The following is a 57,671-nucleotide window of genomic DNA, read 5'->3' on the forward strand; positions in this document are numbered from 1 at the left end:
CACGGATGTCTCCGGTGTCTACACGGCAGACCCGCGGGTTGTTCCGGCTGCGAGCAAGCTGGACAGCATTTCGTACGACGAGATGCTCGAGCTGGCGAATCTCGGAGCGGGAGTCTTGCATCCGCGTTCGGTAGAGGCCGCAAAAAAATACAAGGTACGGCTGGTGGTCCGCTCCAGCTTTACCGCCGAAGAGGGTACGTACGTAGAGGAGGTTGCCAATATGGAAACAGGAAGAGTGGTAAGTGGCGTCGCACATGACGAGGACGTCGCAAAAATTACAGTGGTCGGGATGCCAGCAAAGGTAGGTACGCTCTCCCGCCTGTTCAATACGCTGGCGGATCATCAGGTGAATGTGGACATCATCATTCAGAGCTCGTACGACGCAGCGGTGACGAACATTTCCTTCACGGTAGACGCTGACGATCTGAAGAAGGCGCTGGACACCCTGCAGCAGCATCAGGCAGCCCTCGGCTTCGAGAAAGTAGACTACGAGCAAGGCTTGACGAAAGTATCCATCGTCGGCTCCGGCATGGTGAACAACCCGGGGGTAGCGGCAGAGATGTTCCGCGTGCTCGCTGAACAAGAAATTTCTATTAAAATGGTGTCCACATCGGATATCAAGGTTTCCTGCGTCATTCCGGCCGAACTGACCGAGCTCGCTGTCCGCAGCCTGCATACCGCCTACGGGCTGGATGTTGCCGAGACAGCTGTAGTCCACGGCTTGTAAGGGCAAGGAGAATACGAGGACCACTACTCCCCTCTTCCCCACCGAGGAAGAGGGGTTTTCCATGCGTACGCTCCCGGTCAATGGGTGGCGATGATGCGGATATCGCTTTTTTTCTCCAGCATCAGCTCGGCAGTGGTTTCTCTCTCCCGCCACACCTCGATGGCGCCGGCTACAATCCCGCATTCCAGCGAGAGGGTGCGGCTCAGCCTCTCTTCCGGCATGTAATGGAACATGGCATGGGAGAGCTTGTAGTGGACGCGCTGCTCGCTATCCTCCACCAGGTCCAGCTGGCCAAGCCCGAGGCGCATGAACGGCAGGACGATTCCGGCAGCCGAACGGATCGGAATCTTGCGTCCGATGTCTTTCCCGAGCCAGTAAAGAATGGCGCTCTCGCTATCTCCAAGCAGGCTGCTTGTGAGCGTCTCTCGAAATAGATGATAGCCGAGGTAAGGCATATTCATTCTCTCTGCATAGGCGATGGACTCTTGCGGCAGAAGCGCTGCTAGTTGGTCAGTCTCCTTCATCGTGCTCCCTCCTGTCTGTACTAGATTATGAGGAAGCGATGTTTTTATGACAGAATAGTAGAAAAATATCGCCTTTAGGAAAGTTTGATCTATCAATGGATTTAGTCTATTCACTGTCTTGACGCTCTTTGAGTACAGGAGTACAATTGTTTTGGTCAAAGTTTTGCCCAACTTTTTTCCGTGTTCTGACACATTTCGACACACATAGACGTTGCAGTGGAGAGAAGCATGTCATGTCTAATGGATGAATCAATGGGTTAGGATATGGGAGAAAGATCTATCAAAAGAGAGTTACATACATTGAAAGGGGGACCATAGTATGGCGAAAGGCCATAGCTTTCTCAGTCACAAGCTGCACTCACTTCTTGGTTTGTTTCCAATCGGGCTGTTTCTGCTGTTCCACTTGACAGCAAACTATCAGGCAACCCGTGGAGCGGAAGCGTTCAATAGTACGGTCAGCGCGATTGAATCCGTTCCAATTCTGCTCGTAGTTGAATTCGTATTCATCTACATTCCGATCCTGTTTCACGCGATCTACGGTATCTACATTGCCTTCCAGGCAAAGCAAAACGTAGGGAACTTCGGCTACTTCCGGAACCATATGTTCCTGTGGCAACGGGTAACAGGTATCATCACGCTCATTTTCATTGTCTGGCACGTTTGGGAAACTCGCATCCAAAAAGCGATGGGAGCAACTGTTGACTTCGATATGATGGCGAACATTTTCAGCAGCCCTGCGATGATCGTGTTCTATGCAATCGGGATCATCAGCACCGTGTTCCACTTCTCCAACGGTATTTGGTCGTTCCTGGTTCACTGGGGGATTACCGTGGGACCGCGTTCCCAACGCGTAGCTACCTGGTTCACCCTGATTGTATTCGTAGTAGTAACCTACATCGGCCTGCGTGCGATGTCGGCTTTCATTGTATAGGGATAGGGGGACTTTACTATGGCAAAAGGTAAACTTATCATTGTCGGTGGTGGTTTGGCCGGCTTGATGGCTACCATCAAAGCAGCAGAAAAAGGTGTTCCTGTCCAGCTCTTCTCCCTGGTTCCGGTAAAACGGTCCCACTCCGTCTGTGCGCAAGGTGGCATTAACGGAGCGGTAAATACCAAAGGGGAAGGCGACTCCACCTGGATTCACTTTGACGATACCGTTTACGGCGGGGACTTCCTGGCGAACCAGCCGCCTGTAAAAGCAATGTGCGACGCAGCACCTGGCATCATCTACATGCTGGACCGCATGGGCGTCATGTTCAACCGCACTCCAGAAGGTCTGCTTGACTTCCGTCGCTTCGGAGGTACTCAGCACCATCGTACGGCGTTTGCGGGTGCTACAACCGGTCAACAGCTCCTTTACGCTCTGGACGAGCAAGTGCGCCGCTTTGAAGCGGAAGGTCTGGTCACCAAGTACGAATATTGGGATTTCCTCGGAGCCGTTTTGGACGATGCAGGGACCTGTAAAGGGATTACCGCGCAGAACATGCGTTCCGGCGAAATCCAATCCTTCCGTGCAGATGCTGTCATTCTGGCAACGGGCGGACCTGGTATCATCTTCGGTAAATCGACCAACTCGATCATCAACACAGGTACCGCTGCATCCGCCGCTTATCAGCAAGGTGTCATTTATGCGAACGGCGAAATGATTCAGATCCACCCGACCGCGATTCCTGGCGACGACAAGCTTCGTCTGATGTCCGAGTCTGCGCGTGGAGAAGGTGGACGCGTTTGGACATACAAGGACGGGAAGCCTTGGTACTTCCTCGAAGAGAAATATCCGGCGTACGGAAACCTGGTGCCTCGCGACATCGCGACGCGCGAAATTTTCCACGTGTGCGTAGACATGAAGCTGGGTATCAACGGGGAAAACATGGTGTACCTCGACCTGTCCCACAAAGATCCGAAAGAGCTCGATGTAAAACTGGGCGGAATCATCGAGATTTACGAGAAGTTCGTTGGGGATGACCCGCGCAAAGTGCCGATGAAGATCTTCCCTGCGGTTCACTACTCCATGGGCGGCATGTGGGTTGACTACAACCAAATGACGAACATCCCTGGCTTGTTCGCTGCAGGCGAGTGCGATTTCTCCCAACACGGTGCGAACCGACTGGGCGCAAACTCTCTCTTGTCCGCGATCTTCGGCGGTATGGTAGCCGGTCCAAAAGCGATCGAATACATGGAAGGTCTGAAGCAATCGTCTGACGATCTGTCTTCCATGCTCTTCGACGGCTACGCCAAGAAAGAACAAGAGAAGTACGACAACATCCTGAAAATGGACGGAACGGAAAATGCTTACCTGATCCACAAGGAACTGGGTGAGTGGATGACTGACAACGTGACGGTAGTACGTTACAACGACCGTCTGCAAAAAACGGATGACAAGATCCTCGAGTTGATGGAGCGCTACAAAAAAATCAACATCAACGATACGAACAAATGGAGCAACTCCGGTGCTTCCTTTACCCGTCACCTGTGGAACATGCTGGTACTGGCTCGCGTGATTACGCTCGGCGCTCTCAAGCGTGACGAGAGCCGCGGTGCTCACTACAAGCCTGAATTCCCTGAGCGCGACGACGAGAACTTTATGAAGACGACGATGGCGAAGTTCAATCCGGAAACGACTGCGCCAGAAATCTACTACGAAGATGTTGACGCTTCTCTGATCGCGCCGCGCAAGCGTGACTACACGACGAAGCACTAATAAAACAGGAGGTAACTGATCATGGCAGAGAAATTGATTCACCTGATTATTACTCGTCAAGATAGCCCTGACAGCACTCCGTACAAGGAAGAGTTCAAAATTCCTTACCGTCCGAATATGAACGTAATCGGTGCGCTGATGGAAATCCAACGCAACCCGCTGAACGCTCAAGGTCAAAAAACGGCGCCGGTAACCTGGGAATCGAACTGCTTGGAAGAAGTATGCGGTGCCTGCTCGATGGTCATTAACGGGAAACCGCGCCAAGCGTGCTCTGCGCTTGTCGACAAGCTGGAACAGCCAATCCGTCTGGAGCCAATGAGCACGTTCCCTGTACAACGCGACCTGTCCGTTGACCGCAGCCGTATGTTCGATGCGTTGAAACGCGTAAAAGCGTGGATTCCAATCGACGGTACGCACGATCTCGGTCCTGGTCCGCGCATGCCGGAAGTGGATCGCCAATGGGCATACGAGCTGTCCAAGTGCATGACTTGCGGCGTATGTCTGGAAGCATGCCCGAACGTAAACGCGAAATCCGACTTTATCGGTCCGTTCGCGATCTCTCAAGTTCGTCTGTTCAACGAGCATCCTACCGGTAAAATGAACAGACACGAGCGTCTGGAAGCATTGATGGAAGACGGCGGCATCGGCGATTGCGGTAACTCGCAAAACTGCGTGCAGGCTTGCCCGAAAGGCATTCCGCTCACGACTTCGATCGCTCACATGAACAAAGAAACCACCAAACATGCCGTGAAGAAATTCTTCTTCTCGTAATGCTTTTAAGCAAAAGAGCGTGCAACCCGCAAGACGGGCTGCACGCTTTTTTTTGCTGAGGACGATCAGCGCAAGACGGCCTGCTTTCGAGTTCGCATCGCGAAAGAAGACAGGCATACGCCGAGTGCAATAGCGAGAAGCAACGCGGCTCCCCACGGATTGTAAAAGACGGTAGCGGTGGAATGGACGAGCAGCCCTCCGAAAGCTGCACCGCTTGCCAATCCCAATTGAATGAACGAAGTGTTGATGCCAAGAAGAAGTTCGGCGGATTCAGGGGACAGGGAAATCAGCGATGTCTGGACCGAGGGAGCCAGGAAAAACAGACTGCCGAACGCCACAGCGAGCAACGAGACGCCGAGTGCGGGCAAAGACGTGGCGAGCGGGAGGAGCGCAAGCGAGACGACAATGCCGAGCATCCCGATGACGAGGATACGCATGCTGCCCCAGCGATCGGTCGCGGATCCGCCCAAGCGGGAACCGGCTACTCCGACCAGCCCCAAGAGGAGCATGATCACTCCGGTTTGCGGGATCGTGAAATGCAGCAGGTCGACCAAGAAGGGGGTGACATACGTATTTATCATTGAAATCCCGGATTCCCGAAAAAAGGTGAACAGAAACGTCAGCAGCAAAACCGGCTGCCTGAGAAGCTGCAGCTGCTGTCGAAACGGGACGTGGGAGCCGCCATCGATGCGAGGGAGCAGGCGTATCAGGCCGAACAGCAAAATGACACTGAGGACGGCAAGCATGAGAAAGATCAGTTTCCAGCTCAGCCAGCCCGATATCGCGATGCCCAAAGGAATACCAAGCACCATGGCTGCGGAAAAACCGAGGATCAGAGTCCCGATCGCACTCCCGATTTTGTCTGGGGAAGCCAGCCGGGAGACGGCACCGAATGAGACGACGAGAAATAACCCGGCACTGACTGCGACGATCACCCGGGAAGCAAGAAGCATGACGAAATGGGATCCCCAAAGAGCAAGCAGGCACCCCGCGATGAAGACGAGCAAGGAGCCGACCAGGACCTGCTTTCGCTCCAGTCGGGAGGTCAGCGCGACGAGAATGGGTGTACCGATGGCATAGGAGAGGGAAAAGGCGGTGATCAGCTGGCCTGCCAGCGCGACAGAGATCTGCAGGTCGTCTGCAATGATCTGGAGAATGCCGCCGACGATCAGTTCGGAAGTGGCGGTCAAAAAAACACCGAGGGTGAGCAAATACAGGATCGAGCGATTCATGGATACCTTCCTTTCATTGCGCTCCGCTCTCTGACACGGAGAGGGGACGCGAGCAGTTGTGAATGATTGACAGTATAAAATCTTTTCTTACATAATGTAAGAAGGCAAAGTAAATGGATATTGTCCTGTTATTTTGACCAACTTACTTTTTGTTAGTTAAGGTGGTGGATGATGTGGCGTCCGATCAGGCAGCAAACGGTGGGAAGGAAGAAAATCATTCGGAAGATTCGGGGATTTGTGCGGTCTTGCGAATTCTCGGTGCAAAATGGGCGTTCCTCGTCCTGAGTGAGCTGATGCAGGGGCCTCAGCGGTTTAACGAGCTGAAACGGAGAGTGTCTGTCATCAAGACCCAATCGCTCACGGATACCCTTCGCCATCTGGAGCAGAACGGCCTCGTTCACCGGGAAGTCTTTCCAACCGTACCGATCACCGTGCAGTACTCTTTGACGGAGAAGGGAAGCGACTTTCAGGCGGCTCTGCTGGAGATGGAGAAATGGGTGCAGAAATGGGGCAGCGACGTGTAAGCATAAAAAAGCCAGCAGCTTGGAAAGAGCTGCCGGCTTTTTGCTTTACGGATCGGAAAGGATAAACATCCTGGCCATCTTCGCGGTCGCCCATCGGCGAGTTGGCCTCGATTAGGGTTTTCTTATGACGCTTTCAGGTCTTGGCCATCCTCTTTCTTACCCGGTTTGCTGATCGTAATTTTTCCGAGGAAAAACGTACAGACGGCACCGAGCAGGACGAAAAGCATGCCGTAGAGGAAGACGTGGTGCAGGGATTCAACCATGGAAGACTTCAGAATCGGCAGAAGCGTATCGCGAATCGCGGCCGGGATCTTCGCCAAAGTCTCCGGGCTGTACATCATCGAGTAAAGCCCTTGCGGATTCGTGTGGATCATCGATTCCATTTGCTGCACCATCTCATGCGACTGTGACGGGAGCTTTTCCAGGAACGGGACGAGCTTGGTCTGCAAGAGGCCGCTCGACTGAAAGTTCATGACCGCTCCGAGAATCGTCATGCCGAATGTACCGCCGATCTGGCGGAAAAATTGGCTGGAAGAAGTGACGACCCCTAGCTCCGATTTCGGGAACGATTCCTGGAGCGCAATCGTAATCAGTGGCATGACGAGACCCATCCCGAGGCCAAGTACGACCATGTACGACATCGCGCTCCATTTTGTCGTCTCCAGACTCATGCCGGAGAGCAGCCAGAAGCCGAGGCCCATGGCGAGCATGCCGACGAGCATTTGCGTCCGGAGCCCGACCTTGTGGACCAAGCGGCCGCCAAAGATGCTGGTCGCCATCATGGACAGCATCATCGGAATCATGACGGTACCTGATTCCGAGGCGCTGATTCCGATTACGCCTTGCATGAACAGCGGTACGAACATGATCGCGCCGAACATCCCTACAGACATCAGGAAGCCGATTCCGGACAGAAGGGAAAAGGTCTTGTTTTGAAAGAGACGCAGCGGCAGGATCGGTTCGCTGACTCGGGACTCGATCACAAGGAACGCGGCCAAAAAGACGACGGCGAGTCCAAACAATGACAGAATCTGCCACGATCCCCACGGGTAGTCTTTGCCGCCGAAGGTAAGTCCGAGCAACAAACTGACGACCCCGGCAATCATGGTGAACATGCCCCAAATGTCAATGTGGACAGGTCCTGTTTTCTTGTAGCCTCTCAGAGCGGTCGCGATCATGACGGTTGCCAGAATCCCTACGGGCAGGTTGATGTAGAACACCCAACGCCAATCCAGCGAGTCGACAATCCAACCGCCTACTTGCGGACCCACGATCGAGGAGAGCCCGTAGATGGCACCGAATACCCCTTGCCATTTGGCCCTCTGTTCGCCGGTGAAGACGTCCCCGATAATGATCATGGCCATCGGCATCATGATCCCGCCGCCGATCCCTTGCAAGGCGCGGAAGAAAATCAGTTGATTCATCGACTGAGCCATCCCGCAGAGCATCGAGCCTGCCATGAAAATGATCAGGCCTGTCACATAAACGGATTTTCGGCCGATGAGGTCAGCCAGTTTCCCGGCGATCGGCACGACGGTTGTAGAACTGAGCATGTAAGCTGTGGTGAGCCATGTCATGACTCCCAAACCGCCGAGTTCCCCTACGATGCGGGGCATCGCTGTCCCGACGATCGTTCCGTCCAAAGCGGAAAACAGCATCGCCACGAGCAATCCGGCGATGAGCAAGCCGCGGTTCTTCATTTGTTCCTCCAAAATCAATCACTCCTACTCTTGTTCGCAAATCTCTGGATGCACGTAAATGAAAGTTGGGGGAGCGCAGTGGACCGCAATCCTGGAAGTGGAGCCTATGCTTGCGACTTCTTGTCCGCAGGGGAGACCTTCGCGAGTTTTTCGAAGATGCGAATCATGCTCTCCAGCTCTTCCGAAGTCAGATGGGACAGATAATGCTGGAGAATGCCCAGCCTGTGCTGTTTCACTTGTGCGAGCGTTTCAAGCCCGGCCTCGGTGAGCTGGATGTGAACGACGCGGCGGTCATCCTCGTCTCTGTCGCGGACGACAAACCCGTGTTTATCCAAACGGTCAATCATGGCAGTGATGGCGCTAGGCTTGACCGCCATCGAATCTGCCAGCTCTCCGACCGTACACTTGCCTTTCTGGTCCAGCTGGTGAAGAATGTAAAACTGCGGTCCCGTCAAGCCAAAGGAAGGCTCGGACAATTGCGGACCCAAGGCGCGCATCGTGGATCGAACGGCCTCTTGCAGGCGTTCCATCGCGTGCTGAATATCAGGTTGCATAGGCGTCGCTCCTCGTCGAATTCGTACATTTTCTGTGCCGAATATTTCACGTGGGAAATAGTTAACGTAATTAAATATATCCCTGCCCCACTTTTTTGTCAAGAACACATTGAAGGGAATAGGTGGGGGCTTCCCAGAGAAAACTTAAAGACAATGGAAGCTTTTCCAAAAAGGGGGCAAACGATGAGAAAACGAGTTTACAGCTTAGGATTGGCGCTAGTTTTGCTTCCCGCGACAACGGCAAACATCCTACACGTACAGGCAGAAGCATCAGTTGGATCAGCGGAGATGTACAGGCAGCTCATGAATGATGTACATCAGACCGTACAACAATTACATACAGGCAAGGCGGCCCCCTCGGGTGCAAACGAAGGAAGAGCGGTTGCTGACGAATGGTCGAAGATCTCGCATGCATTCCTGGGCGAGAAAGTATCCTCCGCTTCGACCTCGACGCTGGATATGATCGAGGCTCCCGAAGCATGGGAGAAAGCGGGAGTGAAAGGGGAAGGCATGCTGATCTCGGTAGTGGATACCGGAGTCAACCCCCAGCACCCCGATATGCCTGCTCCGCGCGATAAACGATTGGCCAAGCAAAAGTCGGGATCGACACAGAAGGTCATTCGCGGCTACAACTGGGCGGACCGAAACCAAACGACGGAAGACGTGGGAGAATCGCAGCATGGGGTACACGTGGCAGGAATCATCGCGGCGAACGGAAAGCTAAAGGGTGTCGCTCCGGAAGCGCAGATCATGAGCCAGAAGGTGTTTTCCAATTACCAGGGGGAAGTGCCGGGGCTAAGCGAGTCCATTTTGTTCGCGATTAACGATTCGATCGCGAAAAAAGCGGATGTCATCAACCTGAGCCTCGGTTCCTCGGCAGGCTACGTGGATGAGACGAATACCGAGCAGTACGCCGTCAAGCGGGCGGTGGACAATGGCGTCATCGTGGTGGCGGCTGCGGGAAATGACGCCTACTTCGGGAGCGACAAGGTACGGGAGCAAAACCCGGACGTGGCGATGGTCGGATCACCCGGATTGACTCCCGACGCTTTTTCGGTAGCCTCCGTCAATGCGACTACATTGGCCGGGTACAGCTTTGGCGTGCAAGGCGTGCCAGGACTGGAGCGGGTGGTCTATCTGCACGGCCACGCGGGATCGGGCACGGTGATGACGCCCGTCTCCGCGCTGATGAAGCCGTATCCGCTCGTGTACATGGGCAAGGGCAAAAAGGAGGACTACAATGTCTCCGTAAAAGGAAAGCTGGTGCTTTTGGAACGGGGCGACATCTCGTTCGATGAAAAGCTGCGGCTGGCCAAGGAGGCGGGAGCCGTCGGGGCCGTCATCTACAACAACGAGAGCGGCCCGCTTCTGATCAGCGCTGAGCACGCCAAGCAGCTTCCTGCCGTATCCATCCTGAAGCAGATGGGGGAGCAGCTGGCCCAGGCTCTGAAAAAGGGCAGGAAAGTGACGATTACCTTCGACGGCCAATACGCGCAAAATCCGATGCCTTATCCGGATGGCGGCACGATCTCCGGGTTTTCCTCCTGGGGTCCGACACCCGACCTCCAGTTCAAGCCGGAAATTGCCGCTCCCGGTGGCGGCATCCTGTCGACGGTGCGGGAATCCGAGTACGCGGTGAAAAGCGGGACCTCCATGGCAACCCCGCACGTCGCAGGGGGAATGGCGCTGCTTAAGGAAGCGTACCAAAAGCAGGGACGCGCGCTACAGGGTCGTGCACTTGTGGAGACATTGAAGGCTGCAGCGATGAATACGGCCGAGCCGATCATCGACCCGCGACATGCCGTCTCGACCGCTACCGACAAGCAGACGAAAAAGGTGCCGTACAGCCCGCGTGTGCAAGGGGCCGGTCTGATGCAGATCGCGAAAGCCATCCGTACGCCGGTCATCGTCGTGGACCGGAAAGGAAAGGCGGGAGTTTCGCTTGGGGAAATCGGTGCCACAACGGAGTTTTCCCTGTTCGTGGACAACAAGTTCGGGAAAAAGCCGGTCACTTATCAGGTCCAGGATGAATTCGGCGTGCTGACCGATTTGCGCAAGAACGGGGTAAACATGCTGACACAGACGCCTTTCGAAGGGGCGAAGCTGCAGTTTTCCAAGCAGCAGATTACGGTTGCCCCGGGTACGAGGGCAGAAGTAAAGGTGACGCTGCAAATCCCGAAGGAAGCAGGGCGCAACCGGTTTGCAGAAGGATTTATTTCCTTTCAGCCCGATGATCGGGAGCTGCCCAAGCTGCGAGTCCCGTATTACGGCTTTTACGGAAAATGGGACGAGCCGCGCGTCATGGACGAGCCGATGTGGAGTGCGGGAAGCCAAGAGAAGCGGACAGGAGTCAAAACGACGTGGTATCACGACAAGCAAAACGACAAATGGCGTTACCGCGAATACTTGGGTGTGACCGGAGCAGGGGAAGACGGTACGGCGCAGATCGATCCGGCGAAAATCGCCTTTTCTCCCAACGGCGATGGGCATTACGACGTGGCTGCTCCCTCCATCACCTTTTTGCGCAATGCCCGCCAGGTGGTCGTGGACGTCACGGACACGTCAGGCAAGCTGATCCGTTCGCTGACGAGAGTGGACCGAATCAGCAAGTTCGACCAGTCCAAGCTGGGCACTCCTTATTACTACACGGAGCGGGAAGAGTGGGCCTGGGACGGCAAAGCCTTTTCTCCAGCGAAAGGGATCTATGAAAAAGTTCCTGACGGCAGCTACCAATTCGTGATCAAAGCCAGAATCGACGGGCGAAACGCCAACTGGCAAACGCTCACCCTGCCGGTTCGCGTCGATACGAAGCCCCCACATCTTACCGCTTCGCTCTCGGGCAACCGTGTGCACTGGAACAGCAAGGACAAGGATGTGCAAGGGTATCTGCTCTACGTGAACGGGAAAAAGGCAGGAGGGCCGTACGCGCCAAGCGTGTCCGGCACAGTAATCAATCAGCCGGAGAAACGGATGAGCGTAGTCGCGTACGACTACGCCGGAAACGTTAGCGTCGTCGACATCAACGGGAAAAGTGATACCGTCCCGCCATTCATCGAGTTCCCTGACGATCTGTTCGTCTACGTGAAAATTTCCAAGCAGCCGGACGTGGCGATCCGCGGCAAAGTGACCGGGGAAGACATGCTCGACCGCGTCAAGCTTACGATCAACAAGGCGCCGGTGAAGGTCGAGGCGGATGGCTCGTTTGAAACCATCCTGCATCTGCCGGAAGGACTCAGTTACGTCGGGTACAGCGTATCGGACATGTACGGCAACACGCGGCAGTTTACGCAGCGAATCATTGTGGATACGACAGCCCCTCTGCTCGCCTTCCAAAATGACGGTACGGAAGACGTCGTGTTCGATCCCGGCAGCAAGAAGGTCATGGTTCCCGTCCGATTCATGTATCGGGATCAGACTTACAAAGGGCAAGTCAGTGTGAACGGCCAGATCGTCTCCAGCTTTGAGGATGATCAGCTGGAAAAGCCGGTACAGAGGAGCTGGACGCAAACGCTGGCGCTGGGGCAAGGGGAAAACCGGATCCTGATCGAGGGCAAGGACGGGGCGGGAAACCAGAATGCCATCGTCGTGTACGGATACGTGGATGCAAACGCGGGATCAATCGTGCTGCACCACGGCGAGCAGCGGTACACGTATCAGGCTCGACCGATGCCGGCGCCGACCGTGAGTCTTGCACAAAAGCAAGTGGAGGCGAAAAGCGGAGAGGTCGTTCCGATCGGAGGAAAAGTGACGGGAACCGGGACGATCTCCATGACGGTGACGTACGGGGAACGGAAGTTTTCGGCTGATATCAACGATCGCGGTGAATTTCGCTTTGTGCTGGATCAAGTGCTCGAAGGAAAGCACAAGCTGGTATTAAACGCGAAGGATGCGCTGGGACGGGAAGCGAAAGCGGAAGTCACAGTGCAAGGGAAAAAGAGGGAATGATTGTCGACACCCGGCGTAGCGCATTCGAGCGCTATGGCCGGGTGTTCGCCTTGCGGGAGGAAACAAAACATGTTTTATCACGGAATTAAATGGGAATATGTGTGTAGGGAGTATCCGTTGCTATCGCCACGGCGAACGGTCAAAAACAAAAAGCAGGAGCAAAAAATGGACCGACTGCACTTGCTGCAGCAATTCGGCCTGGAGCCTGTCCATTTGCTGGAAGATGATGAATCGTACCCGCCAGAGCGCTGCATTCGCGAATGTCTGGCGTTTGGAGATACGGTTTTTGCCTTTGAACGCCTGTGCTTACCCATGTGGCAGCTGAGCAGTCACGAAGTAGGAGTAGAGGTGCTGGACTTGCGCGCTTGTGCCTATATTTTCACCACCAGGCATGAGGCGAAAGTCGAGGATTTGTTTCCAGGTATACCTTGCCTGCGTAACCATTTTCCTGTAAAGTTTTTTTGAACACATAGGAAGGAATGGGTGCCCACGCGCGTTCGCTAGGCCATCGGCAGAAGTTTCTACTCCTGTTACTCCTGCCAAAAATGACACGATCATGAGGCTATTGCAGAGAGAATTGCCCGGGAAAGGAAGGAAGCTGTGATGAAAGACCTTGACGTCTTGGATCCATTTCTAGAATCTGCTTCATTCGTGATTCAGCAGGTTTGCAACGTAGCTATCTCGCGGGGAGAAATGGCTGAAAAAGAATGGATCTATCCGGAAAACCACACCTGGATTCGGATCGGGATGACTGGCCAAGTGCAAGGTACCGTGTATTTTGGCCTGCAAGAAGAGTTGGCTTTGCGCATTGTCTCTGCCATGATGGGAGGCTTTCCCGTCACTGAAATGGACGAGATGGGGAAGAGTGCGATTTCGGAACTGGGCAATATGATCTCGGGGAACGCGAGCACCATTTTGTCTAGCCGTGGGGTGACGGTCGATATCACACCCCCGCTGTTTTTGCTGCGTCAAGACTTGAAGGAAGTAACCGGTACGGCACTTACGGCACCACTCGACCTGCAAGACATGGGACGCATGGAAATTCAGATGTTGGTCGTGGACTAAGGCGGCATTGGCCGTCTTTTTTCGTAGAGGAATCCGGCAGCCCGGACGCACCTTGCCTGGAGCTTCATGCCGATGCCTGCTCTCCGGAAAAAGAGGTCGGCAACCGCGCAGGTGACCATAGTTTTGCGGCAGATGACCGGGTCAAAAAGGGGGAAACGCCTTTGTACGGATTTGCTGGGAACAGAAAGCTGCTTGCGATCAAGGAACGAGAAGTCATCAAAGACCGGTGGCTGAAGGAAAGATTGGATACGATCCTCCCTGCGATCATGAACGAGCGGCAGCTGGATCTATGGGTCATCGCAGGGCGGGAATATCACGAGGACCCGATCGCGGAGACGCTGTTTCCCTCCGCTGTGGACAGCTCCCGACGCTTGACGCTGTTTGCCTTTTTCCTGAATAGGGACGGAAGCGTGGAGCGGTACGTCATTCATCCCAATCCGGCTTTCGCTCCGTTTTACGTGCGGGCGTGGAAGCCAGGAGGCGAAGACCAGTGGGAATGTCTAGCCCGGCTGATCCGTGAGAGGGACCCGCGCCAGATCGGGATAAATTTATCCGAACATTACAGCTTTTGCGACGGATTGACCCATACGCATTATCAAAAGCTGCTGGCAGCAATCGGAGACAAGTACGCAGCGAGAGTCGTCAGTGCCGAAAAGGTCGCGCTCGACTGGCTTGAAATCCGCAGTCAGGAGGAATTGAGCGCCTATCCGGACATCGCGGAAGCAGCGAGAAGCCTGGCGGCGGAAGCGCTGTCCAATGATGTGATAACGCCGGGGGTTACGAATACGTCGGAGGTAGTGGATTGGATCCGCCAGCAGGTCAGCGATTTGGGCATCCAGACCTCCTTTTTCCCCACGGTCGATGTCGTGAGGAAGGGCGGAGACCGGCTCGAGGACGTGGTCATACTGCCCGGTGACATCGTCCATATCGATTTTGGGATTCATTATTTGGGGCTGGCGACCGATACGCAGCAGCTCGCGTATGTGCCAAGAGCAGGCGAGGACGAAGCGCCTAGGGGACTTCAGGCAGCGATGCAGACCGCGCTACGGCTAGAAGAAATCATCGAAGAGAACTTCGTGGAAGGACGGACAGGAAACGAAATCTTTCGCCGCTGCATGCAGCAGGCCAGAGAAGAAGGGATCCGTGCCATGCTCTACTCGCATCCGATCGGAAACCACTGCCATGCGGCCGGGCCGCTCATCGGCCTGTACGACAGGCAGGAACCAATCCCGATCCGGGGAGATCTGCCGCTGCGGAACCGCACCTGTTTCGCGATGGAATTCAACATCCGGCAATACGTGCCAGAGTGGGAACAAGATGTGGTTCTTTATTTGGAGGAACCGATTTCGTTTGTCGGGGACAAGGTGCACTATCTGGCGAAGAGGCAGCGTTCATTTGCATACATCCGTTAACATACGCGCGCAGGGAAAAGGCAGCTTTGGACGAATCGAGAGCTGCCTTTTTTCCTGTACGGGATAACGATGGAGACCCCTATGCCTCTTTGCGCGCGCTCAGCACCTCCAAATAATGCGGGTTGTGCATGATGCCGAGAATGTTGCCAAATGGGTCGAGTACGGAAGCCGTGACAAATCCATGCCCGCGTTCCTTGAGCTCTTCGTACTGCGTCGCCCCCATGGCGAGCAGCCTCTGGAGTGTAGCCGCCACATTGTCAACGTGCCAGTAGAGGACAGCGCCGGACGGACCGGCAGCCGTTCCGGCGGGAGCGTAGCGCCTGTCGATCAGGCCGAGCTCATGCTGAAAATCCCCGAGGCGAAATTCTGCGTACCCCGGCCGTTCAAAGTAGGGGGCAATGCCGAGCAGCTCGGTGTACCATTTCTTTGCCGCCTCCAGATCCTCCGCCCAATAGCTCACCGTCGCCATTCCGCGAAATGCGTGTGTATGATTCATGTTTCTCGTACCTCCCGAAGAGTTTATCTGATATTCCATGCTTGTATTCATCATAGCCTTCCTTCCCTGACAGATGATGTCAGGGAAGAGTAAGTTGCACTAGCTATTTCTTTTCTTCCATTCTCTCTTCACGAAGGCGGATTTGCTGGCAGTTCAACCCGTCCTTTATCAGAAATATAAAAAAACATAAAATATTTTTGATTGTCTAGTCGAATTTTTTTAGATGGTGTATTGTTGGAAATAGTAAGGGGGGTATGTCTGTTTGTCCTATGTGAAACAACTGGTAGGGATGTTTTTTCTGGTCATCGTGGTCTGCGGCGGGCCGTTCATGTTGTATACGGTAAAAGAAGAGATTGTGTTCGCGCCGGAAAATGTGGTTGTCCGGACCGCCTACCTGATTCAGCAGATCGCAGGGGGATCGCTTGGGACTTACTACTTGGGCGAAAACGAGCGAAGCATCGCGGAGGATATCCTTCCTTTTGCCGCAAGCACGTTTGAACTGCTGTTCTCCAGCGTGTTGATTGCCGTCGTTGCGAGCCTCGTGTTTGGTTTGTTTTTGCAGCGTTTCGCCATCGTGCGCCACTTTCAAAAAGCACTCAACCTGATCGCTACGATTCCGGACTTTATTCTGATTTTTGTGTCGATTCTGGCGGCGATCGGTTTTTACAAATGGACCAATATCCGGATCATTACGCTGTCTCCGACGAGCGATGCGGCAAACGACTGGTTCCCGATGACCTTGCTGGCGATCGGCCCCACGATCTTCTTGATGAAAGTCGTCAGCCTGAAGTATACCCAGATTGGCGGCGAGGATTACATCAAGACGGCGCTGGCCAAAGGAATGGGCATCTGGCATGTGCTGTTCCATCACGTGTACAAGAACATCAAGCCCTTTTTGCTGGCTGATCTCAAAAAGACGATCGCGATCACCGTCGCCAACCTGTTCATCGTCGAGTATTTGCTCAATGTGGTCGGCTTGACGCGGTTTATTTTCAGCAAGAGCAGTCCGTACCAGTTCAATGCCGCGGTAATGGGGCTCTTGGGAATCATTTTGCTGTCGATCCTCGTCTATCTCCTGATTCGCGCGATTTTGTACCTCTTCGAGCGCGCGGTCATCTATAAATAGGTATTACTTTCATTGTCGCGAGTGAGGTTTTGCTATGCAGAAACGATTCAATGGATCGCTGTGGATGGGATCCATCCTGGTATTGCTCCTGCTCCTCGTAGGGGTATTCGGACCATCGATGGCCCCGTACGAGCTGGAGTTCCAAGAAAAGCTGCGCAATGAGGTCGTGGGAGGAAAGACGGTCATCATTTCCCCGCCGCTGCCGCCGTCCGACGAACACATCCTCGGCACGGACAAGTGGGGCTACGACCTGCTGACGCTGCTCTTGCACGGCGCGCCGTACACGGTGTTCGTGACGATCGCCATCGCCCTGGTCCGTCTGTTGATCGGCACCGTCATCGGGCTGTACATCGGGTTTCAGGACAAGCCCCAGCGCTGGTGGCTGGCGATCGAGAACGCATGGAGCTACATGCCGATCTTCATCCCGGTCTACTTCTTGCTGAAAGGCGTGAGCATCAATCCGCTCATGCCCACCTCTACACTGGTGGCCCTCTTCATCGGGGTGGTCGCCGTCCTGGGAGCGCCGAGCGTAGCCTCCTCCATCCGGCAAAAGACAGAGCAGATCAAAGAAACGCAGTACGTCCTGGCTGCGACATCGCTGGGAGCGGGGCGGGAGCAGATCATTTTCCGCCATATCCTGCCCCATCTCAAGGAGCAGCTCATCATCATCCTGGTGACGGAAATGGTCGCGATCATGACCTTGATGGGCCTCCTGGGCATGTTTGACCTGTTTGTCGGAGGCACCAAGATGACGATGGACCCCGTCATGTACCACTCCATTACGCATGAATGGGCAGGCCTTTTGGGATCGTACCGCGGCTTTGTGTACAGCAATTACACCTGGATCTTCCTTACCCCGCTGTTCGCGTTCATTTGGGCGGTCGGTTCCTTTACGCTGCTGGCCAAGGGGCTTCGGGAAAAGTTCGAACAGACGTATCATCGATCGCCATTTATTTAAGCAGAGCGAAGCAAAAGAAGGAAGAATTACCCCGGACCATTCATGGATCCGGGGTCTTTGCACTGGGGAGGATGGGCACAGGTAAACAACATTGAAGAGAAGTGAAAAAAGGGGGGAGCAGTTCCGATCCCAGATGAATAGATTGAATTGTCGGGGGCGGTGTTGGCCTTGGGTTCCGACGCCAGGTTCCTTTCGCGGGCCTTATGAAGCACTCGCGAAAGACCCGGGAAACTGGCGGCCATCGTCGTCCTTTCTTATAATGGTTCACGTCACCTGCCGAGGAGAAAAACAGAAAGTGGGACGTACCTGAGGCAAACGAAACAAGGTTCCTGGAAAACGGAGCGACAAAAAAGAAGGTGTTCGGAACCCATTGCCCATTTTTTGAATAGGATGTATGGCAAAAGCCTAAAATCCTTGAAATTCCGGCACCATCACCCACCCCCCATCATAGGATAAGGTGACTCTGTAATCCCTCAACCTTGTTCCTGTAGAGCCCACAAGGAGGGGTGGCACGATTGAAGGGTAGCGACCAAACCAAGCCGTTGTTAACGAATCGCGAAAGAGAAGTGTTTGAACTCTTGGTCCAAGATAAGACAACCAAGGAGATTGCCGGACAACTCTTCATCAGTGAAAAGACTGTACGCAATCACATTAGCAATGTCATGCAAAAATTAGGTGTAAAAGGTCGATCTCAGGCAGTAGTCGAACTCGTTCGACTTGGTGAACTAGAGATTTGAACCCAGTCCACCCAGCCTCCCTTTTCTTCCCTTGGTCGGAAGGGAGGGTTTTTTGTTTTTGCAGGCGCCTATAGCAGGATGGTTGCGAAAAAGGAAACGAACCAGATGGAAACGCTTGTCAGACAATATCTCCCGATGCTGGCGGATCTACGGGCAAAAGGATAATTGAGTCCGAAACAAACGAACAAGTAAATCAGGATCACCAAATACCCGAGCGGTGTGGGACTGGGAGGTCGGCTGCCATTTAGAGCGCCACCGTTGACGACAACAAATATGAGAACGTACACACCAGCGATTCCAAGGAAAATGTTCAAAATGACAGAAGACAGTTTCATCCACAAGGCGATTCACCTCGATTTAGTCGTTACTAGTTTGACGCGTGTTCGTCCATCATGTTGTCGTATGCTGCACATTTACAAGGGCAACAAACTGCTCAATCTGTGTTAATACTTGAACTCTACATCGAAGTTGGCAGTACCAGCTTCCAATTTGAACCAGCATTAACGTTCCAAGAATAATAACAATTGAAATACTGACATTTAGAATGACTGCTAAGAAGAGAATATATACTGTCGCCAGCGTTATGATCCACGAGGAAGATTTAGCTTTCATTCGGATCATATGATGACGTTCGTCTAACCCGCGTTTTTTCTTTGATAGTTTATTTCCAAGATAGAGGCATGACAAGCCAATGACGAGCCCGCCAAGCAAACCAAGCAAAGCATAATACGTGTCGATCATATATTCTCATCTCCTTCAAAAATAAACAGATCCTCGATTAAACAGTCAAAGACTTGAGCCAGCTTATGAGCAAGGATTAAGGAGGCATTATACTTCCCATTCTTCCAAAGAAATAATGGTTTGTCTCGACACGCCCACTTTTTCGGATAGCGTATCTTGTGCCCCCCCTTGCTCAAGACTTTTTTCACGTACTCGATTCTTCATTACTCACCTCATGTAAAGTTAGCTTTACGTAAAGTGCACTTTACAATCGAGTGTATGTCAAGCTGGCTTTACATTGATGATACTTTCGAATTTACCGCATTTAGTTAGGGAGGAAAGACGAATATGAGCAATCAATACGATAAACTCGGGCGGAGGATCACGAGCGACATGTCAACGGAAGCGTTGAATGGACTGAAAAAGGGTGACTGGGTTAGACACGTGAAGAGCAAAGGAAAAAACAGCTGGTACCAGTCTCTGAACAACGGGACCCGATGTGTCATTATCAGAGGAAAACGGTGTATGTGAAATGGATAGATGGACGAGGTCAGTATCATCATTGGGCAGGTTACAAATGTGAGTTGCTGGAGAAGATCGGGGGCGATCTACGCAATTACTCCAAACGGAATTTGCAGGTCAGCACGAAGAGCGATTGGTTAACCAAACGGTAACTTTGAGAAAAAAAACCCCTAGGCTTCCCTAAGGGTTCGTTGATGGATTATTCAACAGTAAATGTTGCAACTACATCAGGATACCCAGTTGCTTTAAAAGTAAAGATAAATGTTCCGGTAACAGCGAAAATTGCAGAACTTGTTGGTTTAAATGGCAAATTCGGTTTCGTAGTGTCATACACAGCGATTATCTCATACGATTGCGGCCCTTGATCCGGAATAAGCATAACAATTGATGTGAGTTTACTCCGCCAATCTGGATTGTCCGGTGTGATGTTAAAAAGGATTGGACTACCGACATTTACTGTTTGTGACTCGACTGTTGGTGTTACGCTATTCTCGACTTATTCCCTACTATTTTTGAGGGCTTTCGCTCGAGCCTACACCGTGCGGGCGACTTTCATCGCACACGGCGTTCCATCAACGGATAAGAAAGAAAATTTACAACGGGCAATCAAATTATACAGCTCCTATGTACTGCGTTACAGTAGTTGTTTTCGACAGAATCATCGGTTGGAGTTAACAACACAAATCGATGGGATAAATAAAAACACCCAACCAAATCCATGGAGTGTTTGCAAAGTACCAAGTTCAAAATAACTGGTTACCGGTCATTCTTCTCCAGGATCAAAATAAATTCTTCAACTTCTTCACCGCGTGAGTCAGAAAAACCCTTGTCCTCACCAGATATCCCTCTTTTTCAGATACAGCCTCATTACTTTTGTGCGGTTGAAACCCATTTTCGAAGGAGAAACAGATGCAAGCAAAGCACCCCCAACAGAATGGGATAAAGAATGGCAGAATACCACAGTTTCCATCCATTGTAGTAGAAAAATCCAATTGGGGTAAGGGTTGCTTTCTCATACAAAAGACAGAATAGCCATGTGCAAACCAAGTAGATCGTTTTTTTGGCCATGCCTTGATCATAAGGAAAGAGGTTCAGAAAAATAATGCTGAAGGAGGGGTACAGACCGATAAAAACAATCAATGCTTCGTAGTCTGCTCCGACTTTAAAGTAACCATAGAAACCATGCTTTAGGTCCAGGTACACATCGGTAACGATTGTCAGTGCAAAAGCAAATAAGGATGTCGTATACATTTCCAATCTAGTAAGCTTTTTCGGAAGGATCCAAGCAATCGTATTGAAGAGCAGAACACTGATGAGCAAAAATGTCACAGAATCCCCCACCCATAGAAAACCACGTTTATGATCATTATCGTCCATACACGCTGGGGAAAAACGTGCTCGCGTGCAAAAAAGAAAGGGTGAAATGCACAGGAGTAAAAAAACGGGAGAATAGGAAGTCTATGTTCCCGAAAAAAGATCCCCGGTAACAAGCGAAGGCTTTGTCAATTTTGTTGATCATGTGCAGGGGGATGCCTTCAACCAACTCCTCTCTGTGACCGCAAGTGTTTTCCTAGCTAGAGCGAATGGCTTTCCAGGCATCGAAAAGCAACGTCAATCCGCAAACCAATGCACCGATAAAACCTACAAGCTTAACCGCAATTCTTATGTAATAGGGGCTGACGCCTATTTCTTGGAGAAAAAAATAATCGATATCCCAATTAACCAAAGTCATTCCGACAAGAAAACCTATGACAATGCTAATCTTCGTTTGCATGATGCCTCCATCTCTTTCGCCATGTTTTTCCATGATTAGGATCGTTCATCTTTCGTAAAATAGAAACCTTTCGATATCAAATCACAAGGGAGATTTGGTTTCGACTGTTCTGAAGAGAGAATACGACAGACACCAGTCGTGTCATTACAGGGATGCCCATAAAGCAAGCAGCTTTCGATAGAGGGACAGGTCGAGACCTGGAGAGCCGTGATCATGAGGGAGTGGATGAGGCCAATTTATTCCCGATGGATGCGTGACCTCATTCGAAGAGGTGGCACAAGGCAAAAATCCGGGGATTGATCAAAGGGAAAGAGGGGCAGCATGTCAGCTGCCCATACACATTAATCGCAAGTACAAGCAACAATGGCCAACAGAACGAACAACACCAAAATCAATGCAAAATTGTCATCAAAAAATCCCATCGATATCACCCCTATGCGAGATTGAGGAGAAACCTCAAACTCAAGCTATGCGATTTCGTAAACGATGTAAGGGCGAATTTACAGGGAGTGGAAAATTTGGGTAGATGGCATGTCGTGCACACCATGCTGATTACGTAAAATAATAGCTCATGAAAACGACGACAACAGTCTGGAAGAAAGCAGTCGCGAGGTCTCCCTTCCAGCCTGCCGTTGTCAATGGACTCCTTTTGTTTCGCAATATAGTCATGAGTCGAGTGATGAGGAAAAAGCAGAGAAAGGCAATAAGAATGCGTCCCATAAGAAACACCTCTGTGTATGCGGCTTGGTACCACACGATTAACAGATTGCTTCGGCGATGACAATATCGACAGGAGCAGCTTTCTCGCAGGCAAAGGCTACGCTACGATCTCAAGCACCTAGTAGTCGAGAGACCAAACCGATCCAAATCAAAATCATCGTCCCGATAAGAGCAGCGATGCAAGCCTGTGTTGCATTGTTTTTGCAAAAGGACTCCTAGTTCACCCCGAAAAAGCAACGAATAGGATACTTGTATAATTTTACCACACGAAAGGAAATGCCGAATGAAAATTTCAGCTATCCCCATAAATTTCACCTTATGCTGCGAACTGGACAAACAAGAGTATGTATCATTCAACAAGCTTGATTGTAAAAAAGGGCAGCTTGGTAGCCGCCCACAACCATTGGAAAATTAGCAAGCACATGCAACGATCGACAACAAAACAAACAAAACCAAGATCAATGCAAAGTTGTCACCAAAGAATCCATCACTCATTGATTACCACCCCTAAGATTAGATTGAGGAACAACCTCTAGAGCAAGATATGCAAAGCAACGGACAATGTAAGGGCATTGCCACATACATTGTAATTTTGGGTTTATTTACATAGGCAGTGAAGGCATGGAGAGTGATGCGGCACGCATACAGGGGGATGGCCGGGACACAGGGAGCGGTACACATGCCGAAAAGTGGGGACTGGCAATGGAGCCCTGGGAATGCGAATGGCCCATTAATGCAGTTTTATGTTAGCGTACAGGACAAAATTCAGGATCCCTATGATGATATGGATGCAAAAAGAGGCAGCAGCAACATATAAGGCGGTTCGCCCGACACGTTTGAATGGCTGGCTTTGGTTAAACCAGGAAACGATCCATATGATCAGTCCAATGGGGAAGAAGATAAAGCTAAAGAGATAAATAATGGCTTTCTCCAATTTGTTCACTGGATTCCCACCTCTGATTTTTCATGAGCTTACAATCATGGCATGTAAGTGACGATCCTTATCGGTATCAGCTGTACTCTCGGCTGTGCTGTTCACATAAGAAAAGGGAGAGTCAAAGCAATAAATAGCCGTCCCCCGATAACAACACGGATTTCCGACCAGCAAGAATCTATTTCAATGGAGATCAATCTACCTGATACTTTTCGGACAAAGCGTGCATGGCACCTTTCCACTCTGTTATCTTCCGCCGAGATATATCTACCATTTGATCCAAAGGCTCATCGCGGCTTTTATCTGGTTTTCGTTCTGCCAGCCCGCTAAAAGACACACTGCACTGCCATGTTCTGGCCATTCTTCATGAGACAGATCCTCTTTGTTTATATTTCAGGATTATTTTACCAGATAACAGCACTGAGAGATATGACAGAGTTTTTCGTAGATCTCCAGACAACTCTACGGAACGGCTGAAGCCGAGCCTGGGAAAAAAGAAAAACCCGGATTCGTTACCCGAGTTTTTTGCGGTATCTTCGCACGTAGATCGTCTCCGCCACAAAACTGACGGCAAGCCCGATGAGAACGGGGACAAACGATCCGGCAGTTATTGTGAATCCATCAGGGCTGTCCACAAACTCGTGACGGAACGTGAGCCAAGGAATCGACAGCCATTCTCCCAGTAAGAAAAGCGCTCCTGTCGCCAGCACGAACGAAAAAAAGGTAATGAAAAAGCTAATTCGTTTCATCGAATCCCTCCTGCAGATGAACTGTACTGCCTCAGTCTTTCCAACGTCTATGTTTTGATGAGAGGTTCAGGCGCAGCCGGGAAGCCTCCCTCCTTTTGCACGATGCTAATGGCCGATCCAATCATCATCATCGTTCATCGGATAAAATCCAAGCAATGCCAAAAGGATGACAGAGGCAATGATCACGTACCCGATCCACTTGGGGCGAATGTAGTTCGCCATCATGATCGCGAACCATCCAAACAAATGGTCCACGTCGTTGCCCCCTTCTATAAGTAATACGTCTTTTACAGTTTTTGGTTTCAGGAGAAACGAAGGTCTGTTTACCGGCGGCAGGATGATCGGGTCAAACGCGGGAGAATGCTGAAAAAAAGGGTTGGAAAGGGGAAATCAAAAGGGGGATCGGATGAACCGGCCCCCTTTTTGTCAATTGCCATTCCCGACTGCTCTGGATGGAGGAGAAAAGACCGGTGCCAGCCGCGAAGGATGCAGCTTGTTGCTGAGGCCAAAGAACTCGCAAAAATTCATGATGAGAGGGTTCCACTTCTCGGGATCGATGTAGTCTTTTTCGCCGGCCATGAGAAGCTGCTCATCGAGATGGACGCGGACGATCGTAACTTCAATCGCTTTCAGCGTGCTGGGCTGGCCGAAGTCATGCACCTGCTCTACCACGGCCTCCAGCTGGACCGGGCACTCGGCGGCACGTGGCGGTTTGACCAGGTCGGAGGCTTGCGGGGTGAGCCCTGCGGCACCGAATTTGTCCGGTTCAAAGCGATAGCCGACCTGAGCTTTTTTCTCTGGCACAGGATTTCGGCCGGTGAGCAGCGCCAGACGGTCCACTGCGCCGACCAGCTCGGAAGAAGGAAGATTCAAAACGCATTCCCGCTCCCGTATCAGGTTTGCCACGGTTTGCGATGAGCCGCCCATTCCGAGCATGCACGACTGATTCAGCCACCATGCGGAAGACATCGGGGCGAGATTGGGTGTGCGATCCTCATTCAAGGTGCTGATGAGTACGACCGGCGTACCAAAGTACAATATTTTCGGCTCCACTACTTTGTGCATATTCGTTGCTCCCTCCACTCGAAAATGAAGCGACAAGGCTTCGATGTCTCTTGTTTGAGACCTATCCCTGATTATAAGCAGCGGCGGGTTCGAAATTTTGCGCTTTCATTCAGTAGAAGGGAGCTGGAGCATCCAGGTGCGAAATCAAAGAAGAGAGCGGCAACGTTCACATGCCCGAAGTCGCCCGACGTCCCGGGGAGGAAGAAGCGAGTTTGGTGTGGCAAGAAGGCGATCAGGTCATGGGCAGATCAGGAGAGAGCCTGCGGGAAACAGCTTTGCGCTCTTTTTCGCGACGAGGTTTGCCGATAGGCTCCCTCGGTGAAGAGAATTCCTCATACTCCAGCAGGTTCAGGAGCAAATGGCCGCCAAAGTCCGTAAACGAAATTTTCCCCGATTGAGAATGGTTCAAGTGAGCAACCTCCATTCGCTTTTTTCCCAGTATCCCCCGCTTGGGTACGGCTCAAACAGGGAGGGGCTTCGCGAGGATGGAGAGCATGGCCACTATTGCCCGCTGCAGGCCGATTAGCTGCGGTGGCGGGATTCTTCTTGAAGCTGATCGAGCTTGTCTATGATGAGATGAGAAGCGATAAGGCTCAAGAAAAAAGCCAGGACAGGCTCATCCGTTTCTAACCATGACGTCAGGATGAAACACAATAGAATGGACAATCCGAATGTTCCAACGAAATATCCTGTGATTCGATTTGGCACAAAAGCTCAACTCCTTCGCACGTATGTAACATCTCGCAGGCGCAGCCTGAAGAGGGGGAACGATCCGACGGGACGAGAATGCGTCCCGGATCAAAAGATGCCTGCCCCAGCCGATCACGCAAAAGAGCCCGGCGGACACCAGGCACAGCACATCGATGCGAAACGCGGAAGGCTCGCCCAGATCCTTCCGCTGGTTCACCATCCTGGAAAACGGCAAAGATTTCGAATAAGGTCCACATGGATACCCGATCCTTTCCTTGGATCCGACTGTTACCGTTGCCGCTTAACTGGCCCAGTGGGGCGGGCGTGCAAGCGATGGCGGCAGCTTCGTATGGTCGTCACCCTTGGCCGCGTTGATCTGAAACTGGGTGAGGAAAATGCTGCCGGTAAGATCGGCACCACTGATGTCGGCATCGCGGAAGTCCGCTCCGATCAGGTCGGCGGCGCGCAGGTCTGCCCCGCGAAGATCGGCTGCGATGAGGTAGGCACCTCGCAGGTTTGCGCCTCGCAAATCCGCTCCCTTGAGCTTGGCGCCGATGAGGTCCGCTCCCCGGCCGTACGCTTTTTTCGGCCGTTTGCCGCCCTTCAGGTTGGCGAGCGCATCAGCACGAACAAGCTCGCTTGTCCGCAGCAGCAAGGTATTTACTTGGGCACGGTGTGCGGCGACGTCGACTTCGAGAAGCTGGTCGGCGGAGAGGAGAGTGAGACGCTCCGTCTCGTTCAGCGCGTCCTGCAGTTCGCCATGGATGGAGCGCGACTGCGGCAGAGCGATCGCTTCGGTCAAATACCAGAGTAGCTCATGTAGCTGGCGCATGATAGGGAAAACTTCGAACATTTGCTTCGCGGTTTCCGGATATTGGCGCCAGTCGCGTCCTTCGTAGGTGACTTGGGCCACTTTCTGTCCTGCCCCGAAGCATTCGTAAACGGTGCAGCCGCGAAAGCCGATTTGCCGGAGCTTTCCGTGGACCCCGCAGCGAAAGTCGGATTGCATATGTGAACAGGGCGTGCCGGCGTCTTTGTCGACGGCGAAATCTTCCGAAGCGGCAAAGGGAAGGGCTGCACAGCACAAGCCGAAGCATTTTTCGCAGTCGTCTTGCAGATGCAGGCGCATCCTTTCGGGGATGGTGGCATGATCGGTACGATTCTGAGACATGGCTGTCCTCCTGAACACCTTTCTTCTATATCCAAAAAAGTACCTTCTATCATAGTATCGAATTCGCTTCGCGTCAAACGATGCAGACCCGCGATTTGCAAGGTGCGCAGCCCAAGGCGATGGCAGGGGAGCGGGCCTCCAGAAAGCACTCATTTGGGAGCCCGAGCCCACGTCCATGAAAAAAAGGACAGCCGTATGGCATGTCCTACGTGTGGGAAGTCTCTACATACCTGCCGTAATCCGGAACGGCCACCTGGTCGAAATCCCGGGCGAGCGTCGTCAGCCCCGCCGAGAGCGTTTCGCCTGAAAGAGGAGGGCCGTGCCCTGTCACAGCTGCGGTTGGCCTCAAAGCGGCGAGCTTGCGGACGGATTCTCCGGCTGCCTCCCAATCGGTCGTGAAATAACGGGGAGGCCCGCTCACTTCTTCGATTTGCGCCATGACCTTAAACAAGGAATCTTGCCTGACGGTAATAAACGCGTCTCCTGCGATCAGCGCACGATCTTCCTCTCTGAAAAAGGAGACGTGTCCGGGGGAGTGGCCGGGAGTGTGAAGCCATCGCCAGCCGTGCAGTCCCGGGATGCTTCCGTCAGCGGGCAGCTTTTGCAAATGCTTCCGGATGTCGATGGCTTTGTTGGGAAAGACGGGAGAAAGCTTGGCGACTAGGCCGCCTTCGACGGTGGAATCCCCCTCGGGATAATCGGTCTGGCCTGTCAGATAGGGAAATTCCAGCTCGTGGGCGAATACCGGGACTCTCCAGCGCTCCGCCAATTCCGCGACAGCTCCGACATGGTCAAAGTGCCCGTGCGTAAGGAGAATTGCCGCTGGCGGCTGGCCGCCGAATTTCGCTTCTGCGGCCGCGAGAATGTCGTCAGCAGATTTTGGCATGCCTGTGTCGACGAGGAACCATCCTGCTTGTCCTTCCGCTTGGCTGATGAAAGCGATGTTGACGATCTGGATGCAATGGCAGTCCAGATTTGGCGCGACGTTTTGCCAGAGGCCGCTCGCCACTGAAGTGACGGGGAGAAAGGGATGTGCCATAGGAACACCTCACCGGGATTGATTTCTCTCGTTACTGTTTACCTAGTGGAGAGGAAATATGTTTTTTCATCCCGTTTACATTCCGTTTACAGAAATCCGCTATGATTCACCTATTGACACATTCAGCTGAGCCGTTTATATTTTTGACTGACACGAAAGTCAATGTAAAAACGGCATGGAGGGAAGGGATTGTGCCTCGCACGAAAGAGCAAAACGAAGAGATTCGGCTTCGTCGAAAAGAGGAAATCATGAAAGGCGCCCTGAGCGTTTACGTGGAAAAAGGGTACGCTGCGGCCGAAATCGTGGATGTCGCGGAGCGGGCAGGGATAGGAAAAGGACTGGTGTACTATTACTACAAAGACAAGCGGTCCCTGTTTCGCGACCTGTTTCTGCACATGTTTCACTTGTCCAATCTGCACACCCGCCAGCAATTTTCCCGGGAAGGCACGGCGGTAGAGCTGTGCGAAAACTTTGCATCTGTCCAGTTTCACAACCTGTTTGAAAACTCGGCGCACGTGCTTTTTTTCTTCCGGATGCGCTTCGATCTGCAGGAGCTGTTTTCACAAGAGGAAATGCTCCAACACGTTTGGCGTCACAACAATCTGCAGATCGTTATTGAGACGCTTCGCAAGGGGATGGAAGAAGGACAAATCCGGCCGATGTCACCTGAGCTGCTCACGGAGCAATACTGGGGAGCGATCATGCACGCCATGGGCTTCCTGAAGCGGAAGAAGGATGCTTTGCTGAAGCAGGGCAAAAGCCTGGAAGAGGCCGAGCAGCTGCTGCAAAGCGAAATCAGGGACGCGGCGCGTACGTGCGCCGCAATGATCCGCGCGAACGCGCGATAGCTTAATTCATACCGGAGGGTGGTACTTTTGGTAAAACTCATGCGGTTCTTGCGGCCTTACCGGTATATGGTCGTGATGACCATGGTATTTGTGCTGCTTCAATCCATCGCGAATTTGTATCTGCCGACATTGATGTCCGACATCGTAAACGAAGGCATCGTCAAAGAAAACACCGGCTACATCTGGAAAATCGGCGGGTTGATGCTGCTGGTATCGGCAGTGGGAGCGGTTTTGTCCGTGGCAGCCAGCTACTTGTCTTCGCGAGCAGCTTCCGGCTTCGGGAAGATGCTTCGCAGCAGTGTGTTCACCCATATTGAAAGATTCTCGCTTCAGGAATTCGACAAACTGGGGACAGCTTCGCTCATCACGCGAACGACGAATGACATCACCCAGGTCCAGCAAGTGCTGAACATGATGCTGAGGATGATGGTCATGGCGCCGATGATGTGTATCGGCGGAATCGTCATGGCGCTGTCGAAGGACGCTCATTTGTCTCTCGTCATAATCGTAGCGGTTCCGATCCTCGCATTGGCGATCTTCGGGATCGGTTCCAAAGGAATTCCTTATTTCAAAGCGATGCAAACGAAGATCGACAAGCTGAATCTGGTGCTTCGCGAGTATTTGACAGGCATCCGCGTGGTCCGCGCCTTCAACCGGACCGAGCATGAACAGGAACGTTTCAACCGTGCGAATGAAGATGTCACTGCGACGGCGATCAAAGCCAACCAGATCATGGCCGGGATGATGCCCGTCATGATGCTGATGATGAACGTGACCCAAATCGCCATCATTTGGTTCGGGGGCCTGCGCATCAGCACCGGGCATATGCAGGTCGGCGATTTGATGGCGTTTCTGCAATATGCGATGCAGATTCTTTTCTCGCTCATGATGGCGTCGATGATGTTCAGCATGGTGCCGAGGGCATCAGCCTCCGCGATGCGCATCCATGAAGTGCTCGCAACCGATCCGGTCATTCACGATAGCGAAAAAGCGGGGACCAAAGAAAGCAGCGAGCGAGGCCAAGTCACATTTGACAAGGTGACCTTCCGCTATCCGGGTGCGGAAAAGCCTGCGCTGTCGTCGATCTCCTTTACTGCCAAGCCGGGCCAGGTCACTGCCATCATCGGCGGCACGGGCTCCGGCAAGTCGACGCTGGTGAGCCTGATCCCGCGTTTCTATGACGTCGAGAGCGGCAGCATCCGCATCGGAAATACGGATGTGCGGGACATGTCCCAAAGCGCGCTCCGCTCCAGAATCGGATTCGTCCCGCAAAAGGCGTTGCTCTTTACGGGGACGATCGCAGACAACATTCGTTACGGAAAAGAAGATGCGACGGATGAGGAAGTCGTTCATGCGGCTCAGGTCGCACAGGCGGCCGAGTTCATCGCCGACATGAAAGACGGAGTCCACACCGTCCTCGCCCAAGGAGGCTCGAATCTGTCGGGGGGACAAAAACAACGCTTGTCCATCGCACGGGCGCTGGTCCGGAAGCCGGATGTGTACGTGTTCGACGACAGTTTTTCCGCGCTGGATTTCAAGACAGACGCAAAGCTGCGTGCGGCCTTGAAAAATGAAACCGAGAACGCGACGGTGATCATCGTGGCCCAGCGGGTAAATACCGTCATGGACGCAGACCAGATCATTGTACTGGAAGAGGGCGAAATCGCGGGAACCGGCACGCACCGCGAGCTGCTGGAAACCTGCGCAGTGTACAGGGAGATAGTCAAATCCCAGCTGACAGAGGAGGAGATCGCATGAGTGAAGAACAACGGCGCACACCTCCCGGACCCCCAGGGGCAGGGCCAGGTGGGCAGAGGCCAATGGGATTTGGCGGAGGACCGGGAATGCTGACCATGCCTGGCCAAAAAGCCAAAAACTTCAAGGGAACGCTGCGGCGCTTGCTCGGCTATCTGAAGCCGTATCGGGTGAAGCTGTCGGTCGTCTTCCTGACGGCGGCGCTCAGCACATTGTTTAGCATCCTGAGTCCCAAGCTGCTCGGAAATGCGACGACGACCATTTTCGAAGGCTTCATGGGGAAACTGAAGGGAGTGCCGGGGGCCACGTTCGATTTTTCCGCCGTCTGGCAGATCGTCCTGACTTTGATCGGGCTCTATCTGTTCTCGTCGCTGTTTGCCTACGTGCAGCAGTACCTCATGGCGGGAGTCGCGCAGAAGATCGTCTACACCTTGCGCAAAGAAGTGAATGAAAAGCTGGCGAGGCTGCCGCTTAGATACTTCGACGGGCGCACGCACGGGGAAGTCATGAGCCGGGTGGTCAATGACGTCGATACCATTAGCGGTACGCTGCAGCAAAGTTTGACGCAGATGATTACTTCCGTCATTACACTGATCGGCGTCATCGTGATGATGCTCACGATCAGTCCGCTCATGACGCTCATCGTGCTGGTGACGATTCCGCTCAGCTTTGTCGTCATCAAGCAAGTCGCGTTGCGTTCCATGCCGCATTTCAAAGGACAGCAGCAGGCGCTTGGAGCTTTGAACGGACACGTCGAAGAGATGTACACGGGGCACAAGATCGTAAAAGCGTTCGGCCGCGAGCAGAGCGCGATTGAGAAGTTCGATTCCATCAACGAGAAGCTGTACGAATCCGGCTGGAAGGCCCAGTTCATCGCCGGCGTCATGATGCCGCTCATGATGCTCGTCGGAAACATCGGCTTCGTGCTCGTCAGCGTGGTGGGAGGAATCCTGGTGACCCGCGGCAGTATTTCCATCGGGGACGTTCAGGCGTTTATCCAGTACGCCCAGCAGTTCTCCCAGCCGATCACGCAGACGGCCAACATCGCGAACATCATTCAATCGACACTGGTTTCTGCCGAGCGCATCTTTGAGATCCTCGACGAGCGGGAGGAAGCGGAAGAGGCGGTTTCGCAGACGGCTTCCACCGGCTATCAAGGGCATGTGCGGTTTGAGAATGTGTCGTTTGGCTACAAAGAAGGCGAGCCGCTCATTCAACACATGAACATCGATGTGACTCCCGGCATGACGGTAGCGATCGTGGGTCCGACCGGGGCCGGAAAAACGACCCTTGTCAATCTGCTCATGCGCTTCTACGAGATCGGAGAGGGCAGAATCACGATCGACGGCAGGGACATCCGCAGCATGCCACGCAGCGAACTGCGCAGCCAGTTCGGGATGGTCCTGCAGGATACGTGGTTGTTCAACGGGACGGTCCTGGAAAACATCGCCTATGGCCGCGCAGGAGCGAGCGAGGAAGAGATCATTCAGGCGGCACGGGCCGCGCATGCGGACCATTTCGTGCGTACGCTGCCGGATGGCTATGAGACGGTATTGAATGAAGAGGCTTCGAACATTTCGCAGGGACAAAAGCAGCTACTGACGATTGCGAGAGCGTTTCTGGCCGATCCGGCTATTTTGATTCTCGACGAGGCGACGAGCAGTGTCGACACCCGCACCGAGCTGTTGATCCAAAAAGCGATGAGCGGCCTGATGCAAGGCCGAACGAGCTTTGTCATCGCGCACCGGCTCTCCACGATCCGGGACGCTGATCTGATCCTCGTCATGAATCACGGAACCGTCATTGAGCAGGGCAATCACGAAGAGCTGCTGGCAAAAGGCGGCTTCTACGCCGATTTGTACAACAGCCAGTTTTCCCAGGGCAGTGCAACTCAGCAAGTGAGCTGACGGGAACGGGGCGTGGATGGGCAGGACATCGCCTGGGGATGGGGCCAAATCACGCTTTTCAACAAAAGACAGCCGAACCAGCAAGAAGGCCCTCGCGAATCGTGCGAGGGCCTGTTTGTTTCGGGAATTATTTGGTATCAGTGCTTTCGGTCGAGCTCGCCTCGGACTCCTTGTCCGCGTCCGAGCTGTCGTCTTTCCGGGAATCATCCGCTTTGGCTTCATCCTGCTCCTGCAAGTCGTCGATGATGACGATTTTTCCTTCCTCTTGCCAATCCACGTTGGCATTCAGCTGCTCACTGATAAAGCGGAGAGGCAGGAAGACACGGCCGTTTTTCAGGACAGGCGCGATATCGAGTGCGATCGTTTTGCCATCGACGGTCGCTTCTTTTTTGTCCACGTACAGCGTAATGGACTGCTCTCCACGAGTGATGAGCACCGTGCGTTTTTCCGCATCCCATTTCACATCTGCCTTAAGAGCGGAGCTGATGGCTCGTACAGGCACCAATGCTCGTCCGCCTTGCACGAACGGAGCCACATCCGACTGGACCAACTCGCCATCCACGAAGGCTTTGACGTCCTTTTCGCCTGCCGATTCAAGCAGTTCGCCCAATTTCTTGAAAGGGGTATGGTCGCCTTTTTGGTACGTGCGGGAAAGGAGCTCCAGCTGCACTTCCAAAGCCCCGTGCTTGTCCGCTTTCTTTTCCAGATCAGCAACGAGCTGCTCGTATTTCTCTTTTTGCTCCGCAGTCACCTCGGAGGCATGCTTCAGTTCCTGGCGAAGCTCGATCAGTTGTTTTTTCAAAGCGACGTCTTTGATCGAAGATGGATTGGCATCTTCCGGATCCGCTGTCGAGCTGTCAGAGGATTCCGCCGTTTCATCATTCGTGTTTGCCTTTGCTTCTGCTTTCACTTCAGCCTTTCCGTTGCTGTTGCCTTGTCCGTTCCCTTTGTTGTCGGCATTTGCCGCCAGCGCTACGGAGATGCTGCTCGTCAGCAAGATCGCTGCCAATGTGGAAGATACCAGTTTTTTCATGTTCGTGTCCTCTCCTTCTAGATGCTATGTATGCCGTCTTGGCAAGTACCTGACGGAGGCGGAGAGGAAAAAGTTGCAACGGGAGGACACTTTTGCAAAAAAGCACTTCCCGTTTTTTTCCTGTGCTACAATGAGGATTTCAGGGGCGATTCGGAACTGTCCGCGTCAACGGGAGACTCCATCTGCCTTACAGTGCAATTCGCAAGATCCCGACTACAAGGGCGATTGCGCCAAACACTCTTCCAAAGGTAATGGCGGCCTCGGATGGCTGAGCATCCTTGATTTTCCACCCCTCCAGCAAAAACCACATCACTCCCGGAGCCAGGATGGATAACACTCCATATACGATCAGCAGGATTCCTAGCAGCATACAGCGATCACCTCCGCGGGCTTACTTGCAATTTTTTTACTTCGATTCTCCTACGTATTGGAAATAATTAGGTTTCATCGGGGAAGGAAGGAGCGATAGCCGGTCGGAAAAAAGCATGCAAAACAAGCGATCCAAAACCGGGATCGTTTTTTTATTCGTAACGTGTGACAAATCGTGTCCCGAAGGATCTAACCCAATAGGAAGACAATGACAGGAGGTGACGAGGCTAGTGAGCGAGATTTTGCTGCAAGTGACGAGAGAAGCGCAGCTGGAGCTGCTGATGAAGCAATACGGGAGAAAAATCGTTCATTTCGTCTACCTTCTCACCAAGGACAGAAGCATGGCGGAGGATGTCACGCAGGAAGCGTTTATCAAGGTGTACCAGCACCTGCATACGTTTCGCGGCGAGAGCCAAATCCAGACGTGGCTGTACAAAATCGCCCTGAACGAAGCGAAAAAGCAGCTGCGCAGATGGTCGTTTCGCCACCTGTTTTACACGCCACGCGTGGCCGAACTCAAGGACGAGCAGGAAAGCCATTCCCCACGTCTGCTGGAAACGATCGAGAAGTCGGAGCTGGCGGACATGATCATGCAGCTTCCTTTTGCGTATCGGCAGGTCATCGCTTTGCACTACTACCAGGATCTGACCATTCAGGAAGTGGGACACATTCTCGGGGTGTCCGAAGGGGCTGCGAGGAACAAGCTGTATCGGGCTCGCAACCGGTTAAAGGAGATTCTGCAAAAGGAGGGGTATGCTTGGGAGTAGAAGAGCAGTTGAAGAAGTTTGTCTATTCTCCGGATGATGCTCGCTGGACGAATCTGGATTTGAACGAGGAGATGGAACAGACGATCTGGACCAGCATTCGAGAGCGGCGGGAAGCCAGGAATCGAAAGCTCAGGCAGAGCCTCGTAGCTGCGTGTTGTCTCTTGCTCGCCTTCGTCACGATCAAGCTGACCGGACTGTGGGCGGAACCGAGCACCGCGGTATTGCCGGCCGCCTACGGCTCAATTTTTGCGGCAGTCGGAGATCAGCGCTTTCAAGACATTGCAAAAAAAGGCTTGACGAGCAAAGTGGATCTGCAGAAGACCGACATGGGTGTGGCTGTGACGATCTCCGAGGTGTATTACGACCGGGGCATGCTGGCTTTCAGCTACGCCGTGCAATTCCCGGAGGAAAAGGATCGAGGCCTGACCATGAAAGAAAGGACTCCGGAATTCGAGGTCAAAATCAACGGCCAAAATAAGAGACTGCAGTGGGATGACGGCTTCAACGACCAATGGAATGCGAAAGTGGTAAAAGAAATCCAGCCCCGCCTGTACGCCGGGATTGTCACACTGCGACCCATGGACGAGTTGCCGGACGAATTTACGCTGGAGTTGGACATTCCCCGCGTTGGGATCATCGGCAGCAGCGGCAAATGGAAGTATGCTATCCCCGTGAAGCTGCAAGATCAGGTAAAGCGTGAGCTGCGGACGCTGCGGCCGAATCAGGTAATCGACTGGTACGGCAACGAAGTCACGATCAAGGAGATCCGAATGATGCCGTCGATGCTCCAGGTGGAAGTCTACCAGCATCTTAATCCGAATCGAAAGGTAGAGGGAATCACCGGCCAGCTAGCCGACGGGAAACGTCTGCAAGGAGGCGTTCGCTACATCCAGTCGTACGATTACAAGACGTCTGACTTGACACTGATCTTCCCGCCAGTCCATCAAATGGCGGACAGCATTCGCTTGACTCTCTGGATCGACGAACCGGATGTGCCAGGAGAGCGAAAGAAAAAATCCTATGAGGTAAAGGATGTCCCGTTTCGATTGTCCGACATGAACAAGCAGGTCGAAATTACCGATTTCGCACAAAGAGGGGGCGAGGCGAAGATCTACTACAAGACGAAAGATACAGATGGTATCCCGCGTACGTTGACGCTGGAAGACACGTCGGGCGAGGAGTATTTTGTACTTGCAACTGAAGGCTACCAAAAGTCGGGAGACGCCTACAAGATTGCGCTGATTTTCCCTGTCCCCACAGGCAGAACCATTCAAAGGCTCAATGAGTACTATTACGACACGAAGCAGGGAGAGAGGATCGATAGCGGAGAGAATCGAAAAAAAGAGATTTCGATCCCCCTGCAGTAATCCCGGGAGAAACTAGCGATCGGAATCCATTATTGGCCTTTCGACTCATAGGGATTCTCCGGCTTCATCATGTATGATGGTGATATGGTACCATTTGGCAGGGGAAACAGGTCGAATGGAGGAGAATGAGAGATAAAGGAGTCGCATTATGGGGAAAAAAGGCAAGATCGCGATCATCGTGATCGCTCTCGTCGTTCTGGCGGGAGCGGGTTTCGGTCTCAGCAAGCTCTTCGGCGGAGTATCGTTTGCGGAAGGGTATCTGTACGAAGAGGAGAATCGGATGATTTACGCCAAGGTGACGGCAGAGCAGGACAAGGAGAAGGTAGAGGTCATCGATACATACGTGGAGACGGAGGACAGCGTTCCCATCCTGAAAACAGCGTCCTACGTCTACACGGGGAAACTAGAAGGGGACAAGCTCGTTCTCGTCCCTGCACAACAGCCAGGTGCACCCGTAAACGCTACGGTCAGCCGGGACGAGCTGGCTTTCCAGGGGCCCTTGCAAGCGGGGAAACAAGTACCTCCGGCTCTGTCGGCAAACAGCAGCGCCTACTACCAGAAGCAGCTCGAAGCGATGACGACGCGGATCAACGAACTGGCTGAAGTGAAGAAAAAAGAGGTGGCCGAGAAACGGGCCAAGGAAGAAGCGCGTGTCCAGTTTGCCAAGAAAGTCGAAAAGACGGACAGGCTGGTGCTCGACCTCGAGGAAAACGCCAAATACTTGACAGACGTACAGTTTGCAGATGAAGCCTCGATGTTTACGGAACATGCGTCCGAGCTGGCGGCGTTGCTGGATGAAGTCAAGCTGTACGGAGAGCAGCCAAGCGTGCAAGAGACCGAGTACGCCGTCATGAAAGAGACGGTCGGGGCCATGAAGGTGCTCGTCGACGGCATCCAGTCGATGGAGAAAAGCGTGAAGGACAAAAAACAGCGCATGACGGACATCATGAAGGTCATGGAAACCGACCTGGCGGATTCGCAAGCGACCTGGGAGGAAATCAAGGCGGATGCACCCAAGAGCGAGGAGCGGCAAAAAGCGTTGGACGCCGCCGTCAAGACTGCGAAGGAATCCATGGAGCAAGCGAAACAGCGGATGGCGGCGATTGACAAGCAGCAGACGGCTGCAGTGCAAACGGCCGCAAAGCTGTATGGAGAGGCCAATGCGCTTTTGACCAAGGCTAAGGGAAACTAAAGCAGGAAGCCCTCTTTCAAACGGTGCGCCGGGAGAAAGAGGGTTTTTGCGTGAGTCGGGAAATACTTCATGAAAACGCGCCTTGACTTTCGCATGAACAACCTACCTCTTAATCGCGGTCGCCCTTCATTGAATTTACATCGATACAGGGTTTTCTTACGGAATCAAGAGGGAAATACTTCATGAAAACACGACTTGATTACGCATGAACAACCTACCTCTTAATCGCGGTCGCCCTTCATTGAATTTACATCGATACAGGGTTTTCTTACGGAATCAAGAGGGAAATACTTCATGAAAACGCGCCTTGACTTTCGCATGAACAACCTACCTCTTAATCGCGGTCGCCCTTCATTGAATTTACATCGATACAGGGTTTTCATATGGACTTACTTGTATTATCCTGAAAACAGAAGAAACAGTCCTACCCAGAACGCGTCACTCCAGGAGGTTCCGCGAATGAACGTCTACCAAAATATAACCGAATTGATCGGAAATACCCCTCTCGTCCGCCTCAACCGGATGGTGCCGGCGGGAGCGGCGGAGGTCTACGTGAAGCTGGAAAAGCTGAATCCATCCGGCAGCGTGAAGGACCGGGCCGCCTTCAACTTGATCCGTACAGCGGAGCAGTCGGGCCTGATTCGGCCGGGCGATACGATCATCGAGCCAACCAGCGGAAATACAGGGATCGGACTCGCGATGAACGCTGCAGCAAAAGGCTATCGGGCGATTCTCGTCATGCCGGACAATATGTCCAAAGAGCGGATCAACCTGTTGAAGGCGTACGGAGCAGATGTCGTGCTGACACCAAGCGAGCTGCGGATGCCGGGGGCCATCGCCAAGGCGGAGGAGCTGCAAAAGGAAATCCCGCGCAGCTTCATTCCCCAGCAATTTGAAAACAAAGCCAATCCCGATATTCACCGCGTGACGACTGCGAAGGAAATTTTCCAGCAGATGGATGGACGTTTGGATGCATTCGTGGCAACAGCGGGTACCGGGGGAACGATTACCGGTACGGGTGAAGCCTTGCGCGAGAAGCTCCCTGACCTGTACATCGCGGTCGTCGAACCAAAAGGATCTCCCGTCCTCTCGGGAGGCAAGCCGGGACCGCACAAGCTGGTAGGCACCAGCCCGGGCTTCGTCCCCAAAATCCTCAATACGGGCATCTATGATGAAATCATGCAAATCGCCGATGAAGACGCGTTGCAGAGCATGCGCGATCTGGCGGCCAAAGAAGGGATTCTCGTAGGTCCGTCCTCGGGAGCGTCCGTCTTTGCCGCCATTGCGGTAGCGAAACGACTGGGCGAGGGCAAGCGGGTCGTCTGCATAGCGCCGGATACGGGCGAACGCTACCTGAGCATGAATTTCTTCTAAAAAAACCCACATGAAAAAACGGGCAGGAGCCAACAGCTCCTCTGCCCGTTTCTTTTTTAGTTCGTGACAGCCGCTTCCTGGTGGCGCTCCTGATAGGCAAGGAGCGCCCCGATGAACAGCTGGCCGGTTTGCAGCATGGAACGCTCATCCACATCGAACTTCGGATGGTGGTGCGGGAAGGTCGCCTGTAGGTCCGGGTTGCGTCCGCCGACCATGAAGAAGGTCGCAGGGCGCTCCTGGGCAAAGTAGGCGAAGTCTTCGCCGCCCATGCCCGGCGGCATCAAGATGACCGATTCTTCGCCGAACAGCTTTTTCGCTTCTGCCCTGACGTGCGATGTTTCGGCCGGATCGTTCCACGTAGCCGGATAGCCGCGCTGGTATTTTATCTCGCAGCGAGCCCCGACTGCCTGGCAGTTGGCTTCGACGATGCGGATGAGTGACGCTTCGACGGCGTCTCGTACCTGTTCATCGTAAGTACGGACCGTGCCTTTGAGGCGCACCTGGTCCGGGATGACGTTGAACGCTTCGCCTCCGCCGACGAACGAGCAGACGGACAGTACCACCTGCTTCAGTGGATCGACCTGACGGCTGGCGACCTGCTGCAAATTCATGACGATCTGGCTGCCCAGCACGATCGGGTCGATGGAGGTATGCGGGTAGGCACCGTGTCCGCCTCTTCCGTACAGGACGATCTCAAAGCTGTCGGCGGCTGCCGTCACGTGCCCGTCGCCAATCCCGATCTGTCCGACAGGCAGATCGGAGGCCACATGGGCACCGTACACCACATCGACCCCTTCGAGGCAGCCCGCTTCCACCATCGCTTTCGCCCCGCCGGGAGGCAGCTCCTCCGCAAACTGGTGCAGGAACACGACGTTGCCGGGCAGCTCGTCTCTCACCTCGCTAAGGACTTGAGCCACTCCGAGGAGTCCCGCCGTGTGGATGTCGTGGCCGCAGGCGTGCATCACTCCGGGGATGCGGGATTTGTATTCGACATCTTTCTCATCCTGAATGGGCAAGGCATCGAAGTCGGCCCGCAACGCGACGGTTTTGCCGGGCTTGCCGCCGCGCAATATGCCTACGACGCCCATGCCCCCAACGCCGGTTTGCACTTCGATTCCCAGCGAAGCCAGCTTGTCAGCCACTTTTTTCGCAGTGTTTTCCTCTTGAAAGGAAAGCTCCGGGTACATATGCAAGTCTCGTCTGAACGTGACCAGTTCGGGATAAATCTCCTGCAATCGGGCAAAAAGCTTTTCGCGCACAGGGCTCACTCCTTTTGACGGATCGGGATTTATGTAACCAATTCAACCCATTATAAAAATATTCAGAAATAATTCGCAATCCCTATTTTCCGTGTGCCATTGCAAACGCATGAAAAAAACGGCGCAGAGCAAGCAATCGTTGTTGTCGGAATAGGCAGAAATGCAAGCATTGCAAGGTGGATGGCGAAAGGAATGGTTTGCTTGCCATCGCGTTCCCATGCATTGGCAGTGGCGAGCGGGCAAACAGTCACGTTGATCGCCGACGGACCGACGAGCTGGGTGCGCTGGAACAGGTGTTGGCAAAAACAGACGCAGTGATGGCAGCAACGGATTTTCCCAGAGGTAGACATTTCCAAAAGAGATCGACTAGAATAGAAATATGTCGACTTCTGTCAGAAAGGCAATGGTTGGAGAACAATGGTTACATGCGTACAGAAAAAACATCGGGTTATCGTCATTTTGCTTGTTTCCGGTTTGCTGATTTTCGTGATGACGTGCATCAGTATCGCCGCATCCTATTACAATACGATTCAATCGGTCCGCCTTTCCGTTGCTAACCAGAGCATGAAGGCGGCTTCTTTTGTGGCCAGTCAAGTAGACATGGAGTCATACCGCATGTTTTTGGAGCGACCGGATGTCAATAGCGAGCCGTACCGGCGGGTCGCCCATCAATTAGAGATGGCGCGGGCACAGTTCGGAGCGCTCTACCTCTACATTGCCAAGATCGATCCGGACCTGCAAGGAGGAAAAGTCATGATCTCCGCAGTTCCCCCGGAAATGAATCGCCCCATTCAAATCGGCGAGCCTTGTTTCATCGATAAGGAGCAAATCAGGCTGATTAACAGCGGGAAGACTTACTATTCCGATCTGATTTCCGATCCGGTATACGGGGAGTACATGTCTGCCGGAGCCCCGTTGCGTGGTGAAGACGGAAGAATCATCGGAATTGTCGGTCTCGACACAGAGCTGGCAAACGTCAATCGCATCGGCAGCGAGGTCGTCAGGGGCAGTCTGCCTATGTTTATTTTTCAGGGGTTGTTCGTCGCGGTTCTCGTCTTTGTCATTCTCGGGCTGCAGCGCTGGTATCAGCGGGAACTGAAAGCGGCGGTCGGCGATGCCGAGCAGACGTACCAGGACGAGCTCAGGTCTGTCATTTCTTCCATCCGTTCCATCCGTCATGACTTCGTCAACCACATGCAGGTACTGTACGGGTTGATCGAATGCCGCTACTTTGACAAAGCCCGCGATTACGTCCAGTCGCTGCTTGCGGAAACCAAGCTGCTGGATATTACGGTCCGCATCTCCAACCCCGCCTTGATGGTCTTGTTTCACACCAAGTGGGAGCAGGCCAAGTCCCGTCATGTCGTGATGCAGTTTGCAGAATCTCCGGATTCGTTTGAGCAGATTCCGTCGGTGGACTTGATCAAGATTTTGTCCAACCTGATCGACAACGCGCTGGATGCCGCCGCTGCAAGCGAAGGGGACAGGTGGATTCGCGTAGAGTGCCGGCAAGAAGGCAGCACGTACTTGTTCGAGGTCGAAAATAGCGGGAAGGAAATTGCTCCAGAGCAGATGGACAAGCTGTTCGAGTACGGGTTTTCAACCAAACCGGCGACGGAGGAGACGGCTCGAGGGGCAGGTCTGTGCATCGTCCAGGCCGTCGTCAAGAAGCACAAGGGCACCATCCAGGTACAGTCTGAGGAAGGGCGCACATCGTTCACCGTTCGTTTGCCGGTCAGTTAGCCACTTGGTGTTCTCTCTGAATCTAGTTCAATCGAATAGTTGTTTCGCGCAAGCACGACCTGTTTCGACAAGGATAAGCTAGGTCTTTGGGAGGGGAATGCCTGAAAAGGTATCACGGGTTCCTTCCAAACCGATCGTCGAAGCAGGTCGTGTTCTTTAGTTGAAAAAAATTTGCCGACAAGGAAGCGTTTTTTTGTCGAAACAATTTTTTAAAAAATATTCACAATCGTGTCATAATTGGGATAAGCCGGAACTGGGGGTTCTTCATATTCCGGCAAGATCTCGAGATAGAGAAGAGGGTGAACGTGGTGAAGAAAGGCAAGAAGTTGGCATCCATTTTATTTACTTCCTCGCTGGTACTCAGCACCGCCATGGCTGTTCCCACTGCAGGATTGGCCAAATCCAAGGAAAAGCCGCCGCTGGAAGTGGATCTTTCCACCGTCAATATTGACCGGTTGATCGAAGGCTTGATCGACCAAGGAGAGATTGACGAAGATGCCGATCAGGAAGAAATCGATCGGGCGGTGGAAAAGTTTTTGCGAAACAAGAAAGTTCCCCACGGCATCGATGATTCCAGCTCCTTCGGGAAAAAAGTGAGCAAATCCCAAAATGCGGCATTGTCAAAAGCTGCAAACAAGGTATCCAAAATCAAGGATGACAACCAGCTGCGGGCATCCAGAAGGCTACATACGGACAATCTGGTCATTGCCCTGGTAGAATTCCCGGACCAGGAGCACAACCAGGTGGAGAAAAAGAGCGATTCGCTGTGGACGAAAGATTTCAATCCAGAGCATTACGAGAAAATGCTGTTCAACCGGGATGGCTACGAAACGCCGGAAGGAATCAGCATGACGACCATGGCGAAATACTATTACGAACAGTCCGGTTTTACCTGGACGGTCGATGGCGTCGTCACGCCGTGGCAAACCGCCGAGAAAGACAAGAAATATTACGGCGGCAACGACAAGGACGGCAACGACAGCAATCCTCGCGACCTGGTGTTGGAGACGCTGGAGTCCGTCGGGGAAGCTATCGCAGGACATGAAGATGAATACGACCAACGCGATCCGTACGATCTCGATGGCGATGGCGATCTCATGGAGCCGGATGGCATGCTGGACAACCTCATGCTCGTGCATGCGGGGATCGGCGAAGAGACTGGACGGGATGAAGACGCGATTTGGTCCCACCGCTGGACGCTGAAAAAACCGACAGAGATTCCGGGCACGAACTTGCTCGCGTACGACTATATGATTCAGCCGGAAGATGGTGCTCCCGGGGTATTCGCTCACGAATACGGCCACAACCTGGGGCTGCCGGATCTGTACGATACCTCGTATGGCGGACATGATTCGCCTGTAGGGGCATGGTCCTTGATGTCTTCGGGCAGCCACACGGGGAAAATATTCCAAACGCAGCCGACCGGATTCGACCCATGGTCCAAAATGATGCTCCAGCAAATGTACGGCGGAAGATGGATCGAGCCGCAAGTCATCGATTACCAGAACTTGAAAAAACGCAAGCAAAAGCTGGCTCTCATCGATGGCAGCAGCACTGAGAAACAGGGAAAAGTGATCAAGCTGAACATGCCGCAAGTCGAGAAAAAACCGCCGATTCAGCCGAAAGATGGGGACTATTCCTACTTCTCCGATGAAGGCGACAACCTGAACACCAAGATGGTCTCGAAAGTGATCGACCTGACGGGGGCAAGCTCTGCGTCGATGAGCTTTGACTCGTGGCGCGCGATCGAGACGGGGTACGACTACCTGTATGTCAATGTCATCGACGCGGATACGGGCGAAAAAACGCAAGTCAAGGAATACGACGATGTCACGAAGGACTGGGACAAGGAAGAAATCAGCCTGAACGATTTTGCAGGCAAGAAGATTCAGGTCGAGTTCAATTATGTAACCGACGGCGGGCTGGCGATGTCCGGATTCTATCTGGACAACTTCGAAGTGGAAGCAGACGGAGAAGTGATCTTCTCCGACGACGCGGAAGGTGAACAGCAGTTTGATCTGGACGGTTTCATCCACTTTGACGGCGAAGGCAAGATGTACGATGCGTACTACCTGGTCGAGCTCCGTTCGCATGAAGGCGTCGACGAAGGGCTGAAGTACTTCCGCCGCAGTGACACGTACTTTACGTACGATCCGGGTCTGGTGATCTGGTATTACGACGGCCGCTACGGCAAAACGCAAGACAACAACACCAGCCAGCACCCTGGCTACGGCATGCTCGGTGTCGTCGATGCCCATCAGGAGGTCCGTTACTGGAACAATGACGAGGACAACAAGGATGCCATTGCAGATTCCCGTTATCAGGTCAACGACGCCGCATTCAGTCCGGAAAGGACTTCCGGAATGAAACTGGACTACATCCTGGGAACGATGAATTACAAGCCGCTGAAAGGCGTGACTGTCTTCCGCGACAAGGACGATTACACGATGCCGGAAGTGCCGGAGATCGGCAAAGTGCTGCCGAAGATCGGGCTGCAAATCAAACTGCTGGACATTAACAAGAAATTTACCAATGCCGAGGTCGAGTTCTCGATCAAAAAATAAAGAGTACGAAAAAGACGTCTATGCAAATAGGCGTCTTTTTTGTTGCCGTCGCCTCGCAAACAAAAAAGAAATCTATCGTTCCGAGAGCAGTTCCAGGTTTTTCCGTAAAAAAGCGCTCCGCCGTTCGATGAATGAAAAGATAAAGGCAGGTTCATCATCGAAGATCGACAGTGTGTCCTTTTTGTATGGATCGTTGCTGAGGTGTGGACGCAGGGACGCGTGAAGATGGAGAATGAATGCTCGCCAATGGTCCACGGTGAACGTCTTCTCGAGAATCTGTTTCAGTATAGCTGCATATCGGCTGCGGAATGCAGGTACGGCCAGAATTCTGGCTGACAAGGAGTTGTGCCCGTCGATGGGCAAAGCAGCTGGATCCAGAGGTTTGCCGTTTATTGACCGTCCCCACGTGGCATCGTAGTCCCACGGTATGATGAGTGCTTGATGGTGACGCCAATACAAGGCGTAGTTGTGCAGGAAGCCATCGTGATTTTGCGTGCAGACCGCTCCGGCCAGCCAGCTCAAATAGTTTTCGACGTCCAGAATGCGGGAAATCTCTTTGGCAAATTGTTGCTGCGGAGTTGTGTTGATCTTGTATATCAGCTCGCGCAGAAGCCCGTCGTCTGTTTCCTTGCCGCATTTGCGAAGATAGCCTGCCTCCAGCTCCCCTTTCACCTCCTCGGTGCGGGGGTGCAGGAGGGAAAAGTTCGCCTGCGAATTGACCGCGTAATAAATGGGCCCCCATGGCAGGCCTCTGGATGTTAGGAAATGTTCGTCTACTGATTCAAGTTTGAGGTAGAGGCCGGCGCATTTCCCGTTGAGATAAAGGATGACGTGCTGGGCGCGGGGCGCCAGAGAGCCGATCTGGTCAAAAAAGCAAAAGGAGAGCTTGTTTCGGATCAGGGAAGGGTCCGCGTATTCGGCATTGAGGTGAAACTCACGAGAACCATCAAACGGTTGGGAAGAGGTAACGGTGATCTGATAGGACTTCTTGGGGAATTTTCTCGTGTGAGCGCCGCGATACGCAAGTTCTATTTGATAAGTCTCGCTGCCTACTAGAATGGTAGCAGGAACAGCAGGCTTGGAGCCGTTTTGCAGACTTGCAAGGTGAGGGCCATCGACTGAGAGAAAATAGGCGGGAATGTCGTGAACGTCAAGGCTAGGCATGTGAAGAAAAACACCTCTTTCATCCGATCTTCCTCTATATCTATGGATGCTTGATCAAGAGTGATACAAGGTTAGGTAACAGCTTGTTTTTTGGCAAGCCCGTAGCATGTCTTATTGTGTTTCATAACATGCAGTATCCAGAGAAAAAGGAGGAAGATCATGAAGCGTCTAAATCGTGAGCAATTGCGGGAAGTTTACGAACGATTGAGAAAGAACCCCGAGTTGCTAGACTATCTGAGACGAGGCTTAAGAAGTCAAAGCCAAAGCGGATCTGATATAACCACCAGCTACAGTTCCGGTGGCGAGTGGGATTCAGGAAGTGATTGTTATTGGGGAGACAAAGGCCCGACTGGCGACAAAGGTCCTACGGGTGACCGTGGTCCCCAAGGCCCGATGGGAGCCAGAGGTCCTCAAGGTCCTGAAGGTGAACAGGGGCCACGGGGACTTCAAGGTCCGATGGGTGAACAAGGACCGCAGGGTATTCAAGGTCCGGTAGGGGAGCAAGGTCCGGTTGGAGAACAAGGTCCGACGGGAGACAAAGGTCCGACGGGAGACAAAGGTCCGACTGGAGATAAAGGTCCGACTGGCGACCAAGGCCCGGAAGGCCCCCAAGGAGCAGTAGGTCCTCAAGGAGCAGTAGGTCCCCAAGGCCCGGTAGGTGAACAAGGTCCGACAGGTGACCAAGGCCCGGTGGGTCCTCAAGGAGCAGTAGGTCCCCAAGGTCCGAGAGGTGACCAAGGCCCGGTGGGTCCTCAAGGAGCAGTAGGTCCCCAAGGTCCGGTTGGTGAGCAAGGTTCGGCGGGTCCTCAAGGCCCGACAGGCGACCAAGGCCCGGTGGGTGAGCAAGGTCCGGCGGGTCCAGCAGGCCCTCAAGGTCCGACAGGCGACCAAGGCCCGGTGGGTGAGCAAGGTCCAGCGGGTCCCCAAGGTCCGACAGGTGACCAAGGCCAAGTAGGTCCTCAAGGTCCGGCAGGTGAGCAAGGTCCAGCGGGTCCCCAAGGCCCGGTGGGTGAGCAAGGTCCAGCGGGTCCCCAAGGCCCGGCAGGTGAGCAAGGCCCGGTGGGTCCCCAAGGCCCAGTAGGTGACCAAGGTCCGGCGGGTCCAGCAGGTCCTCAAGGTCCGGCGGGTGAGCAAGGTCCGGTGGGTCCCCAAGGTCCAGCAGGTGAGCAAGGCCCAACAGGTGACCAAGGCCCAGTAGGTCCTCAAGGTCCGGTCGGTGAGCAAGGTCCGGCGGGTCCTCAAGGCCCGACAGGCGACCAAGGCCCGGTGGGTCCTCAAGGAGCAATAGGTCCCCAAGGTCCAGTAGGTGAGCAAGGCCCAACAGGTCCTCAAGGCCCGACAGGCGACAAAGGTCCGACAGGAGACCCTGGTCCGTCCGGCGCCAGTTGTTTCGCTTACTATTTCAGCAACAACGCCCAACCATTGAATGTAAGTATCCAAAGTACCGTTGCATTCGAAGCCGCAAGTCCATCGAACGGGAACTGCGTGGTTCGGGACGGCACATCCACCGAATCTTTCCTGATTGCTGAAGCGGGAAGCTATCTGGTCACGTATGAGCTGAATGTAGAGTCGGGTGGTTCTGTGTTTGGGCTGTTTGTAAACGGCACGACCCTGGTCAGCGGCAGCAACTATGCACAAGCTAGCGAGGGATTGCTGTCCGGGCATGCCCTTCTGACTCTGCAGCAGAACGATGTCGTCTCCGTGAAGCTTTTGAATGGCACAGCCAATCTGGCCAACGTTGTGAACGGAAACGGGGTTGTCAGTGCATCCATCATCTTTGAAAAGATGGCCGCTTTGTAATGCGCTAGCCAACCTCGGCAGAGAATCAGCGTTCATTTAAAAAGGAAATGGAAGGCACACATCTCGCATGGGATGCGTGCCTTTTGTCCGTACCCGCTGCTAGTAAGCCGAGCAAACACATGAGGTGATCCACATGATTACGATCAGTTTGTGCATGATCATGAAAAACGAGGAAAAGACCCTTCCGAACTGTTTGGACTCCGTAAGGGATATCGTAGAGGAAATCATCATTGTCGACACGGGCTCGACAGATCGCTCGAAGGAAATCGCGAAAAGATACACGAACCACATCTATGATTTTGCCTGGACAGACGACTTCGGCGCAGCTCGCAACGCTTCCTTTCACTATGCGACGCAGGAGTACATCCTTTGGCTGGACGCCGATGATGTGCTGCTGGAAGAGGCTCGTCAAAAGCTGACACTGCTCAAGCAGACTCTCGATCCCTCTGTCGATGTCGTCTCGATGAAATATCATTACGCGTTTGACGAATATGGAAATGTCAGCTTGAGCTTTCGCCGCAACCGGCTGGTCAAGCGATCGAAAGGGTTTCGCTGGGTAGGAGCCGTACACGAATATCTGGACGTGGACTGTCCCTCTTTCCGCAGCGACATCGCCGTTACCCATAGACGAGTGCGATCGCATTCGGACCGAAACCTTCGGATCTATGAAAACCTGCTGAAAACGGGGGCAGACCTTTCCCCCCGCGACCGTTTTTACTACGCCAACGAGCTGAGGGACCACCGGCATTTTGAAAAGGCCATCGAGCAGTATCTCGCCTTTCTCCAGACAGAGGAAGGATGGATCGAAGACGTAATATCCGCGTGCGCCAACCTCGCTGACTGCTACCACCAAACAGGAGACCGGGCAAACGAACTGCGCTACACGCTCAAATCGTTTGAATACGATGTCCCTCGTGCCGAATTTTGCTGCAGGATCGGGTACGCCTTTATGCAGCGCCGCGAGTACCGGAAAGCCATTTTTTGGTACCGGCTGGCGACGGAATTGCCAAGGCCCCAAAACGATTCGGGGTTTTCCCGCGAGGCATGCTGGACTTGGCTTCCGCACGTTCAGCTGTGCGTCTGTTACGATCGGCTCGGCGAGTATCAAAAATCGCGCGAGCACCATGAAATCGCCCTTCGTTACCGACCTGACGACAAGGCCATTCTGGCGAATCAAGCCTTTTTCGACAGGGACGAAAGACGATAAAGCGGATTTTTCCGTGGGCAATCGGAAATCGGCGCATCTTTTCTCCGCCCGTTCACGAAAGGCGTTTCTTCCCACTCCATCATCGCGATCGGCTTTTGGAAGCGGATCGCGAAGTGGCTCTCATCACATGCCTTTGGTTTCTGGTCTAAGGCGGCTTTTTTCGCAATAGTCTATAACAATGAACGACAAGCTGCCCGATCCATCGCGCGAAAAGGAGACAACCATGTGCAGAAGCGGACTTTCGCGGCCCGGCAGCGGGGGAGGAATGGTACATGCTGCACATCGTCGCTTGTATTAAACAAGTGCCCGACACGAAAATCATCAAGATGAATCCCAAGACGAACACAATGGACCGGGCCAGCGCGCCCGCGATCCTCAATCCGTACGACGCTCATGCAGTCGAGGAGGCTGTCCGGCTGAAGCAGCGCTACGGGGGAACGGTCTCCGTCGTGACGATGGGGCCGCCGCCGGCAGTCAAGGCCATCCGGAAATGCGTCGAAATCGGGGCGGATGCCGGTTATCTGGTGACAGACCGTGCTTTCGCAGGGGCGGATACGCTGGCTACGAGCTATGCGCTCACCAAGGCCATCGAAAAAATCGCGGAGACGCAGCCGGTTGATCTGGTCATCTGCGGGAAGATGACGATTGATGGCGATACGGGGCAGGTAGGACCGGGCATCGCCAGAAGGCTCGACATCCCGCCGCTTACCAGCGTCCAAAAGGTAGTGGAAGTGAACAAGGCAGAAGGATACTGTATCGTCCACCGCAAGCTGGAAGACGGCTATGAGGTGATTCAATCCACACTGCCTTGCCTGTTCTCCGTGGAGAAGGACATTAACGAGGTCCCCTACTCTCCCTTGCCCAATATGCTCCGGGCGGCACGCTACGACCCCGTCGTCTGGTCAGTGGACGACTTGGGCGACATCGATCGCACGCAGCTCGGCCTGAAAGGATCTCCCACGATCGTGGCCAAGGTTTGGCCGCCGGAAAAACCGAAGGGCGGCGAAATGCTGGAAGGGTCTCCAGAGGAGAAGGTGTCGCGGCTCATGGAGATCCTGCGGGAGAAACAAGGATTGTTTCGGGTGAAGGAGGGGCAGGCATGAATCTGGAGGAATATCGCGGCATCTGGGTGTACTTGGAGGTGCGTGACGGCAAGGTCGCACCGGTATCCCTGGAACTCCTGGGAGCGGGACGGCAGATGGCTGACAAAAGGGGAGTCCCCTTGGCTGGCTTGTTGATCGGCGACGGTGTCCGGGAACTGGCCAAGACCGTCTTTCCATACGGCGCGGACCAGGTGTATGTGTACGACGATCCGATTTTTCGAGAATACCGTACGGAATCCTACATGCGTGCTGTCATCGAAAGCGTCCAGAAGCACAAGCCGGAAATCATCCTGTACGGAGCGACCTCCACAGGAAAAGACTTGGCGAGTGCAGTGGCGACGGATTTGGAGACAGGGCTGACGGCCGACACGACGATGCTCGACGTCAATGCGGAGACGGGGCTGCTGGAAGCGAGCCGGCCTGCTTTTGGCGGCAACATCATGGCGACGATTCTGTGTAAAAAGCATCGTCCCCAGATGGCCACCGTCCGCCCGAAAGTGATGAGGGCATTAGAGCCGGATCCCTCCCGAAAAGGGGAGGTCATCCAGGAAAGCATCGCTCTTCGCGAGGAGGACGTCCGTACCAAAGTGCTGAAAATCGTCCGGGAAACCCGGGGAAAAGTCCGGCTGGACGAGGCGGATGTCATCGTGGCAGGGGGAAAAGGCCTCGGGAGCAAAGAAGGCTTTGCGCTGATCCATCGCTTCGCGGAGAAGATCGGGGCCACGGTGGGAGCAAGCAGGGACGCGGTCGAAGCAGGATGGATCGACCATGAGCATCAGGTCGGGCAAACCGGCGTGACGGTGACCCCGAAAATTTACTTCGCCATCGGGATTTCCGGCGCGATCCAGCACTTGGTCGGCATGCGCAATTCGGGCCTGATCATTGCGATCAACAAAGATCCAAACGCGCTCATCTTCCAATCGTGTCACTACGGAATCGTAGGAGATGCCTTTGAAATCGTCCCTTTATTAATGGAAGCGTTTCAAAAGGAGCCGGACAAGGAGGTCCAGTATGGCGGAAAAATTTGATGTCATTGTGGTCGGAGCGGGTCCGGCGGGGACGGCATGCGCGTATACACTGGCAAAGGCAGGCGTGAACGTGCTGCTGATGGAGCGCGGCGAATACCCCGGCTCCAAAAATGTGATGGGCGGCGTGTTGTACCGCAAGACGATGGAGGACATCATTCCCGGGTTTTACAAAGAGGCGCCGGTAGAGCGTCCCATCGTCGAGCAGCGGTTTATGATGCTTGACAAGGAGTCCGCCATAAACTTCAGCTACAAAGGGATGGAGTGGGCCCAGGAGCCCTACAACAACTTCACCGTTTTGCGGGCCAAATTCGACCAGTGGTTCGCAGACAAGGCGGTGCAGGCAGGGGCGCTGCTGCTCAACGAGACCGTGGCGCTGGAGTGCATCGTCGAAAATGGAAAGGTAGCGGGAATTCGTACGGACCGCCCCGACGGAGATGTGTACGCGGACGTAGTCGTCTTGGCTGACGGTGTCAATTCCCTCCTCGCCAAGTCCCTCGGCTTCCACAAGGAATTCCGCCCGGATGAAGTGGCGCTCGCCGTCATGGAGGTCCTCAAGCTCGATCGGAAAATCATCGAGGACCGCTTCAATCTGGAGGGCGATCACGGCTGTACGATCGAAATCTTCGGAGACTCGACGAAGGGAATTCTGGGCACCGCCTGGCTCTATACAAACAAGGACAGTCTCAACATCGGGGTGGGGACCATGCTCTCCGGGCTGATCAAGCACAAGATCAAACCGTACGAGCTGCTGGACTACGTGAAGAATCATCCCATGATCCGCCCCTATCTCCAAGGCTGCGAACAGCAGGAATACTTGGCGCATTTGATCCCCGAGGGCGGCTACCGCTCCATGCCCAAGATCGTTGGAAATGGGGTCCTCGTCGTAGGAGATGCCGCACAACTGGTCAATGCCATTCACCGTGAGGGCTCCAATATGGCGATGGCTTCCGGTGTGATGGCCGCCGAGACGATTCTGAAAGCCAAAGAGGCGGGAGATTATTCCGTGCATGCACTTGATTCGTACCGTGTGAATCTGCTGAACAGCTTTGTCGGGCAAGACTTGAAAAAGTACCAGGACGCGACGCACCACTTCGAAAAATTCCCGCAGTATTTTGAACAGTACATCCCGATGATGAACAGGGCGGCCAGCCAAATGTTCACGGTGGACGGCACATCCAAGTGGAGCAAGCAGAAAAAAATCTGGAGCGAGCTCGGTTCGGCCAAAGACAAATGGAAAATGGCTCGCGATCTGATGAACGCGTGGAGGGTGATGAAGTGATGGAAAACCTGCCCAAAGGCCAGTCGATCGAAGAGAAGCAGTATTTGGTTCGATTCAAGGCAGACACGCAGTCTCATCTGCATGTGCTAAGCGCCGACGTATGTGCGACCCAGTGCCCCGATAAGCTATGTACCATTTTTTGTCCGGCGGAAGTATACAAATGGGAAGAGGTGCGGATGCATGTGGGATACGAAGGATGCCACGAATGCGGAAGCTGCCGGATCGGCTGCCCCTATGAAAATATCAAGTGGGAGTATCCAAAAGGCGGTCACGGGATTATTTTCAGACTCGGGTAATGGGCGGGGAGCCGGCATGATCAAGGAAGGAGACAAGGTCGTGTATCTGAAGGACGGTGTGCGCGGAATTGTCATACGTGTCGAGGAGGACCGTTGCCACGTCTTGTGGGAGGACGAATTTGCAAGTTGGGAGAAAATGGAGCTGCTGCTTCTCGATCGTTGAAACGAAGAAAGAACAGCGGGAGGAGTTCCCCCGCTGTTCTCGTATCATGGGGTTTTACCTGAGCTCGAAGCGAAGCGGGAATGCCCGCCCGCCACAGATCCGATAACAACCGAGTGATGGCTGTGGTGAGGAAAGGGATACGATGAGGTAAGCCGCCTCCGGGTAGTACGCATACGCGATATCCTCGGGGGATGGAACGGGAGGAGCGGTAGGGTGGGAGTGGTAGATGCCCACCAGAGACTCCCCCTTCAACGCCATTTTTTGCAGGACCTTCTGGATTTGACGAGAGTCCATGGCAAACGCTACCGGACTCTTTTCGACGTTTTCCATCCGCCAGATTGTCTCTGCGCATCCGCTTCTGCCCGAAAGCAGTCCGCATGCCTCTGTAGGGCGTTCTTCCACACAGTGTCTGATCATTTCATGCCAGACCGTTCGGGACATGGCGAAAGATGCTTCACCAACATTAGCCTTGCCAGCGGCGACCGCAGCATCCCCCTGTAGGTTTCGACTGAACGTACGGCTTGACGTTGTGAACGGGGCCGGATTTCGGAAGTGGGGTAAGGGGTCTCGCCATTTGTGGTTGCTGCACCGGCCTACCGGGCATTTGCGGACGGTATACCGGCATTTGCTGACGTTGTTGGTAAAGAGCGCGGAGTTGTTCAGGTGTCATGATTTTCACTCCCTTTCTGTACTGTACTATGTTCTATTCAATGCAGGGCTGCATGGTAACGGCATTTGCACATCGGAAGCAGTTCACTTGAACGGATTGATCGGGTTGCCTTGGTTCGCATATGGCGGAAGGGGGAAATTCGACGGAAGAGTGGACTGGATCCGCGTCGGCGACTGTTGGCTCGGCTGTACCGGGATCGAAGTGCTTTGCGTAGAGAGCGTATTGGGCAATTGGCTCAGCATCTTGTTGGCCCTGGCTTCTTTTTGCGTGAAGTCCTTGATCGCCTGCTTGTATTTTTCTTCCTTGGCCTGAAGTTCCTTCACCAATTGCTTTAGCCCATCTACCGTCTTTTTCAGGACATTTTCTTCGGCGGTTACCTGCTCGAGCTCTTTCTCCTTGGCTTGCAGCTTTTGTTGGTATTCTCGCTGGGCAGCGTCCGCATGGGACAAGATTTGCTGCGCTTTTTCCTGAGCCGCTACGGATTGGGCAAGCTGTTCTTTTGTCAGATGGAGCTGCTTCTCATATTCGTCGGCCTTGTTTTGCGCGGCAAGCAGCAGCTCCTCATATTCGTTGGCCTTATGTTGGGTGTCATGCAGCAGCTTCGTAAATTCTTCGACCGTATCCTGAGCGGAAATCAGCTGCTTTTCAAATTGATCGGCTTTTTGATGAGCAGCCCGGAGCTGCTCCTCATACTCGGAGACCTTCTCTTGAGTAGCAAACAGCTGCTTTTCAAATTCATCGGTTTTTTGATGAGCAGCCTGGAGCTGCTCCTCATACTCGGCGACCTTCTCTTGAGCGGCAAGCAGCAGCTTTTCAAATTCATCAGCTTTACGTTGAGCAGCCACGAGTTGCTCTTCATACTCAGCGGCTTTCTCTTGACCGACTTGCAGCTGCTTCTCGAGTGCTTCCACCTGAGCTTGCGCAGCTTGCAGCAGCTTTTCGCGTTCGTCGGCCTTGTCATGGGCAGACTGCAGCTGCTTTTCGTAATCATCGGCTTTGTCCTGAGTGGTCTGCAGCAGCTGGGCGAGCTCCTCGATCTGGTCCTGTGCTGCTTGGAGGCTCAAGGCGTGCTGCTCGGTGCTTTCCTGCTGGGAATGGCGAACTTCGGCCAGTTCCTGCTCTTTTTGCTCCAAAGCATCTTTCCACTCTTGCGCCCGTTGTTCCCACGCGGCTCTCGCTTCTTCCAATTGCTGATGCTCGTGGAGCAGTTGTGCTTCCCGCTGGCCTGCCGAGGAGATTTGATGCTGCGCAAGCTCCAGCTTCTCGGTCCACTGGCGTACGCTTTCCTGCAGCTGTTGAATCGCATGCTCCTGGTCAGCTACCACCTGGATGAGCTGGGACTCTTTGCGTTTGGCCCCTTCCAGCTGCTGCTCAACGGCAGCCAGCCATTGTTCGTCTACCTGCGGCTCCTGCTCCAGCTGATTTTGCAGGGCAATGACTGTTTCCTGCACAGTGGCTTCCTTTTGCCGGGATTCTTCGAGCTGCTGACGGAGCGATTCCAAGGCTTGATGGAGGGCCGCTTCCTGCTCTTGGTACCCGGCGATTCTCTCGTCCTTATGGCCATTTTCCCGTTCGGCCTCGGCCGCTTTGTGGGCGTATTGCGCTACTTCCTGTTCCAACTCCTGAAGCTTTTGCTTCCAGTGGGCTTCTGCCGCTTCCTGGCGGGCCAGCCATTCTTCCTGCAGCGTGTGAAGAGCGCCATCATCCGCCTGCTCGGAACGCTTCGCCTCGAGCAATTCTCCTCTCAGCTCTTCGGCTTCTTGCCTCCATTTGGCTTCGCGTTCCTTGTAGGCGGAAATGGTCTGTTCCCGTTGCTGCAGCAATGCTTGATGCTTCTCGATCGCTTCTTTCATCTGGGTGAGCTGCTGCTGAGCTGTCTCCCAGTTTTCCTGCCACTCCCGCTCTCTTTCCCGAAGCGCCAAAACAGCTTCCTCGTAATCCTGTACAGCGTTTTGACGGAGATTTTCTCTCTGGCGCAGCGTTTCGAGCTCCTCCTGAAGCTGTTGAATGACCAGACTGTATTGGGCGGCTTTTTCTTCGTAGTAGTACGCTTGTTTTTTCAACAGCAGCAATTTCTCGTTACCGGTTTTCCCTTTTCCGCTCGTGCTGGTGCTGGAGGTCTTTTTTTTGAGCACGTGTTGTCCTCCTTTTTTCGTGTAGGTATCCTCTATAGTCATATGTAACGGGTGGGGATTGGTGCCTGTATTCGCAGCGGCGCGACATGGATAAAAAGAAAGACGGGAGAAGCTGCAGTCTTCTCCCGCCAGATATGGAAATACGGTATTCGTTTACCATTACGGAGTGGTGATGACGATATCCCCGAAGGTGACGCAGTCTGCCACCAGCAATTGTTCGTCTGGAACGACGGTGACGGTTGCGGAGAAGACGAGTACGCCGGCAGGATCTGTCAGGGTGAAGAGGATGACGTCTGGCAGACCGAGGCCCGTTTCGGCTACTGTCAGCGAGTAAGTCAGCGTGTCTTGTGTGCCGGTAGCGGTGAACGTTCTCACACCTGTACCGGTTACCGTGAGTCCTGTCACGATAGCGATACCTGGCAGGACCGTTATGCAAGTAGGCGAGCTGATGGATGTCGGCGAGAAGCTGAAGCTTTGGTCGCCAGGCAGTGCATCAGGCAAGATATTGTCAAAGAAGTTAAAGGTAAACGAGCTGCTGGATGGATCGCAAACCGGACAAATATCTGCGATAAGCTGAATGGTACCGACTGCAGCCACGAGCGGAACACCGATGCTTACGCCCACGCTAGGCACAAGCGCGTTGACAGATGCCTGGCAATCGCAGTTCGCAACTGGGAAGATCGGCGGGCATTGTGGCGGGAACACGAACGGCGGGCAGCGGAAGGAAGGCGTCGGAGATGGGACAGGAATGTTGTTGGGACGAGGCGAGCAGAATTTGGCCAGGACTTCCAGTTTGACTTCCGCTTCGACTTGAACCTCTACGCACACAATGACGTCGAGCTGTACCATGCCACCCAGGAGGACGTTTCCGACCGGGTTGCACTCGAGCGCGCTGATGCGGCAGACGACGTTGTTTTCATCGAGTGGCTCAGGCAGGCACAGGACGACTTCCTGATCGAACTGGACGGTGGTCGTAAATTCGCACAGCGGCGTACCGTCGGCGAAGACGCGGACGAGTACAGTTGCGCCGAATACGAACCGGACGACACCGACGCGAACCGTGGTACCACCGACAACGATACTCTCGCGGCGAATGCTTACGACGTTGCAGGTAGGACCGGGTGCAACCGGCTCCACGCAGGAGATGGTGATTTCTTGGCCGGCACGAATCGCTGCGTCTACCAGAGCTCGACAATCGTCGGGAAGGGCGACCTTATTCCGGTAGCTATTGGCGAGAACGACCCAGTCATACACCTTGTTGACGCGAATGCACTCCGGCTGCAAATTGTTCGGGATCGGCGGAGTAGCGGTTGGCGTCGGTGTAGGGAGCTGGCGACCCTTAATGGGCTTCACTTGATTCACCGTATGAATCCTTCCTTTCCTAGGGGATTTGCTTTGCAGTTACATACTATGTGGGCAACGGTAAATTTGCTTGTCAACGAATGCCCATTTTTAGGTAGATGCAACGTTAAAACGGAATACGGAACTTTTGGAAGAACCAGTTGTCGTCATATTTTCGCTGGGCGAGGTAGCGCATGCGCTGAGCGGCGGCCCCGTGGGTCAGGACGTCGTCGTCGATGTCTGAGGCTTTCGCGTACACAATCAGTTTCTTGCAAGCTTCGATGCGCGGTTCGCTGAAGTGGCTGTAAGCCATCCGCAGCATGTTGTAGTAGACGTGCTCGTGAACGACGGTGTAAGGATGAGACTGTCGGAACAGGTGCAGGATTTTGACCGAAGGCTGGACCATGCACGTATACCCGAAGAGCCACATCTTGATGGAAAACTCGATATCCTCGAATCCCCAGACGCGAAATCCGCGATCAAATCCCCCGACCTTGCGAAAAACATCTTTGGATACGACAAAACAGCCGCCGGGCAAGACGGCGACCGGCGATGGCTGGTGAGGATTCGGATTCCAGACGACGCCGAGGCGATGGTCGAGTGACTGACCGTATCCGATCTTGTGCGGTTCCGTCAGGGAAGCGATGCCGGGAGCCACGCCGTCTGCCTTCTTGGTGAGAATCAGGTCCATTAACCGATCGATCCAGAAGTTCTCGAACGTCAAATGAGCATCGCAGAAGACGAGGTAGGATCCCTTCGCATGATCGGCTCCGAGATTGCGGGCTGCCGCCGCGCCGATCCCTTCGGTGGTAATGAGTTGGATTTGCGGAGACGGCTGCTGGGTGAGGAAATAGCAACAGTTATCCGTCGAAGCATCGTCGACCACGATGACTTCGTAAGAATGATTGGTCCGGCAGTTAAAAAGGGAGGTGATGGTGGCACGCACGTTGTCTCCCTCGTTTTTTACGGGAATGATGATGGAGACCAGCGGCGTATGCTGGACGGACATTTGACCACTCCTTTCTCCCTGCCATGGTATGCGTGAGGCCATTTGGTGGAACGCCCAGAGGGAAAATTGCAATCCGGCGTTTCACTCTTGGGAATAGGCATTCATACAATAAGGCGGGCGAGTATCGACAGAGTCGTGAAGGAGTGACAGGGATGGACGTCGAGGTTTACTATGGCGGGCAGCGTGGCGGCGTGATGCCGTATACGGCTCTGCCTGCGTTTCGTCTGTTTTGCAAGCAAAACGGGTTCCAGCTGAAGTGGGACCCCAAAGAGAGACGGGTTGATCTGGACTCGGGGCTGAAGGGGAGAGTGTGTGTCCTCTATGCGGGAGCGGTCTCGGATGGTTCCGTACACGAGAGGGAAATTGCGGAAAAAGTGCAGCGTTTTGTTTCGGATTACGGGTTGGAGGTCGTCTTCGGCCGCAAAGGAGACGCTGCCTCGAG

55 protein-coding genes and 3 pseudogenes (2 of these 58 cut by a window edge) are annotated in these 57,671 nt (G+C 53.6%); 30 read left to right on the forward strand and 28 right to left on the reverse strand.

Going from position 1 to position 57,671, the window contains the following annotated elements; all coding sequences use genetic code 11:
- Window positions 1–727 carry the 3' portion of an aspartate kinase gene (locus RGB73_RS09730; RefSeq protein WP_310771361.1) on the forward strand. 515 nt of this gene lie to the left of the window's left edge, so the window shows 727 of its 1,242 coding nt (coding positions 516–1,242); the start codon falls outside the window, past its left edge; the stop codon is at window positions 725–727.
- A 77-nt stretch (window positions 728–804) separates the two neighbouring features.
- On the opposite strand, the gene RGB73_RS09735 is transcribed toward RGB73_RS09730, so the two are convergent.
- Window positions 805–1,251: a DUF2507 domain-containing protein gene (locus tag RGB73_RS09735; protein WP_310771364.1), complete on the reverse strand. Its 447-nt coding sequence runs from the start codon at window positions 1,249–1,251 to the stop codon at window positions 805–807.
- A gap of 319 nt (window positions 1,252–1,570) precedes the next feature.
- Between RGB73_RS09735 and RGB73_RS09740 the strand changes: the two genes are divergently transcribed.
- Genes RGB73_RS09740 through sdhB form a run of 3 tightly spaced genes read left to right on the forward strand, consistent with a single transcriptional unit; the run spans window position 1,571 to window position 4,723 of the window.
- Complete coding sequence (locus RGB73_RS09740; protein ID WP_310771366.1) at window positions 1,571–2,182, forward strand: succinate dehydrogenase cytochrome b558 subunit; 612 nt, start codon at window positions 1,571–1,573, stop codon at window positions 2,180–2,182.
- Window positions 2,183–2,200: 18 nt separating this feature from the next.
- Window positions 2,201–3,952 (forward strand): succinate dehydrogenase flavoprotein subunit, encoded by a 1,752-nt coding sequence (sdhA, locus tag RGB73_RS09745; RefSeq protein ID WP_310771368.1) that lies wholly within the window; start codon window positions 2,201–2,203, stop codon window positions 3,950–3,952.
- 21 nt (window positions 3,953–3,973) lie between these two features.
- Window positions 3,974–4,723: a succinate dehydrogenase iron-sulfur subunit gene (gene sdhB, locus RGB73_RS09750; protein WP_310771370.1), complete on the forward strand. Its 750-nt coding sequence runs from the start codon at window positions 3,974–3,976 to the stop codon at window positions 4,721–4,723.
- Window positions 4,724–4,788: 65 nt separating this feature from the next.
- Here sdhB and RGB73_RS09755 read toward each other — a convergent pair whose 3' ends face one another.
- A complete protein-coding gene (locus tag RGB73_RS09755) occupies window positions 4,789–5,955 on the reverse strand; it encodes an MFS transporter (RefSeq protein WP_310771372.1) in 1,167 nt (388 codons plus the stop codon).
- Window positions 5,956–6,128: 173 nt separating this feature from the next.
- On the opposite strand from RGB73_RS09755, the gene RGB73_RS09760 reads away from it, so the two are divergent.
- Window positions 6,129–6,479 carry a winged helix-turn-helix transcriptional regulator gene (locus RGB73_RS09760; RefSeq protein ID WP_396136183.1) on the forward strand — a complete coding sequence of 117 codons (351 nt, stop codon included), beginning with the start codon at window positions 6,129–6,131 and terminating at the stop codon, window positions 6,477–6,479.
- 122 nt (window positions 6,480–6,601) lie between these two features.
- On the opposite strand, the gene RGB73_RS09765 is transcribed toward RGB73_RS09760, so the two are convergent.
- Both RGB73_RS09765 and RGB73_RS09770 read right to left on the reverse strand, forming a co-directional pair.
- Window positions 6,602–8,191 carry an MDR family MFS transporter gene (locus RGB73_RS09765; protein ID WP_310771374.1) on the reverse strand — a complete coding sequence of 530 codons (1,590 nt, stop codon included), beginning with the start codon at window positions 8,189–8,191 and terminating at the stop codon, window positions 6,602–6,604.
- 92 nt (window positions 8,192–8,283) lie between these two features.
- Window positions 8,284–8,733 (reverse strand): MarR family winged helix-turn-helix transcriptional regulator, encoded by a 450-nt coding sequence (locus RGB73_RS09770; protein ID WP_310771376.1) that lies wholly within the window; start codon window positions 8,731–8,733, stop codon window positions 8,284–8,286.
- A 183-nt stretch (window positions 8,734–8,916) separates the two neighbouring features.
- Between RGB73_RS09770 and RGB73_RS09775 the strand changes: the two genes are divergently transcribed.
- The 4 genes from RGB73_RS09775 (at window position 8,917) to RGB73_RS09790 (ending at window position 15,155) form a co-directional block, all read left to right on the forward strand.
- Window positions 8,917–12,678: a S8 family serine peptidase gene (locus RGB73_RS09775; protein WP_310771378.1), complete on the forward strand. Its 3,762-nt coding sequence runs from the start codon at window positions 8,917–8,919 to the stop codon at window positions 12,676–12,678.
- Between the two features lie 165 nt (window positions 12,679–12,843).
- On the forward strand, window positions 12,844–13,143 hold the full coding sequence (locus RGB73_RS09780) for a hypothetical protein (protein WP_310771380.1): 300 nt from the start codon (window positions 12,844–12,846) through the stop codon (window positions 13,141–13,143).
- A gap of 138 nt (window positions 13,144–13,281) precedes the next feature.
- Window positions 13,282–13,743: a chemotaxis protein CheX gene (locus RGB73_RS09785; RefSeq protein ID WP_310771382.1), complete on the forward strand. Its 462-nt coding sequence runs from the start codon at window positions 13,282–13,284 to the stop codon at window positions 13,741–13,743.
- A gap of 161 nt (window positions 13,744–13,904) precedes the next feature.
- Window positions 13,905–15,155 carry a M24 family metallopeptidase gene (locus tag RGB73_RS09790; protein ID WP_310771384.1) on the forward strand — a complete coding sequence of 417 codons (1,251 nt, stop codon included), beginning with the start codon at window positions 13,905–13,907 and terminating at the stop codon, window positions 15,153–15,155.
- A gap of 79 nt (window positions 15,156–15,234) precedes the next feature.
- Here RGB73_RS09790 and RGB73_RS09795 read toward each other — a convergent pair whose 3' ends face one another.
- Window positions 15,235–15,651: a VOC family protein gene (locus RGB73_RS09795; RefSeq protein ID WP_310771386.1), complete on the reverse strand. Its 417-nt coding sequence runs from the start codon at window positions 15,649–15,651 to the stop codon at window positions 15,235–15,237.
- A gap of 262 nt (window positions 15,652–15,913) precedes the next feature.
- On the opposite strand from RGB73_RS09795, the gene RGB73_RS09800 reads away from it, so the two are divergent.
- From RGB73_RS09800 to RGB73_RS09810, 3 genes are all read left to right on the forward strand, one after another.
- A complete protein-coding gene (locus RGB73_RS09800) occupies window positions 15,914–16,777 on the forward strand; it encodes an ABC transporter permease subunit (protein ID WP_310771388.1) in 864 nt (287 codons plus the stop codon).
- A 34-nt stretch (window positions 16,778–16,811) separates the two neighbouring features.
- On the forward strand, window positions 16,812–17,735 hold the full coding sequence (locus RGB73_RS09805; protein ID WP_310771390.1) for an ABC transporter permease: 924 nt from the start codon (window positions 16,812–16,814) through the stop codon (window positions 17,733–17,735).
- A gap of 515 nt (window positions 17,736–18,250) precedes the next feature.
- Window positions 18,251–18,472, forward strand: a complete 222-nt coding sequence (locus RGB73_RS09810; protein ID WP_003387736.1) for a helix-turn-helix domain-containing protein — start codon at window positions 18,251–18,253, stop codon at window positions 18,470–18,472.
- A 390-nt stretch (window positions 18,473–18,862) separates the two neighbouring features.
- On the opposite strand, the gene RGB73_RS09815 is transcribed toward RGB73_RS09810, so the two are convergent.
- The 14 genes and pseudogenes from RGB73_RS09815 to RGB73_RS09875 all read right to left on the reverse strand — a co-directional run bounded on the left by RGB73_RS09815 (window position 18,863) and on the right by RGB73_RS09875 (window position 27,856).
- The gene (locus RGB73_RS09815; RefSeq protein ID WP_310771392.1) at window positions 18,863–19,213 is read right to left on the reverse strand and encodes a hypothetical protein; all 351 of its coding nucleotides are present in this window, start codon (window positions 19,211–19,213) and stop codon (window positions 18,863–18,865) included.
- Window positions 19,210–19,417: pseudogene (locus RGB73_RS09820) on the reverse strand (helix-turn-helix transcriptional regulator). Before RGB73_RS09820 ends, RGB73_RS09815 begins: the two are co-directional and overlap by 4 nt.
- 496 nt (window positions 19,418–19,913) lie before the next feature.
- Window positions 19,914–20,153, reverse strand: coding sequence for a hemoblobin-interacting domain-containing protein (locus tag RGB73_RS30735; protein ID WP_463675651.1), 240 nt, complete (start codon window positions 20,151–20,153; stop codon window positions 19,914–19,916).
- A 428-nt stretch (window positions 20,154–20,581) separates the two neighbouring features.
- Window positions 20,582–21,043, reverse strand: coding sequence for a hypothetical protein (locus tag RGB73_RS09825; protein ID WP_310771394.1), 462 nt, complete (start codon window positions 21,041–21,043; stop codon window positions 20,582–20,584).
- 241 nt (window positions 21,044–21,284) lie between these two features.
- A complete protein-coding gene (locus tag RGB73_RS09830; protein ID WP_310771396.1) occupies window positions 21,285–21,488 on the reverse strand; it encodes a hypothetical protein in 204 nt (67 codons plus the stop codon).
- Between the two features lie 341 nt (window positions 21,489–21,829).
- Entirely contained in the window at window positions 21,830–21,910 is an 81-nt protein-coding gene (locus tag RGB73_RS09835; RefSeq protein WP_310774228.1) for a YjcZ family sporulation protein, read from the reverse strand.
- 709 nt (window positions 21,911–22,619) lie between these two features.
- The gene (locus tag RGB73_RS09840; RefSeq protein ID WP_310774231.1) at window positions 22,620–22,703 is read right to left on the reverse strand and encodes a YjcZ family sporulation protein; all 84 of its coding nucleotides are present in this window, start codon (window positions 22,701–22,703) and stop codon (window positions 22,620–22,622) included.
- 235 nt (window positions 22,704–22,938) lie between these two features.
- Window positions 22,939–23,151: a hypothetical protein gene (locus RGB73_RS09845; RefSeq protein ID WP_310771398.1), complete on the reverse strand. Its 213-nt coding sequence runs from the start codon at window positions 23,149–23,151 to the stop codon at window positions 22,939–22,941.
- A 503-nt stretch (window positions 23,152–23,654) separates the two neighbouring features.
- Window positions 23,655–23,891 carry a hypothetical protein gene (locus tag RGB73_RS09850; RefSeq protein ID WP_310771400.1) on the reverse strand — a complete coding sequence of 79 codons (237 nt, stop codon included), beginning with the start codon at window positions 23,889–23,891 and terminating at the stop codon, window positions 23,655–23,657.
- Window positions 23,892–23,996: 105 nt separating this feature from the next.
- Window positions 23,997–24,146 carry a hypothetical protein gene (locus RGB73_RS09855; RefSeq protein ID WP_310771402.1) on the reverse strand — a complete coding sequence of 50 codons (150 nt, stop codon included), beginning with the start codon at window positions 24,144–24,146 and terminating at the stop codon, window positions 23,997–23,999.
- Window positions 24,147–24,317: 171 nt separating this feature from the next.
- Window positions 24,318–24,956, reverse strand: a complete 639-nt coding sequence (locus RGB73_RS09860) for a flavin reductase family protein (RefSeq protein WP_310771404.1) — start codon at window positions 24,954–24,956, stop codon at window positions 24,318–24,320.
- A gap of 232 nt (window positions 24,957–25,188) precedes the next feature.
- Complete coding sequence (locus RGB73_RS09865) at window positions 25,189–25,365, reverse strand: hypothetical protein (RefSeq protein WP_310771406.1); 177 nt, start codon at window positions 25,363–25,365, stop codon at window positions 25,189–25,191.
- A gap of 582 nt (window positions 25,366–25,947) precedes the next feature.
- Window positions 25,948–26,817 (reverse strand): pentapeptide repeat-containing protein, encoded by an 870-nt coding sequence (locus RGB73_RS09870; protein WP_310771408.1) that lies wholly within the window; start codon window positions 26,815–26,817, stop codon window positions 25,948–25,950.
- Between the two features lie 205 nt (window positions 26,818–27,022).
- Window positions 27,023–27,856 (reverse strand): MBL fold metallo-hydrolase, encoded by an 834-nt coding sequence (locus RGB73_RS09875; protein ID WP_310771410.1) that lies wholly within the window; start codon window positions 27,854–27,856, stop codon window positions 27,023–27,025.
- A gap of 191 nt (window positions 27,857–28,047) precedes the next feature.
- On the opposite strand from RGB73_RS09875, the gene RGB73_RS09880 reads away from it, so the two are divergent.
- Genes RGB73_RS09880 through RGB73_RS09890 form a run of 3 tightly spaced genes read left to right on the forward strand, consistent with a single transcriptional unit; the run spans window position 28,048 to window position 32,366 of the window.
- Window positions 28,048–28,704, forward strand: a complete 657-nt coding sequence (locus tag RGB73_RS09880; RefSeq protein ID WP_310771411.1) for a TetR/AcrR family transcriptional regulator — start codon at window positions 28,048–28,050, stop codon at window positions 28,702–28,704.
- A 27-nt stretch (window positions 28,705–28,731) separates the two neighbouring features.
- The gene (locus RGB73_RS09885; protein ID WP_310771413.1) at window positions 28,732–30,462 is read left to right on the forward strand and encodes an ABC transporter ATP-binding protein; all 1,731 of its coding nucleotides are present in this window, start codon (window positions 28,732–28,734) and stop codon (window positions 30,460–30,462) included.
- Complete coding sequence (locus tag RGB73_RS09890) at window positions 30,459–32,366, forward strand: ABC transporter ATP-binding protein (protein WP_310771415.1); 1,908 nt, start codon at window positions 30,459–30,461, stop codon at window positions 32,364–32,366. The genes RGB73_RS09885 and RGB73_RS09890 overlap by 4 nt, the downstream gene beginning before the upstream one ends.
- 127 nt (window positions 32,367–32,493) lie before the next feature.
- Here the strand turns inward: RGB73_RS09890 and RGB73_RS09895 are convergent, their stop codons facing one another.
- Window positions 32,494–33,399: a copper amine oxidase N-terminal domain-containing protein gene (locus RGB73_RS09895; protein WP_310771417.1), complete on the reverse strand. Its 906-nt coding sequence runs from the start codon at window positions 33,397–33,399 to the stop codon at window positions 32,494–32,496.
- Window positions 33,400–33,586: 187 nt separating this feature from the next.
- Complete coding sequence (locus tag RGB73_RS09900; protein WP_310771419.1) at window positions 33,587–33,769, reverse strand: DUF6199 family natural product biosynthesis protein; 183 nt, start codon at window positions 33,767–33,769, stop codon at window positions 33,587–33,589.
- 229 nt (window positions 33,770–33,998) lie between these two features.
- On the opposite strand from RGB73_RS09900, the gene RGB73_RS09905 reads away from it, so the two are divergent.
- The 4 genes from RGB73_RS09905 to cysK all read left to right on the forward strand — a co-directional run bounded on the left by RGB73_RS09905 (window position 33,999) and on the right by cysK (window position 38,468).
- Window positions 33,999–34,535: a sigma-70 family RNA polymerase sigma factor gene (locus tag RGB73_RS09905; RefSeq protein ID WP_310771421.1), complete on the forward strand. Its 537-nt coding sequence runs from the start codon at window positions 33,999–34,001 to the stop codon at window positions 34,533–34,535.
- Window positions 34,526–35,902, forward strand: a complete 1,377-nt coding sequence (locus RGB73_RS09910) for a DUF4179 domain-containing protein (protein WP_310771423.1) — start codon at window positions 34,526–34,528, stop codon at window positions 35,900–35,902. Before RGB73_RS09905 ends, RGB73_RS09910 begins: the two co-directional genes overlap by 10 nt.
- A gap of 148 nt (window positions 35,903–36,050) precedes the next feature.
- Window positions 36,051–37,094 carry a hypothetical protein gene (locus tag RGB73_RS09915; RefSeq protein WP_310771425.1) on the forward strand — a complete coding sequence of 348 codons (1,044 nt, stop codon included), beginning with the start codon at window positions 36,051–36,053 and terminating at the stop codon, window positions 37,092–37,094.
- Window positions 37,095–37,553: 459 nt separating this feature from the next.
- Window positions 37,554–38,468, forward strand: coding sequence for a cysteine synthase A (gene cysK / locus RGB73_RS09920; protein WP_310771427.1), 915 nt, complete (start codon window positions 37,554–37,556; stop codon window positions 38,466–38,468).
- A 56-nt stretch (window positions 38,469–38,524) separates the two neighbouring features.
- Here cysK and RGB73_RS09925 read toward each other — a convergent pair whose 3' ends face one another.
- Window positions 38,525–39,727: a M20 metallopeptidase family protein gene (locus RGB73_RS09925; protein WP_310771429.1), complete on the reverse strand. Its 1,203-nt coding sequence runs from the start codon at window positions 39,725–39,727 to the stop codon at window positions 38,525–38,527.
- Between the two features lie 417 nt (window positions 39,728–40,144).
- Between RGB73_RS09925 and RGB73_RS09930 the strand changes: the two genes are divergently transcribed.
- The gene (locus tag RGB73_RS09930) at window positions 40,145–41,470 is read left to right on the forward strand and encodes an ATP-binding protein (protein WP_310771431.1); all 1,326 of its coding nucleotides are present in this window, start codon (window positions 40,145–40,147) and stop codon (window positions 41,468–41,470) included.
- 308 nt (window positions 41,471–41,778) lie between these two features.
- The gene (locus RGB73_RS09935; protein WP_310771434.1) at window positions 41,779–44,034 is read left to right on the forward strand and encodes an immune inhibitor A domain-containing protein; all 2,256 of its coding nucleotides are present in this window, start codon (window positions 41,779–41,781) and stop codon (window positions 44,032–44,034) included.
- A gap of 72 nt (window positions 44,035–44,106) precedes the next feature.
- Here the strand turns inward: RGB73_RS09935 and RGB73_RS09940 are convergent, their stop codons facing one another.
- The gene (locus RGB73_RS09940; RefSeq protein ID WP_310771436.1) at window positions 44,107–45,198 is read right to left on the reverse strand and encodes a CotH kinase family protein; all 1,092 of its coding nucleotides are present in this window, start codon (window positions 45,196–45,198) and stop codon (window positions 44,107–44,109) included.
- Window positions 45,199–46,178: 980 nt separating this feature from the next.
- A pseudogene (locus tag RGB73_RS30590) lies at window positions 46,179–46,400 on the reverse strand (hypothetical protein); the annotation flags it as partial.
- Between RGB73_RS30590 and RGB73_RS30595 the strand changes: the two are divergent.
- The 8 genes and pseudogenes from RGB73_RS30595 to RGB73_RS09980 form a co-directional block, all read left to right on the forward strand.
- Window positions 46,339–46,578 (forward strand): annotated as a pseudogene (locus RGB73_RS30595) (exosporium glycoprotein BclB-related protein); the annotation flags it as partial. The pseudogenes RGB73_RS30590 and RGB73_RS30595 overlap by 62 nt on opposite strands.
- A gap of 105 nt (window positions 46,579–46,683) precedes the next feature.
- A complete protein-coding gene (locus RGB73_RS09950) occupies window positions 46,684–46,998 on the forward strand; it encodes a C1q-like domain-containing protein (protein WP_310771438.1) in 315 nt (104 codons plus the stop codon).
- A 133-nt stretch (window positions 46,999–47,131) separates the two neighbouring features.
- The gene (locus RGB73_RS09955; protein WP_310771440.1) at window positions 47,132–48,205 is read left to right on the forward strand and encodes a tetratricopeptide repeat-containing glycosyltransferase family 2 protein; all 1,074 of its coding nucleotides are present in this window, start codon (window positions 47,132–47,134) and stop codon (window positions 48,203–48,205) included.
- A gap of 272 nt (window positions 48,206–48,477) precedes the next feature.
- Complete coding sequence (locus tag RGB73_RS09960) at window positions 48,478–49,308, forward strand: electron transfer flavoprotein subunit beta/FixA family protein (protein ID WP_310771442.1); 831 nt, start codon at window positions 48,478–48,480, stop codon at window positions 49,306–49,308.
- Window positions 49,305–50,336, forward strand: a complete 1,032-nt coding sequence (locus RGB73_RS09965; RefSeq protein WP_310771443.1) for an electron transfer flavoprotein subunit alpha/FixB family protein — start codon at window positions 49,305–49,307, stop codon at window positions 50,334–50,336. Before RGB73_RS09960 ends, RGB73_RS09965 begins: the two co-directional genes overlap by 4 nt.
- Window positions 50,320–51,615: an FAD-dependent oxidoreductase gene (locus tag RGB73_RS09970; RefSeq protein ID WP_310771445.1), complete on the forward strand. Its 1,296-nt coding sequence runs from the start codon at window positions 50,320–50,322 to the stop codon at window positions 51,613–51,615. The genes RGB73_RS09965 and RGB73_RS09970 overlap by 17 nt, the downstream gene beginning before the upstream one ends.
- Window positions 51,615–51,911, forward strand: coding sequence for a ferredoxin family protein (locus RGB73_RS09975; RefSeq protein ID WP_310774233.1), 297 nt, complete (start codon window positions 51,615–51,617; stop codon window positions 51,909–51,911). Before RGB73_RS09970 ends, RGB73_RS09975 begins: the two co-directional genes overlap by 1 nt.
- Window positions 51,912–51,927: 16 nt before the next feature.
- Complete coding sequence (locus RGB73_RS09980) at window positions 51,928–52,074, forward strand: hypothetical protein (RefSeq protein ID WP_310771447.1); 147 nt, start codon at window positions 51,928–51,930, stop codon at window positions 52,072–52,074.
- 54 nt (window positions 52,075–52,128) lie between these two features.
- Here the strand turns inward: RGB73_RS09980 and RGB73_RS09985 are convergent, their stop codons facing one another.
- The 4 genes from RGB73_RS09985 to RGB73_RS10000 form a co-directional block, all read right to left on the reverse strand.
- Window positions 52,129–52,515 (reverse strand): M67 family metallopeptidase, encoded by a 387-nt coding sequence (locus tag RGB73_RS09985; RefSeq protein ID WP_310771449.1) that lies wholly within the window; start codon window positions 52,513–52,515, stop codon window positions 52,129–52,131.
- A gap of 312 nt (window positions 52,516–52,827) precedes the next feature.
- Window positions 52,828–54,879 carry a coiled-coil domain-containing protein gene (locus RGB73_RS09990; RefSeq protein WP_310771451.1) on the reverse strand — a complete coding sequence of 684 codons (2,052 nt, stop codon included), beginning with the start codon at window positions 54,877–54,879 and terminating at the stop codon, window positions 52,828–52,830.
- 159 nt (window positions 54,880–55,038) lie between these two features.
- Entirely contained in the window at window positions 55,039–56,241 is a 1,203-nt protein-coding gene (locus RGB73_RS09995) for a BMQ_0737 family morphogenetic spore coat protein (protein WP_310771454.1), read from the reverse strand.
- 106 nt (window positions 56,242–56,347) lie between these two features.
- Window positions 56,348–57,229, reverse strand: coding sequence for a glycosyltransferase family 2 protein (locus RGB73_RS10000; RefSeq protein ID WP_310771456.1), 882 nt, complete (start codon window positions 57,227–57,229; stop codon window positions 56,348–56,350).
- 152 nt (window positions 57,230–57,381) lie between these two features.
- On the opposite strand from RGB73_RS10000, the gene RGB73_RS10005 reads away from it, so the two are divergent.
- Window positions 57,382–57,671 carry the start of a hypothetical protein gene (locus RGB73_RS10005; RefSeq protein WP_310771458.1) on the forward strand. 1,516 nt of this gene lie beyond the right edge of the window, so the window shows 290 of its 1,806 coding nt (coding positions 1–290); it begins with the start codon at window positions 57,382–57,384; its stop codon lies off the right edge, out of view.

This window comes from Brevibacillus brevis (assembly GCF_031583145.1).
Lineage (GTDB): Bacteria > Bacillota > Bacilli > Brevibacillales > Brevibacillaceae > Brevibacillus > Brevibacillus brevis_E.

Excerpts from the sequence above, each read along its gene's own strand:
- RGB73_RS09815 (WP_310771392.1), bottom strand. The coding sequence starts at position 19,213 with ATGATCGACACGTATTATGCTTTGCTTGGTTTGCTTGGCGGGCTCGTC.
- RGB73_RS09870 (WP_310771408.1), bottom strand. The coding sequence starts at position 26,817 with ATGTCTCAGAATCGTACCGATCATGCCACCATCCCCGAAAGGATGCGC.
- cysK (WP_310771427.1), top strand. The coding sequence starts at position 37,554 with ATGAACGTCTACCAAAATATAACCGAATTGATCGGAAATACCCCTCTC.
- RGB73_RS09840 (WP_310774231.1), bottom strand. The coding sequence starts at position 22,703 with ATGAGTGATGGATTCTTTGGTGACAACTTTGCATTGATCTTGGTTTTG.
- RGB73_RS09970 (WP_310771445.1), top strand. The coding sequence starts at position 50,320 with ATGGCGGAAAAATTTGATGTCATTGTGGTCGGAGCGGGTCCGGCGGGG.
- RGB73_RS09860 (WP_310771404.1), bottom strand. The coding sequence starts at position 24,956 with ATGCACAAAGTAGTGGAGCCGAAAATATTGTACTTTGGTACGCCGGTC.
- RGB73_RS09740 (WP_310771366.1), top strand. The coding sequence starts at position 1,571 with ATGGCGAAAGGCCATAGCTTTCTCAGTCACAAGCTGCACTCACTTCTT.
- RGB73_RS09930 (WP_310771431.1), top strand. The coding sequence starts at position 40,145 with ATGGTTACATGCGTACAGAAAAAACATCGGGTTATCGTCATTTTGCTT.
- RGB73_RS09980 (WP_310771447.1), top strand. The coding sequence starts at position 51,928 with ATGATCAAGGAAGGAGACAAGGTCGTGTATCTGAAGGACGGTGTGCGC.
- RGB73_RS09850 (WP_310771400.1), bottom strand. The coding sequence starts at position 23,891 with ATGAAACGAATTAGCTTTTTCATTACCTTTTTTTCGTTCGTGCTGGCG.
- RGB73_RS09835 (WP_310774228.1), bottom strand. The coding sequence starts at position 21,910 with ATGGGATTTTTTGATGACAATTTTGCATTGATTTTGGTGTTGTTCGTT.
- RGB73_RS09770 (WP_310771376.1), bottom strand. The coding sequence starts at position 8,733 with ATGCAACCTGATATTCAGCACGCGATGGAACGCCTGCAAGAGGCCGTT.
- RGB73_RS09915 (WP_310771425.1), top strand. The coding sequence starts at position 36,051 with ATGGGGAAAAAAGGCAAGATCGCGATCATCGTGATCGCTCTCGTCGTT.
- RGB73_RS09965 (WP_310771443.1), top strand. The coding sequence starts at position 49,305 with ATGAATCTGGAGGAATATCGCGGCATCTGGGTGTACTTGGAGGTGCGT.
- RGB73_RS09735 (WP_310771364.1), bottom strand. The coding sequence starts at position 1,251 with ATGAAGGAGACTGACCAACTAGCAGCGCTTCTGCCGCAAGAGTCCATC.
- sdhA (WP_310771368.1), top strand. The coding sequence starts at position 2,201 with ATGGCAAAAGGTAAACTTATCATTGTCGGTGGTGGTTTGGCCGGCTTG.
- RGB73_RS09940 (WP_310771436.1), bottom strand. The coding sequence starts at position 45,198 with ATGCCTAGCCTTGACGTTCACGACATTCCCGCCTATTTTCTCTCAGTC.
- sdhB (WP_310771370.1), top strand. The coding sequence starts at position 3,974 with ATGGCAGAGAAATTGATTCACCTGATTATTACTCGTCAAGATAGCCCT.
- RGB73_RS09785 (WP_310771382.1), top strand. The coding sequence starts at position 13,282 with ATGAAAGACCTTGACGTCTTGGATCCATTTCTAGAATCTGCTTCATTC.
- RGB73_RS10000 (WP_310771456.1), bottom strand. The coding sequence starts at position 57,229 with ATGTCCGTCCAGCATACGCCGCTGGTCTCCATCATCATTCCCGTAAAA.
- RGB73_RS09975 (WP_310774233.1), top strand. The coding sequence starts at position 51,615 with ATGGAAAACCTGCCCAAAGGCCAGTCGATCGAAGAGAAGCAGTATTTG.
- RGB73_RS09955 (WP_310771440.1), top strand. The coding sequence starts at position 47,132 with ATGATTACGATCAGTTTGTGCATGATCATGAAAAACGAGGAAAAGACC.
- RGB73_RS09960 (WP_310771442.1), top strand. The coding sequence starts at position 48,478 with ATGCTGCACATCGTCGCTTGTATTAAACAAGTGCCCGACACGAAAATC.
- RGB73_RS09780 (WP_310771380.1), top strand. The coding sequence starts at position 12,844 with ATGGACCGACTGCACTTGCTGCAGCAATTCGGCCTGGAGCCTGTCCAT.
- RGB73_RS09875 (WP_310771410.1), bottom strand. The coding sequence starts at position 27,856 with ATGGCACATCCCTTTCTCCCCGTCACTTCAGTGGCGAGCGGCCTCTGG.
- RGB73_RS09830 (WP_310771396.1), bottom strand. The coding sequence starts at position 21,488 with ATGCAAACGAAGATTAGCATTGTCATAGGTTTTCTTGTCGGAATGACT.
- RGB73_RS09985 (WP_310771449.1), bottom strand. The coding sequence starts at position 52,515 with ATGTCCCGAACGGTCTGGCATGAAATGATCAGACACTGTGTGGAAGAA.
- RGB73_RS09890 (WP_310771415.1), top strand. The coding sequence starts at position 30,459 with ATGAGTGAAGAACAACGGCGCACACCTCCCGGACCCCCAGGGGCAGGG.
- RGB73_RS09755 (WP_310771372.1), bottom strand. The coding sequence starts at position 5,955 with ATGAATCGCTCGATCCTGTATTTGCTCACCCTCGGTGTTTTTTTGACC.
- RGB73_RS09900 (WP_310771419.1), bottom strand. The coding sequence starts at position 33,769 with ATGCTGCTAGGAATCCTGCTGATCGTATATGGAGTGTTATCCATCCTG.
- RGB73_RS09805 (WP_310771390.1), top strand. The coding sequence starts at position 16,812 with ATGCAGAAACGATTCAATGGATCGCTGTGGATGGGATCCATCCTGGTA.
- RGB73_RS09775 (WP_310771378.1), top strand. The coding sequence starts at position 8,917 with ATGAGAAAACGAGTTTACAGCTTAGGATTGGCGCTAGTTTTGCTTCCC.
- RGB73_RS09895 (WP_310771417.1), bottom strand. The coding sequence starts at position 33,399 with ATGAAAAAACTGGTATCTTCCACATTGGCAGCGATCTTGCTGACGAGC.
- RGB73_RS09795 (WP_310771386.1), bottom strand. The coding sequence starts at position 15,651 with ATGAATCATACACACGCATTTCGCGGAATGGCGACGGTGAGCTATTGG.